At 71.1% G+C, this 57,133-nt stretch carries 51 protein-coding genes and 5 tRNA genes (1 of these 56 running past the window's edge); 22 read left to right on the top strand and 34 right to left on the bottom strand.

Annotated elements, in window-relative coordinates:
- Positions 1–284: 284 nt before the first annotated feature.
- Positions 285–947 carry a bifunctional DNA primase/polymerase gene (locus tag WJM95_RS23810; RefSeq protein WP_339131832.1) on the top strand — a complete coding sequence of 221 codons (663 nt, stop codon included), beginning with the start codon at positions 285–287 and terminating at the stop codon, positions 945–947.
- A gap of 188 nt (positions 948–1,135) precedes the next feature.
- On the opposite strand, the gene ftsY is transcribed toward WJM95_RS23810, so the two are convergent.
- Complete coding sequence (gene ftsY / locus WJM95_RS23805; RefSeq protein WP_339131831.1) at positions 1,136–2,338, bottom strand: signal recognition particle-docking protein FtsY; 1,203 nt, start codon at positions 2,336–2,338, stop codon at positions 1,136–1,138.
- Positions 2,339–2,512: 174 nt separating this feature from the next.
- Between ftsY and WJM95_RS23800 the strand changes: the two genes are divergently transcribed.
- On the top strand, positions 2,513–3,481 hold the full coding sequence (locus WJM95_RS23800; protein ID WP_339131830.1) for an LLM class flavin-dependent oxidoreductase: 969 nt from the start codon (positions 2,513–2,515) through the stop codon (positions 3,479–3,481).
- A gap of 131 nt (positions 3,482–3,612) precedes the next feature.
- Here the strand turns inward: WJM95_RS23800 and WJM95_RS23795 are convergent, their stop codons facing one another.
- The gene (locus WJM95_RS23795) at positions 3,613–5,031 is read right to left on the bottom strand and encodes a sugar porter family MFS transporter (RefSeq protein ID WP_339131829.1); all 1,419 of its coding nucleotides are present in this window, start codon (positions 5,029–5,031) and stop codon (positions 3,613–3,615) included.
- A 509-nt stretch (positions 5,032–5,540) separates the two neighbouring features.
- Between WJM95_RS23795 and WJM95_RS23790 the strand changes: the two genes are divergently transcribed.
- On the top strand, positions 5,541–5,882 hold the full coding sequence (locus tag WJM95_RS23790) for a DUF4326 domain-containing protein (protein ID WP_339131828.1): 342 nt from the start codon (positions 5,541–5,543) through the stop codon (positions 5,880–5,882).
- A gap of 7 nt (positions 5,883–5,889) precedes the next feature.
- Here the strand turns inward: WJM95_RS23790 and smc are convergent, their stop codons facing one another.
- The 3 genes from smc to WJM95_RS23775 form a co-directional block, all read right to left on the bottom strand.
- Positions 5,890–9,516, bottom strand: a complete 3,627-nt coding sequence (smc, locus tag WJM95_RS23785; RefSeq protein WP_339131827.1) for a chromosome segregation protein SMC — start codon at positions 9,514–9,516, stop codon at positions 5,890–5,892.
- 208 nt (positions 9,517–9,724) lie between these two features.
- Positions 9,725–9,928: a hypothetical protein gene (locus WJM95_RS23780; protein ID WP_028802434.1), complete on the bottom strand. Its 204-nt coding sequence runs from the start codon at positions 9,926–9,928 to the stop codon at positions 9,725–9,727.
- A 381-nt stretch (positions 9,929–10,309) separates the two neighbouring features.
- Positions 10,310–10,591: an acylphosphatase gene (locus WJM95_RS23775; protein WP_328447682.1), complete on the bottom strand. Its 282-nt coding sequence runs from the start codon at positions 10,589–10,591 to the stop codon at positions 10,310–10,312.
- Between the two features lie 153 nt (positions 10,592–10,744).
- Here WJM95_RS23775 and WJM95_RS23770 point away from each other — a divergent pair, with 153 nt between their 5' ends.
- Together WJM95_RS23770 and WJM95_RS23765 are read left to right on the top strand one after the other, a co-directional pair.
- The gene (locus WJM95_RS23770) at positions 10,745–11,749 is read left to right on the top strand and encodes a CAP domain-containing protein (protein WP_339131826.1); all 1,005 of its coding nucleotides are present in this window, start codon (positions 10,745–10,747) and stop codon (positions 11,747–11,749) included.
- A gap of 137 nt (positions 11,750–11,886) precedes the next feature.
- Positions 11,887–12,318, top strand: a complete 432-nt coding sequence (locus tag WJM95_RS23765) for a helix-turn-helix domain-containing protein (RefSeq protein ID WP_339131825.1) — start codon at positions 11,887–11,889, stop codon at positions 12,316–12,318.
- Positions 12,319–12,350: 32 nt separating this feature from the next.
- On the opposite strand, the gene mutM is transcribed toward WJM95_RS23765, so the two are convergent.
- The 8 genes from mutM to recG all read right to left on the bottom strand — a co-directional run bounded on the left by mutM (position 12,351) and on the right by recG (position 19,819).
- Positions 12,351–13,211, bottom strand: a complete 861-nt coding sequence (gene mutM / locus WJM95_RS23760) for a bifunctional DNA-formamidopyrimidine glycosylase/DNA-(apurinic or apyrimidinic site) lyase (protein ID WP_339131824.1) — start codon at positions 13,209–13,211, stop codon at positions 12,351–12,353.
- Between the two features lie 187 nt (positions 13,212–13,398).
- Positions 13,399–14,256 carry a ribonuclease III gene (gene rnc / locus WJM95_RS23755; protein WP_339131823.1) on the bottom strand — a complete coding sequence of 286 codons (858 nt, stop codon included), beginning with the start codon at positions 14,254–14,256 and terminating at the stop codon, positions 13,399–13,401.
- Positions 14,257–14,275: 19 nt separating this feature from the next.
- Positions 14,276–14,449, bottom strand: coding sequence for a 50S ribosomal protein L32 (gene rpmF / locus WJM95_RS23750; RefSeq protein ID WP_006139588.1), 174 nt, complete (start codon positions 14,447–14,449; stop codon positions 14,276–14,278).
- A 2-nt stretch (positions 14,450–14,451) separates the two neighbouring features.
- Positions 14,452–15,096 (bottom strand): YceD family protein, encoded by a 645-nt coding sequence (locus WJM95_RS23745; RefSeq protein WP_339131822.1) that lies wholly within the window; start codon positions 15,094–15,096, stop codon positions 14,452–14,454.
- 174 nt (positions 15,097–15,270) lie between these two features.
- Positions 15,271–16,344 carry a cell division initiation protein gene (locus tag WJM95_RS23740; protein ID WP_339131821.1) on the bottom strand — a complete coding sequence of 358 codons (1,074 nt, stop codon included), beginning with the start codon at positions 16,342–16,344 and terminating at the stop codon, positions 15,271–15,273.
- Between the two features lie 99 nt (positions 16,345–16,443).
- A complete protein-coding gene (gene coaD / locus WJM95_RS23735; RefSeq protein WP_339135795.1) occupies positions 16,444–16,923 on the bottom strand; it encodes a pantetheine-phosphate adenylyltransferase in 480 nt (159 codons plus the stop codon).
- A 26-nt stretch (positions 16,924–16,949) separates the two neighbouring features.
- Positions 16,950–17,537 carry a 16S rRNA (guanine(966)-N(2))-methyltransferase RsmD gene (rsmD, locus tag WJM95_RS23730; protein ID WP_339131820.1) on the bottom strand — a complete coding sequence of 196 codons (588 nt, stop codon included), beginning with the start codon at positions 17,535–17,537 and terminating at the stop codon, positions 16,950–16,952.
- 68 nt (positions 17,538–17,605) lie between these two features.
- On the bottom strand, positions 17,606–19,819 hold the full coding sequence (gene recG / locus WJM95_RS23725) for an ATP-dependent DNA helicase RecG (protein ID WP_339131819.1): 2,214 nt from the start codon (positions 19,817–19,819) through the stop codon (positions 17,606–17,608).
- 167 nt (positions 19,820–19,986) lie between these two features.
- Here recG and WJM95_RS23720 point away from each other — a divergent pair, with 167 nt between their 5' ends.
- Positions 19,987–21,825: an HSP90 family protein gene (locus WJM95_RS23720; protein ID WP_339131818.1), complete on the top strand. Its 1,839-nt coding sequence runs from the start codon at positions 19,987–19,989 to the stop codon at positions 21,823–21,825.
- On the top strand, positions 21,822–24,872 hold the full coding sequence (locus WJM95_RS23715; protein ID WP_339131817.1) for a tetratricopeptide repeat protein: 3,051 nt from the start codon (positions 21,822–21,824) through the stop codon (positions 24,870–24,872). Before WJM95_RS23720 ends, WJM95_RS23715 begins: the two co-directional genes overlap by 4 nt.
- On the opposite strand, the gene WJM95_RS23710 is transcribed toward WJM95_RS23715, so the two are convergent.
- Positions 24,869–25,792, bottom strand: a complete 924-nt coding sequence (locus WJM95_RS23710) for a LysR family transcriptional regulator (protein WP_339131816.1) — start codon at positions 25,790–25,792, stop codon at positions 24,869–24,871. The genes WJM95_RS23715 and WJM95_RS23710 overlap by 4 nt on opposite strands.
- Positions 25,793–25,873: 81 nt before the next feature.
- On the opposite strand from WJM95_RS23710, the gene WJM95_RS23705 reads away from it, so the two are divergent.
- The gene (locus tag WJM95_RS23705; RefSeq protein ID WP_339131815.1) at positions 25,874–26,800 is read left to right on the top strand and encodes a DMT family transporter; all 927 of its coding nucleotides are present in this window, start codon (positions 25,874–25,876) and stop codon (positions 26,798–26,800) included.
- Positions 26,801–26,818: 18 nt separating this feature from the next.
- Here the strand turns inward: WJM95_RS23705 and WJM95_RS23700 are convergent, their stop codons facing one another.
- Positions 26,819–28,711: a DAK2 domain-containing protein gene (locus WJM95_RS23700; protein WP_339131814.1), complete on the bottom strand. Its 1,893-nt coding sequence runs from the start codon at positions 28,709–28,711 to the stop codon at positions 26,819–26,821.
- Positions 28,712–28,975: 264 nt separating this feature from the next.
- On the opposite strand from WJM95_RS23700, the gene rpmB reads away from it, so the two are divergent.
- On the top strand, positions 28,976–29,161 hold the full coding sequence (rpmB, locus tag WJM95_RS23695; RefSeq protein WP_037625034.1) for a 50S ribosomal protein L28: 186 nt from the start codon (positions 28,976–28,978) through the stop codon (positions 29,159–29,161).
- A 159-nt stretch (positions 29,162–29,320) separates the two neighbouring features.
- Here rpmB and WJM95_RS23690 read toward each other — a convergent pair whose 3' ends face one another.
- The gene (locus WJM95_RS23690) at positions 29,321–30,286 is read right to left on the bottom strand and encodes a thiamine-phosphate kinase (RefSeq protein ID WP_339131813.1); all 966 of its coding nucleotides are present in this window, start codon (positions 30,284–30,286) and stop codon (positions 29,321–29,323) included.
- 206 nt (positions 30,287–30,492) lie between these two features.
- On the opposite strand from WJM95_RS23690, the gene WJM95_RS23685 reads away from it, so the two are divergent.
- Together WJM95_RS23685 and WJM95_RS23680 are read left to right on the top strand one after the other, a co-directional pair.
- Positions 30,493–30,726, top strand: coding sequence for an Lrp/AsnC ligand binding domain-containing protein (locus WJM95_RS23685; RefSeq protein ID WP_037625030.1), 234 nt, complete (start codon positions 30,493–30,495; stop codon positions 30,724–30,726).
- Between the two features lie 20 nt (positions 30,727–30,746).
- Positions 30,747–31,256 carry a DUF3515 domain-containing protein gene (locus WJM95_RS23680; RefSeq protein WP_339131812.1) on the top strand — a complete coding sequence of 170 codons (510 nt, stop codon included), beginning with the start codon at positions 30,747–30,749 and terminating at the stop codon, positions 31,254–31,256.
- A 20-nt stretch (positions 31,257–31,276) separates the two neighbouring features.
- Here WJM95_RS23680 and WJM95_RS23675 read toward each other — a convergent pair whose 3' ends face one another.
- From WJM95_RS23675 to WJM95_RS23665, 3 genes are all read right to left on the bottom strand, one after another.
- A complete protein-coding gene (locus tag WJM95_RS23675) occupies positions 31,277–32,434 on the bottom strand; it encodes a D-alanine--D-alanine ligase family protein (protein ID WP_339131811.1) in 1,158 nt (385 codons plus the stop codon).
- Positions 32,435–32,550: 116 nt separating this feature from the next.
- Positions 32,551–33,561: an NAD(P)H-dependent glycerol-3-phosphate dehydrogenase gene (locus WJM95_RS23670; protein ID WP_339131810.1), complete on the bottom strand. Its 1,011-nt coding sequence runs from the start codon at positions 33,559–33,561 to the stop codon at positions 32,551–32,553.
- On the bottom strand, positions 33,558–34,328 hold the full coding sequence (locus tag WJM95_RS23665) for a lysophospholipid acyltransferase family protein (RefSeq protein WP_339131809.1): 771 nt from the start codon (positions 34,326–34,328) through the stop codon (positions 33,558–33,560). Before WJM95_RS23665 ends, WJM95_RS23670 begins: the two co-directional genes overlap by 4 nt.
- A gap of 144 nt (positions 34,329–34,472) precedes the next feature.
- Between WJM95_RS23665 and cofC the strand changes: the two genes are divergently transcribed.
- The gene (gene cofC / locus WJM95_RS23660) at positions 34,473–35,111 is read left to right on the top strand and encodes a 2-phospho-L-lactate guanylyltransferase (protein WP_339131808.1); all 639 of its coding nucleotides are present in this window, start codon (positions 34,473–34,475) and stop codon (positions 35,109–35,111) included.
- A 71-nt stretch (positions 35,112–35,182) separates the two neighbouring features.
- Positions 35,183–35,386 (top strand): hypothetical protein, encoded by a 204-nt coding sequence (locus WJM95_RS23655; RefSeq protein ID WP_339131807.1) that lies wholly within the window; start codon positions 35,183–35,185, stop codon positions 35,384–35,386.
- Between the two features lie 172 nt (positions 35,387–35,558).
- Here the strand turns inward: WJM95_RS23655 and WJM95_RS23650 are convergent, their stop codons facing one another.
- The 4 genes from WJM95_RS23650 to leuC all read right to left on the bottom strand — a co-directional run bounded on the left by WJM95_RS23650 (position 35,559) and on the right by leuC (position 38,863).
- Positions 35,559–36,194 carry an HU family DNA-binding protein gene (locus WJM95_RS23650; protein ID WP_339131806.1) on the bottom strand — a complete coding sequence of 212 codons (636 nt, stop codon included), beginning with the start codon at positions 36,192–36,194 and terminating at the stop codon, positions 35,559–35,561.
- A gap of 138 nt (positions 36,195–36,332) precedes the next feature.
- On the bottom strand, positions 36,333–36,563 hold the full coding sequence (locus WJM95_RS23645) for a hypothetical protein (RefSeq protein WP_339131805.1): 231 nt from the start codon (positions 36,561–36,563) through the stop codon (positions 36,333–36,335).
- A gap of 276 nt (positions 36,564–36,839) precedes the next feature.
- Positions 36,840–37,433, bottom strand: coding sequence for a 3-isopropylmalate dehydratase small subunit (gene leuD, locus WJM95_RS23640; protein ID WP_339131804.1), 594 nt, complete (start codon positions 37,431–37,433; stop codon positions 36,840–36,842).
- 5 nt (positions 37,434–37,438) lie between these two features.
- Positions 37,439–38,863, bottom strand: a complete 1,425-nt coding sequence (gene leuC, locus WJM95_RS23635; RefSeq protein WP_339131803.1) for a 3-isopropylmalate dehydratase large subunit — start codon at positions 38,861–38,863, stop codon at positions 37,439–37,441.
- A 190-nt stretch (positions 38,864–39,053) separates the two neighbouring features.
- On the opposite strand from leuC, the gene ndgR reads away from it, so the two are divergent.
- A complete protein-coding gene (ndgR, locus tag WJM95_RS23630) occupies positions 39,054–39,770 on the top strand; it encodes an IclR family transcriptional regulator NdgR (protein WP_028806673.1) in 717 nt (238 codons plus the stop codon).
- Between the two features lie 247 nt (positions 39,771–40,017).
- Here ndgR and WJM95_RS23625 read toward each other — a convergent pair.
- From WJM95_RS23625 to WJM95_RS23585, 9 genes are all read right to left on the bottom strand, one after another.
- Positions 40,018–40,090, bottom strand: a tRNA-Glu gene (locus WJM95_RS23625).
- 30 nt (positions 40,091–40,120) lie between these two features.
- Positions 40,121–40,192 (bottom strand) — tRNA-Gln (locus WJM95_RS23620).
- Positions 40,193–40,217: 25 nt separating this feature from the next.
- Positions 40,218–40,290: transfer RNA gene (locus tag WJM95_RS23615), tRNA-Glu, on the bottom strand.
- A 62-nt stretch (positions 40,291–40,352) separates the two neighbouring features.
- Positions 40,353–40,425, bottom strand: a tRNA-Glu gene (locus WJM95_RS23610).
- Positions 40,426–40,467: 42 nt separating this feature from the next.
- Positions 40,468–40,539 (bottom strand) — tRNA-Gln (locus WJM95_RS23605).
- A gap of 90 nt (positions 40,540–40,629) precedes the next feature.
- Positions 40,630–41,364, bottom strand: a complete 735-nt coding sequence (locus WJM95_RS23600) for an HAD family hydrolase (protein WP_339131802.1) — start codon at positions 41,362–41,364, stop codon at positions 40,630–40,632.
- A 169-nt stretch (positions 41,365–41,533) separates the two neighbouring features.
- Positions 41,534–43,003 (bottom strand): glutamate--tRNA ligase, encoded by a 1,470-nt coding sequence (gltX, locus tag WJM95_RS23595; RefSeq protein WP_339131801.1) that lies wholly within the window; start codon positions 43,001–43,003, stop codon positions 41,534–41,536.
- Positions 42,996–43,772, bottom strand: coding sequence for a fumarylacetoacetate hydrolase family protein (locus WJM95_RS23590; protein WP_339131800.1), 777 nt, complete (start codon positions 43,770–43,772; stop codon positions 42,996–42,998). The genes gltX and WJM95_RS23590 overlap by 8 nt, the downstream gene beginning before the upstream one ends.
- Positions 43,773–43,991: 219 nt before the next feature.
- Complete coding sequence (locus tag WJM95_RS23585; RefSeq protein ID WP_339131799.1) at positions 43,992–44,180, bottom strand: hypothetical protein; 189 nt, start codon at positions 44,178–44,180, stop codon at positions 43,992–43,994.
- Positions 44,181–44,780: 600 nt separating this feature from the next.
- Here WJM95_RS23585 and WJM95_RS23580 point away from each other — a divergent pair.
- The 8 genes from WJM95_RS23580 to WJM95_RS23545 all read left to right on the top strand — a co-directional run bounded on the left by WJM95_RS23580 (position 44,781) and on the right by WJM95_RS23545 (position 55,236).
- Positions 44,781–48,497: a nitrate- and nitrite sensing domain-containing protein gene (locus WJM95_RS23580; protein WP_339131798.1), complete on the top strand. Its 3,717-nt coding sequence runs from the start codon at positions 44,781–44,783 to the stop codon at positions 48,495–48,497.
- A 9-nt stretch (positions 48,498–48,506) separates the two neighbouring features.
- Positions 48,507–48,920 (top strand): roadblock/LC7 domain-containing protein, encoded by a 414-nt coding sequence (locus WJM95_RS23575; RefSeq protein ID WP_037624995.1) that lies wholly within the window; start codon positions 48,507–48,509, stop codon positions 48,918–48,920.
- Between the two features lie 111 nt (positions 48,921–49,031).
- Entirely contained in the window at positions 49,032–49,430 is a 399-nt protein-coding gene (locus tag WJM95_RS23570) for a DUF742 domain-containing protein (RefSeq protein ID WP_037624993.1), read from the top strand.
- On the top strand, positions 49,411–49,986 hold the full coding sequence (locus tag WJM95_RS23565) for an ATP/GTP-binding protein (protein WP_028802395.1): 576 nt from the start codon (positions 49,411–49,413) through the stop codon (positions 49,984–49,986). The genes WJM95_RS23570 and WJM95_RS23565 overlap by 20 nt, the downstream gene beginning before the upstream one ends.
- Positions 49,987–50,337: 351 nt before the next feature.
- Positions 50,338–53,562: a nitrate- and nitrite sensing domain-containing protein gene (locus WJM95_RS23560; protein WP_339131797.1), complete on the top strand. Its 3,225-nt coding sequence runs from the start codon at positions 50,338–50,340 to the stop codon at positions 53,560–53,562.
- 10 nt (positions 53,563–53,572) lie between these two features.
- Positions 53,573–53,986 carry a roadblock/LC7 domain-containing protein gene (locus tag WJM95_RS23555; protein WP_261709979.1) on the top strand — a complete coding sequence of 138 codons (414 nt, stop codon included), beginning with the start codon at positions 53,573–53,575 and terminating at the stop codon, positions 53,984–53,986.
- Between the two features lie 94 nt (positions 53,987–54,080).
- Positions 54,081–54,674, top strand: a complete 594-nt coding sequence (locus WJM95_RS23550; protein WP_339131796.1) for a DUF742 domain-containing protein — start codon at positions 54,081–54,083, stop codon at positions 54,672–54,674.
- On the top strand, positions 54,655–55,236 hold the full coding sequence (locus WJM95_RS23545; RefSeq protein ID WP_103554950.1) for an ATP/GTP-binding protein: 582 nt from the start codon (positions 54,655–54,657) through the stop codon (positions 55,234–55,236). Before WJM95_RS23550 ends, WJM95_RS23545 begins: the two co-directional genes overlap by 20 nt.
- 294 nt (positions 55,237–55,530) lie before the next feature.
- Here the strand turns inward: WJM95_RS23545 and WJM95_RS23540 are convergent, their stop codons facing one another.
- On the bottom strand, positions 55,531–55,725 hold the full coding sequence (locus WJM95_RS23540; protein WP_339131795.1) for an acyl-CoA carboxylase subunit epsilon: 195 nt from the start codon (positions 55,723–55,725) through the stop codon (positions 55,531–55,533).
- 57 nt (positions 55,726–55,782) lie between these two features.
- Positions 55,783–57,133, bottom strand: partial view of an acyl-CoA carboxylase subunit beta gene (locus tag WJM95_RS23535; RefSeq protein ID WP_339131794.1) — the 3' portion only. Its footprint extends 257 nt past the window's final position; the window shows 1,351 of its 1,608 coding nt (coding positions 258–1,608); its start codon lies off the right edge, out of view — the gene reads right to left on this strand; the stop codon is at positions 55,783–55,785.

Below are 57,133 nucleotides of genomic sequence, written 5' to 3'. Positions count from 1 at the left end.
CACAAAGTAATCCTACGATCACGCGTCCAGCCATGGCGATCCATGAAACGCCACCATTCGCCACCCCTTCGAATGAACTCCGTTCGCCCCGCTCGCGATTCACTTGACACAGAACGACCAAGGGTGGGCGGAGAGGCGCACTCCAGGGCGCACCGAGCCGGGCGCACCACCCCGTGCGCAACCAGGCGCCGCCTGAACCGCGCGATACAGGGCAGCCAGGAACAGAGGGTGACAATCCGGTTCCGTGACGTAACCACGGGCGCATCGAACCCGTTGGAGGGGGCATGGGCTTCACGATCGGCAGTAGTCGGGCGATGCGCGACATCCGGACCGGTGCTCGTCGCCGCGGCCGTTCGTCGGAGGGCACCGCCGTCGCCGCGTTCACCGGACTGTGGGGATGGGACGTGGTCCCGGGTGCCCGAGCCGCCGCGGGGGCGTGCTCGTGCGGCCGGGCCGACTGCCCCGCTCCCGGGGCGCACCCCCTCGCCTTCGCCCCGGTCATCCCGGCGGGCACGACGCTGCACGAGGCGACCGGCGCCTGGGCCGGCTTCCCCGGCGCCGCGGTGATGCTGCCGGTCGGCCGGGCCTTCGACGTGATCGAGGTGGCCGAGGGGGCGGGGCGCCGCGCGCTCGTCCGGCTGGAGCGCATGGGGCTGCCGCTCGGTCCCGTCACGGCCACCCCGGACGGCCGCGCCCAGTTCTTCGTCTCCCCCGGTTCCGCCGCCGAACTCCCCGAGCTGCTCTACCGCCTGGGCTGGGACGACGCCTCCCTCGACCTGCACGGCCTGGGTCCGGGCGCGTTCATCACCGCCCCGCCCTCCGACCGCTCGGGACTCGGCCCGGTCCGCTGGCTGCGCTCCCCCGTCCTCGACTCCGTCACGAAGCCGCCGCCGGCCAGGCTGCTGCTGGGCACGCTCGCCTACGTGGCCTACCGCTCACGGTCCTGAGCGCCGCCGAAAGGCACCGGCGCCGGCACGGGCTCGACAGACGCGGCTCCGACTGCGACACGGGCTCCGGCTCCGCCATCGACGGCTCCCGCGTACGGGAACCCGGACCGCACAGGACGAAGCGCCCGTCCCCCGGCAGTGCCGCGGGGCGGGCGCTTCTTCGTGCACCTACGCGTTCGCGTGGGTGGTCACTCTCCGATAAGGGCGTCAACGAACGCCTCCGGCTCGAACGGCGCCAGGTCGTCCGCGCCCTCGCCGAGCCCGACGAGCTTGACCGGGACGCCGAGCTCGCGCTGCACCGCGATGACGATGCCGCCCTTCGCGGTGCCGTCGAGCTTGGTCAGCACGATGCCGGTGATCTCCACGACCTCGGCGAACACCCGCGCCTGCACCAGACCGTTCTGGCCGGTGGTCGCGTCGAGGACGAGCAGCACCTCGTCGAGCGGGGCGTGCTTCTCCACGACGCGCTTGACCTTGCCCAGCTCGTCCATGAGGCCGGTCTTGGTGTGGAGCCGGCCCGCGGTGTCGATGAGGACGACGTCCGCGCCCTCCTCGATGCCCTCCTTGACCGCGTCGAACGCGATCGAGGCCGGGTCGCCGCCCTCGGGGCCGCGGACCGTACGGGCGCCCACGCGCTCGCCCCAGGTCTGGAGCTGGTCGGCGGCGGCGGCGCGGAAGGTGTCGGCCGCGCCGAGCACGACGTTCTTGCCGTCGGCCACGAGCACGCGCGCGAGCTTGCCGGTGGTGGTGGTCTTGCCGGTGCCGTTGACGCCGACGACCATGACGATGCCCGGGGTGTCGAGGTTCGAGTCGGTCTTGACCGCACGGTCGAACTCCGGGACGAGCAGCTGGATCAGCTCCTCGCGCAGCAGGCCGCGCAGCTCGTCCGGTGTCCGCGTGCCGAGCACCTTCACGCGCTCGCGCAGCCGCTCGACCAGTTCCTGGGTGGGCTGCACGCCGACGTCGGCGACGAGCAGCGTGTCCTCGATCTCCTCCCAGGTCTCGTCGTCCAGGTGCTCGCGCGAGAGCAGCGTGAGCAGCCCCTTGCCGAGCGCGTTCTGCGAGCGCGAGAGCCGGGAGCGCAGCCGCACCAGGCGGCCGGCGGTCGGCTCCGGAATCTCGATCTGGGGGGCGGCCGGCGGTTCCTCGACGACGACCGACGGTGCGGCCGAGCCGTCGGGGAGATCCACCTCCTCCAGGGTGCGGCGCGGTTCGTCGCGCGGCGTCTCGGCCTCGTCGCCGACGTGCGGTTCGGCCGGAGGGGCGGTGATGTCGGGGGCGGCGGGGGGCGGCGGGGGCAGCTGCTTCCGCTTGCGACTGCCGACGACGAGCCCACCGAGCGCGCCGATCACCACCACGGCGATGACTACAGCAAGGATGATGGTTTCCATAACGTGCTCAGTATCCGCCATCCCCTGTGCGGGGAGCTTTTTCCCCGCGCAGGAGAAGGCTTGTAGTTTCGTACGAACAGCGGCGCCCCGGACCGGTCGGCGGGTGTCCGCGCCTCTGGTCACCTGACGCTCCGTCAGCTACGGTCCCCCTCCACACACGAAGGGGGGCTCCCCATGCCCGTGACGGTCGTGCGCTTCAACCTCGTCGAACCCGACGCCACCCCCGCCTCGCTCGGCGCCCGCTACCGGACCGCCGTCGAGATGGCCACGTACGCCGACGACCGCGGGATCACCACGGTGCAGACCGAGGAACACCACGGCGCCGCCAACAACTGGCTGCCCTCGCCCTTCGCCTTCGCGGGGGCGGTCTTCGGGGCGACCCGGCGTGTCGCGGTCACCGTCTCGGCGGTCATCGGTCCGCTGCACGACCCGCTGCGGCTCGCCGAGGACATCGCCGTGCTCGACCTGCTCAGCGGCGGCCGGCTGGTGACCGTGGCCGGCATCGGCTACCGCCCCGAGGAGTACGCGCAGTTCGACGTGGACTGGAAGCGGCGCGGCGAACTCCAGGACGAGCTCCTGGAGACGGTGCTCAAGGCGTGGACCGGCGAGGAGTTCACCTACCGGGGCCGTACGGTACGGGTCACCCCGCGTCCGTTCTCGGACCCGCATCCCCTGCTGCTGGTGGGGGGCTCCTCCAGGGCCGCGGCCCGGCGTGCCGCCCGGCTCGGTCTGCCGTTCTTCCCGAGCGCCCACCTGCCCGAGCTGGAGGCCTACTACAAGGAGCGGCTCATCGAGTACGGCACCGAGGGCTGGACCATGATGCCGGGCGCCGAGACGCCGTTGCTGCACATCGCCGAGGACCCGGACCGGGCCTGGGCCGCGTACGGCCGCCACTTCCTGCACGAGGCACGGACGTACGCCTCCTGGCAGTCGAGCGGTATCCGCTCGGCGGTGAAGTCGGGGGCCACCACGGTCGACGAGCTGCGCGCCGAGGGCGTCTACCGCGTCCTGACCCCCGACCAGTGCGTCGAACAGGGCCTGGACAACCTCGTGCTGCATCCGCTGTCGGGCGGGATGCCCCTGGACGAGGGCTGGCGGAGCCTTCACCTGTTCTGCGAAAGCGTGCTGCCCCGGCTCGCGTGACCTGACGGTCCGAGCCGGGGCGGCACGCCCTCTTCACGAGTACGAGGAGAGGGGCAGCGGGGACTTGGCCCTTCTCCTCGAGTCGGGGGGAGCCACCGGCGGCCGTGGGGAGCCGCCGGTGACACGGGCGGTCAGCCCATCTCCTCCAGCGTCTTGCCCTTCGTCTCCTTGACGAACTTGAGCACGAAGGGGATGGAGAGCACCGCGAAGCAGGTGTAGATCACGTAGGTGCCGGAGAGGTTCCAGTCGGCCAGCGACGGGAAGCTCGCGGTGATGGCCCAGTTGGCGATCCACTGCGCGGAGGCGGCGACACCGAGCGCGGCGGCGCGGATCCGGTTCGGGAACATCTCGCCGAGGAAGACCCAGACCACGACACCCCAGGAGAGGGCGAAGAAGAGGACGAAGACATGGGCGGCGATCAGGGCGACCCAGCCCTGGGTGGCCGGGAGCTTGCCGTCGACCAGGTCGTAGGAGAAGGCCCAGGCCTCCAGGCCGAGACCGATGGCCATACCCACCGAACCGATGAGGGCGAGCGGCCTGCGGCCGATCCGGTCCACGAAGATCATGGCGATCACGGTGCCGATGATGTTGATGATCGACGTGGTGAACGAGTAGAAGAACGAGTCCGTCGGGTCGACGCCGACCGACTGCCACAGCGTCGCGGAGTAGTAGAACGCGATGTTGATGCCGACGAACTGCTGGAAGACCGAGAGCCCGATGCCGACCCAGACGATCGGCAGGAAGAGGAAGCCGCCGCCGAGCAGGTCCTTGAAGGTCGACTTGTGCTCGCGCTTCATGGCCGTCTCGATCTCGTCCATGCGGGCGTCAAGGTCGATCTTGTCGCCCTCGACCTCCTTGAGCACCTCACGGGCGCGGTCCCTGCGGCCCACTTCGAGCAGGAAGCGCGGCGACTCGGGGATGGCGAAGGAGAGCAGACCGTAGAGGACGGCCGGGATGACCATGACGCCGAGCATGACCTGCCACGCCTCCACGCCCAGCAGCTGCCCGCGCTGGTCGCCGCCGGCGGCGTTCAGGATGGCGTAGTTGACGAGCTGCGAGATGGCGATGCCGACGACGATCGCGGCCTGCTGGAACGAGCCGAGCCGTCCGCGGTACGCGGCCGGGGAGACTTCGGCGATGTAGGCGGGGCCGATGACCGAGGCCATGCCGATGGCGAATCCGCCGACGATGCGCCAGAAGGCGAGGTCCCACAGGGCGAAGGGCAGCGCCGAACCGACGGCGCTGATGGTGAAGAGCGTCGCGGAGATCTGCATGCAGCGGATACGCCCGATGCGGTCGGCCATGCGGCCGGCCACGGCGGCACCGATGGCGCAGCCGATCAGGGCGATGGCGATGACCTGGGCCAGGGCGGCGGAGCCGATGTCGTAGCGGCTCCGGATGGCCTCGACCGCGCCATTGATCACAGCGCTGTCGTAGCCGAACAGGAAGCCGCCCATCGCGGCCGCCGCCGCGATGAAGATGACATGCCCGAGATGCTCGGGGTGAGCCGTCCGGGCTCCTGGTGCAGGTGCCTGCGATGCGCTGGTCACGTAAGACTCCTCGGGCCACCGGCCTCGCTGCCGGGGGTGGGGGGCGAAAGCCTTCGTTGGTGGTAACCAGTGGCGCACAGGTTCACGCGGGCCACCACCTGAAGGTAAAAGCAACGTCGCAGAGAATATGCCTTCAACTTTCGAAGTCAAACTTGGGGTGCTTGTGAATTTCTGCGGACCGTCAGGAGATGGTTGTGTTCAAGACTTGAACATCAAGTCGGCTGAATGGCCCAAGGAAAGCCACGGGCGCACCCGTCCGCGCCCTGGCTCCACCGGGTGAAAACCCCGGAACGCGCAGCGCGGCGGCTTGCCCGGGCCCCGCCGTCCGGGCGAGCGGACCACAGGGGTGTCGGTCCGGACGCCGGCCACGAGGCCCGGTCCCGCGGGTACCCGCCGGGCGGGCGTACAAGGCTGTGACGCGCGGCACACGGGACACACCACCCCCGGATCGGCACCGTCCAGGCCGTGTTCCCGTTGCCCGCGACGGCCCGAGCGGCGAGGATCCGGTCATGCCGCAGACCACGGTCGTCAACCTCAAGGGTCATCGCGACGATCCCGCGTACGCCGATGTCATGTACGTCGGCCGCGCCATGCACCGGGGTGGCTGGCATCTGGCCGGCTCCCCGCTGGCGAGCCCGTTCCGGCCGGGCCACGACGGCACCCGGGAGGAGGTCGTCGAGATGTACCGCGCCTATCTGCTGGCCCGTCCGGAACTGCTGGCCCGGATCCCGGCCCTGCGCGGCCACCGTCTGGGCTGCTGGTGCGTTCCCGAGCGCTGTCACGCCGAGGTGCTGGCCGAACTCGCCGACGAGGGCGTGGGCGAGGGCCTTCCGGCGCCGGACGAGGAGTAGCCGGGCTTCAGCGCAGTCGCTGGCTGATGACCTTCGAGACGCCGTCGCCCTGCATGGAGACGCCGTACAACGCGTCCGCGACCTCCATCGTGCGCTTCTGATGCGTGATCACGATGAGCTGCGATGCCTCCTGGAGCTCCTGCATGATCCTGATCAGCCGCTGGAGGTTGGTGTCGTCCAGGGCCGCCTCGACCTCGTCCATCACGTAGAACGGGCTGGGGCGCGCCTTGAAGATCGACACCAGGAGCGCCACGGCGGTCAGCGACCGCTCGCCGCCGGAGAGCAGGCTGAGCCGCTTGACCTTCTTGCCCGGCGGCCTGGCCTCCACGTCGACACCCGTGGTGAGCATGTTGTCGGGGTCGGTCAGGATGAGCCGCCCGTCCCCGCCCGGGAACAGCCGGCTGAAGACGCCCTCGAACTCCCGGGCCGTGTCCCGGTACGCCTCGGTGAAGACCTGCTCGACGCGCTCGTCGACCTCCTTCACCACCTGGAGAAGGTCGGCCCGCGTCTTCTTCAGGTCCTCCAGCTGCTCGCTGAGGAACTTGTGGCGCTCCTCAAGGGCGGCGAACTCCTCCAGGGCCAGCGGATTGACCTTGCCGAGCTGCTGGTAGGCCCGCTCGGCCGACTTGAGGCGCTTCTCCTGCTCGGCCCGGTGGAACCGCCGGGGCTGGTTGCGCGGATGCTCGGGGTCCTCGGGCAGCTCCTCGCCCTCGGCGGGCAGCGACGGCGGTACGAGCTGGTCGGGGCCGTAGTCCGCGACGAGTCCCGCCGGTTCGACGCCGAGTTCGTCCAGCGCCTTCGCCTCCAGCTGCTCCATCCGCATCCGCTTCTCGGCGCCGAGCACCTCGCCCCGGTGCACCGAGTCGGTGAGCTTGTCGAGTTCGTCCTTGAGATCGCGGCCCCGACCGCGCGCGGCCACGAGCTCCTGCTCACGACGGGCCTTCGCGCTGTCGGCGGCGGTGCGCTCCTCCTCGGCGCGGGCGAGCGAGATCTCGACGTGCGCGAGCAACTGGCGCGCGCCGGAGGCGACGGCCGAGGCGACGGCCGCCTCGTGGCGAAGCCGGGCGCGCCGCTGTTCGGCACGCGCGCGTGCCTCGCGTTCGGCGCGGGCGGCGCGGTCCAGCGAGTCGGCCCGTCCGGCGAGTCCCTTCACCCGCTCCTCGTGCGTACGGACCTGGAGGCGGGCCTCCATCTCGGTCTGCCGCGCGTTGGCGCCGTCGGCGGCGAGCCGGTCACGCACGGAGGTGTCGGGTTCCTCCTCGACCGGCATCTCCTCGGCCACGGCGAGCCGTTCGGCCAGTTCCTCCGCCTCGGTCAGGGCCCGGTCCAGTGCCTCCTGCGCGCGGGCGGCGGCCGCGGTGCTCCGCTCCGCCTCCCCCGCGGCGCCGCGTGCCTGTCCCGCCAGCCGTCCGAGCTGCTGCGCGACGGACGACTTCTCCCGCTCGGCGGCCCGCCGCCGCTCCCCCAACTCCTCCACGAGCGCGGCCCGTTCCTTGCGCCGCTCGGTCGCGAGCCGCTGCGCCTCGGCCAACTCCTCGCAAGCCACGGCCAGTTCCTCCAGTTCGGCCGTGGCCTCGTCCACGGACGCCTGCACTTCGAGGAGGCTGGGCGCCCCGGCGGACCCGCCGTGCGCGAAGTGCGCCCCGAGCAGGTCGCCTTCGGCGGTCACCGCGGTGAGTCCGGGGCGCGCGTGGACCAGGTCCTCTGCCTCCTCCAGGGTGCCGACGACGACGACTCCGCGCAGCAGCCGCCGTACGGCGGGCATCAGCTCGGCGGGACCCCGGACCAGGTCGGCGGCGTACGAGGGCCCGTCGCCGGCCTCCCCGTCCGGGCCGTGTCCTCGAAGGAGTACGCCGGCGGGGGCGCCGTTCGCCGGTGCGGTGCCGGTGTCCGCGCCGGTGCCGGGTTCCTCGGGTGCTCCCGCGAGCAGCAGGGCCGCGCGGCCCGCGTCCTGCTTGCGCAGCAGCCGGATGGCCTCGGCCGCCGAGGCGGGGGTGGTGACCGCGACGGCGTCGGCGGCGGCGCCGAACGCGGCGGCGAGCGCGACCTCGAAACCGGGGGTGACCGACAGCAGTGCGGCGGCGGGACCGAGTACTCCGGTGAGCCGGTCCGTGGCGCCGAGCAGCACGCCCGTGCCGTCCTTGCGCCGCAGACCGAGGGCGAGCGCGTCGCGGCGGGCCCGGGTGGCGGCCCGTTCGCGTTCCGAGGCGGTGGCGGCCTCGCGGGCGGTGCTCAGGGAGGCCTCGGCGTCGGACAGGGCCGCCCTGGCCGCCTCGTGCCGTGCGGTGAGGTCGGCGTCGTCCGCGTCGAGCCCGTCCACCTCGGCCTTCAGCTGCTCGTACTCCTCCTGGGCGGTGACCGCGCGTTCCTGCGCCTCGTCCCGGGCGGCGGCGAGCCGGTCGATCTCGGCCTGCGCCGAGGCGGCGCGCGAACGGGCCGCGTTGACCTGGCCGCCCAGGCGGGCCAGGCCCTCGCGGCGGTCGGCGATGGCGCGGGCCACGTCCTTGAGCCGGCGTTCCTCGACGGTCAGTTCGCGCTCCAGCTCGGCGCGGTGCGCGACGGTGTCCTCCAGGGCCCGTTCGGCCGCCTCCAGGGCCGCTTCGAGTTCGGCCTCCTGCTCGCGGACGCGCGCGGCCTCGCGCTCCATGTCCTCCGGGTCGCGTCCGCGCCGCTCCTCGGCGGGCACCGAGGTGGCGCTCTTGACCCGCGCATCGGCCAGCGAGACCGTGCCGCGCACCCGCTCGGCGAGCTGGGAGAGGTCGTACCAGGTCTGCTGCGCGCGCTGGAGACGCGGCGTCAGCTGCCGTACCTCGTCCTCCAGCAGGGCCTCCCGCTGGAGCGCCTTCCTGAGTTCGGCCTCGGCGGAGTCCTTGCGCTGCTTGAGCGCGGCCTCGTCGGCGATCTCGGACTGGAGCGCCCCCCGCAGGCGTACGAGGTCGTCGGCGAGCAGGCGCAGCCGGGCGTCGCGCAGGTCCGCCTGGATGACGGCGGCGCGGCGGGCGACGGCGGCCTGCCGGCCGAGCGGCTTGAGCTGGCGCCGCAGTTCGTCGGTGAGGTCCTGGACGCGGGCGAGGTTCGCCTGCATGGCGTCCAGCTTCCGCAGCGCCTTCTCCTTGCGCTTGCGGTGCTTGAGGACGCCGGCCGCCTCCTCGATGAAGGCGCGGCGACCCATCGGGTCGGCGTGCAGGACGGAGTCGAGCTGGCCCTGTCCGACGATGACGTGCATCTCACGGCCGATGCCGGAGTCGGACAACAGCTCCTGGATGTCGAGCAGTCGGCAGGTGTCGCCGTTGATCTGGTACTCGCTGCCGCCGTTGCGGAACATGATCCGCGTGATGGTGACCTCGGCGTACTCGATGGGCAGCGCCCCGTCGGAGTTGTCGATGGTCAGGGAGACCTCGGCGCGGCCGAGCGGCGGACGCCCGGTGGTCCCGGCGAAGATGACGTCCTCCATCTTGCCGCCGCGCAGCGACTTGGCGCCCTGCTCGCCCATGACCCAGCTGAGCGCGTCCACGACGTTGGACTTGCCCGAGCCGTTGGGGCCCACGACACAGGTGATGCCCGGTTCGAACCGCAGGGTGGTCGCGGAGGCGAACGACTTGAAGCCGCGCAGGGTCAGGGCCTTGAGGTGCACGCCGCCGGACTCTACCTTTCGGGCCGGTCTCACTCCATGAACGCGCGGTTTCGCCCATGAAGGCGCAGGGCAGACCAGACGTTGAAGAGGGGGGAACGTTGCCCGGGGGAAAGAAAGAAGGGACGCCGGACGGCGTCCCTTGCAAATCCGACAACTTAGCGGTTGATTCGGGCTGCCCAACCACTGCTGTCATGGTGCGGTGCAGTGGTCAGGTGAGCGCAGGCTCCGCCTGGGGAACGTCGATGCTCTCGAGAAGCGAGTCGTGAGAAGCGGCAGCCGCGAGCGCGTCGTTCTCGGCCTGGATCCGTACGAGCTCGGATTCGAGGTCCTGGACGCGCTGCTGGAGCCGTCGCATCTCGGCAATGAGTCGCGGGTCGGAGCCGCCGACGTAACCGAGAAGCGCCTTTGCCATGATGGATGGTCCTCCACACTGAGTGACCGACCGAAGCGGTGTGGGTCGTGAGGGAATCGCACCCGCGATGCTTGACACTGCTGTTGTCGTGCTGCCGTTCCACATGCCAAACAGCTAAGGTGCGCGGGGCTTTCAGCGTCTCACCAAAAAGTTTGACGGTCAACACGATCACGCCCTGCATCGGCGGGCAACCCACTGTCGCGCGGCTTCTGGAACGGCGGCGCGGCGACTCCGGTGGGACCCTCAGGGCGTCGGGATCATCGTTATCTCGGGAGCCTGCCACTTCGCATCCTTCTTGGCAACCACCAGGCTCTTTCCACTACTGACGGGTGCCGGGGGCATACGCCACGCCACCTTCAGGGGGCCTCGCGGGGACCCTCGTCAGCGGATGGCGAAGCCGTCGTAGATCCCGCGGGGCGTGTCCCAGATCTCAGTGACTCCGTCCACCCGGCCGGGCGTGTCGTCTCCCTGGAGCCAGTCGAGCAGACTCTGGCAGCCGGCCCGGGGGCCCTCCGCGACCACCTGGACCCGTCCGTCGTCGAGATTGAGAGCAAAACCACTCAGCTCGCCGATCTCCAGCGCCCTGGCCCGCGTAAACCAGCGGAAACCCACACCTTGGACCCGTCCGCGGACCCAGACGACCAGCCGTGAAACCTCGTTCATGGCTGCACGCTAACCGGACAATGTCTCGTGGAGCACATCCTCCCCACGCGCCATGGGGTACCGTCCCGGACCAATGAGTCTCACTGGAAACTCACTCTTCCGGGTGAGTTTGAAGTGAGGATCGCTGACTCAAGATCGAGGAAGGCCCAAGAGATGGGACGCCACCGACGCTCCGACGCCGGCCGCGCCGCCACAGGGCGCGCCACCGGAGTCACAGAGACGAGCGAGACCCACACGGAAAGCTACGGCCCGGAGAACCTGTACGGCTACGCGGCCGTCGCCGATCTCCCCTCCGCCGCCTCCGCCCGCTCGCACCGCAAGCGCAAGGGACCGAGCCCCGTCAAGACGGGTCTGCTCGGCGTCTCGGCCGCCGTGGCCCTCGGCACCGTGGCCGTCGCGGCCGGTGTCGTGCCCGGCAGCGACAACTACGCGCTCGGTGGTGGCAGCAACAACTCCGACAACATCCAGGCCGCGAGCTCGCCCTCCAGCATCGACCGGCAGCAGGGCGGCACGTCCGGCAGCGCGGACGCCCGCGGGGGCACCTCGACGAGCCGCGGCTCCGGGCGCGCGACCACCACCCCCTCGACCACCGCACCCTCGGCCTCCACCTCGCCGTCGGCCGCTCCGACCACCACGGCCCCGCCGAAGAAGCAGGCGGTCCCGGGCAAGGAAGCCGGCTCGTCGAAGCAGAAGGAGACGACGACCGCGCCCGAGGCTCCGAAGCCCTCGCAGACCCAGACCAGCGCGCCGGTCGCCGTGGCCCCGGTGAACGTGTCCGCGCAGGCGGCCGCCGAGGCCGAGGTGCTCAAGCTCGTCAACGACGAGCGCTCCAAGGTCGGTTGCAGCCCCGTCGCCGCGAACAGCGCCCTGACGGATCTCGCCCAGGCCTTCAGCGAGGACATGGCGGCACGGGACTTCTTCGACCACACCGACCCCAGCGGTCTCACCCCCTGGGACCGCGCGGCGAAGGCCGGGATAGCCAGCCTCGGCGGCGAGAACATAGCCCGCGGCCAGGCCGACGCGGCGGCCGTCATGGACGCCTGGATGAACAGCCCCGGCCACAAGGCCAACATCCTGAACTGCGACTTCAAGACCCTCGGCGTCGGAGTCCACTTCGGCGAGGGCGGCCCTTGGTGGACGCAGGACTTCGGCTACTGAGCCAACCGCTGACGACATGACCGGCCCGCTCGGGGGGTCGGTCATGTCGTGTTTCCGGGCCGGAACGGCGGAACGACGGGCTAACCAGGAGTCAGCGCAACCCCTCGGGTGGCGCTGTGGCTGAGTATGCTGGCCGCATGGAAACGTCCCCGCGGATCACCGAACGCGACGAAAGCGGCGCCGGGTGCGAGGACGGCAAGGGTCTCGCGTACGACGTGTTCGCCCGTGGCTGTCCGTCCCGGGGCACGCTGGAGCATGTCACCGGCCGCTGGGGCTCCCTCACGCTGGGCGCGCTGTACGACGGCACGTTCCGGTTCAACGAACTGCGCCGCCGGGTCGACGGCGTCAGCGAGAAGATGCTCTCGCAGACCCTGCACGCGCTGGAGCGCGACGGTCTGGTGAACCGGGACGCGCGGCCCACGAACCCGCCGCGCGTCGACTACACCCTCACACCGCTGGGCCGCGAGGTCGCCGCGCGTCTGCTGGCCCTCATCGGTTTCGTCGAGGGCCGCATGGACGACGTCCTGGCGGCCCGCGGACGCTACGACGAGAACCGCGGGGCCCGGTAGGGCGTGAAGGCGTCGGGGCCGCGCTCCGGGCGTCAGAGCGCCGGGCGCGGAGCGCGCTGGCAGCGCGGGCAGAAGTAGCTGGAGCGGTTCATCCAGGGCCGCCGGCGGATCGGAGTCCCGCAGCGGTGACACGGCTCGCCCTCGCGCCCGTACGCGTCGAGCGAGCGATCGAAGTAGCCCGACTCACCGTTGACGTTGACGTACAGGCTGTCGAAGCTGGTGCCGCCGACGGCGAGGGCGTCGTTCATGACCTCGCGGACGTGGCCGAGGAGTTCGGCGGTGCGCGGCCGGGTCATGGTCCCCGCGGGACGTTCGTAGTGCAGCTTGGACCGCCACAGGGCCTCGTCCGCGTAGATGTTCCCGACGCCGCTGATCAGTGACTGGTCGAGCAGGGCGCGCTTGAGCGTCGTACGGCGGGCCCGCAGCGCGGTGTGGAACGCGGCGTCGTCGAAGAGCGGGTCGAGCGGGTCGCGGGCGATGTGCGCGATGACGTCGGGCAGGCCGTCCGCGGTGTTCTCGTGCAGCGACAGCCCGCCGAAGGTGCGCTGGTCGACGAACCGCAGCTCGGTGCCCTGATCGTCCTCGAAGCGGACGCGGATGCGCAGATGCTTCTCCTCCGCGGCGCCCTCGGGCTGCACCAGAAGCTGACCGCTCATGCCGAGGTGCGCGAGCACGGAGAAGGGCGAGTCGTCGAGCGGCAGCCACAGGTACTTGCCGCGGCGCATCGCCCGGCCCACCCGGTGCCCGGAGAGCGCCTTCGCGAACGCGTCGGGCCCCGCCAGGTGCCGCCGTACGGCCCGCGGATGGCGGACCTCCACCGATCCGACCACCCGCCCGGTGACCCAGCGCTCCAACCCCCGCCGCACGACCTCGACTTCGGGCAGCTCGGGCACGGGACTCCTCCTGGGGGACGGGCTGGGGGGCGATGCCGGAAGGGTACAACGAGCCCGGCGACGGCCGACGGGGAACGGTCCGGCGCAACGCACGGACCCCGCCGCGGCGCGTGCGCCGTGGCGGGGTCCTGTGGTGCGTTTGTTGCGGGTGCTGCGCGTACCGCGGTACGTCAGCGGGTCGAAGGAGTCAGGCCGTGGCCGAGTCGGTGGTGGGCGCCGAGGAGACGTCGGCGCTCTCCTCCTCGTCCCGGGCCGCCTGCTGGGCGGTGTGTGCCGCCTGCTCCGCGGCCTGGGCAGACTTCGCCCGCTCGTCCGCGGCGGAGTGGATGGCACGCCACGCGGACTCCGCGGCCTGCTGCTCCGCCTCCTTCTTGCTGCGGCCGGTGCCGGTGCCGTACGAGACGCCTCCGACGCGGGCGGCAGCAGTGAAGACCTTCTCGTGGTCCGGGCCGGTCTCCGTGACCAGGTACTCGGGAACCCCGAGCCCCTCGGTCGCGGTGAGCTCCTGGAGACTGGTCTTCCAGTCCAGGCCGGCACCGAGATTCGAGGACTTCTCGATCAGCGGGTCGAAAAGACGGTGGACGAGTTCGCCCGCCGCTTCGAGACCCTGGTCGAGATAGACAGCGCCGATCACCGCTTCGAGGGTGTCGGCGAGGATGGACGCCTTGTCCCGGCCTCCCGTGCCTTCCTCGCCCCGGCCGAGCCGGATGAAGGAGCCGAGTTCGAGGCCGCGGCCCACCTCCGCCAGCGCACGAGAATTGACCACCGCGGCCCGCAGTTTGGCCAGCTGGCCCTCGGGCAGGTCGGGGTGGGTGCGGTACAGCGTGTCCGTGACCACGAGGCCCAGTACGGAGTCCCCGAGGAACTCCAGACGCTCGTTGGTCGGCAGACCGCCGTTCTCGTACGCGTAGGAACGGTGGGTCAGCGCACGCACCAGAAGGGCGGACTCGAGCTTGTAGCCGAGCCGCCCTTCCAGAAGCGTGTGGGACGAGGCTGTGTTGTCCGCCTTTTTCTTGGCGGTTGAATCCGCCTTGGCGTCAGACATCAGACCTCTCACCGGCCGCTCAGACCTCGAGGACCTGGCGCTTGTTGTAGGTGCCACAAGCCGGGCACGCGATGTGCTGCAGCTTGGGCTCGTGGCAGCGCTCGCACGCAACCAGGGTGGGGACCGCAGCCTTCCACTGCGACCGGCGGTGGCGCGTGTTGCTGCGCGACATCTTCCGCTTCGGAACAGCCACGGCTACTTCTCCTGCTTCTCGTCGACGCCAGGCTCGGCGCCGCTCAACTCGTCCTTCTCGCCATCTTCGAGTGAACCGGCGAGTCCTTGCAGTGCCGCCCAACGGATGTCGACGGCGTCGTGACGGTGGTCCGGGTCGTCCGCGAGCCTGGCTCCGCATTCGGAGCACAGACCCGGGCAGTCGTCCTGGCACACCGGCTGCATCGGCAGTGCGAGCACCACCGCATCCCGCAGCACGGGTTCGAGGTCGAACAAGCCGTCCTCGAGGAAGAGCGTGTCCTCGTCGTCCTCGGCGTCGTCGACCGGCTCCGCCTTGGGGCGGCCCCGGTCATCGGCGTCAGGGTACGAGAACATCTCCTGGAAGTCCGCTTCGAGCACCTGCTCAAGCGGCTCCAGACACCTTACGCACTCCCCCTTCACCGAGCCACGGGCGGTGCCTGTGACAAGCACCCCTTCCATGACCGACTCCAGACGGAGTTCGAGCTCCACCGGGGCGCCTTCCGGCACTCCGATGACTCCCTGGATCCCGAGATCCGCGGGAGCGTCGATCGTGCGGGTCAGGCGCTGTAGCGCGCCAGGACGCCGCCCCAGCTCGTGTGTGTCGAACACGAGAGGATTGCGGTGGTCGAGGCGGGCGTTCAGAGCCATTCCTGCTTTCGATCTTCGAACTGGGGTGAACGCCGCCCCAGGTCTCCCTCGGGCAGCGCTGATCGCGGACGTACACGCGACCGAAGAGCCAGGATACTGGACCTTTCGCTCACGGCCCAATCCGGTGCGCGCGCCCACCCCGGCCGGCGGCGCGCACCCTTCCCGGCCGCGGGATCAGTGGCCCCCGCGCCCCTGCTCGTACGCCCTCAGCTGGTCGGCGCTGATCATGCTGGTGTCGAAGAGGCTGGCCTCGTCGAGGGCGTGGTTCTGCTGGTCCATGGCATGGGCCTGCTGCTGGGCGTACGCCTGCTGGCTCTGGTCGTACCCCTGCTGGTCGTAGCCCTGCTGCTGGTACGCGGCGTACGGGTCGGCCTGCTGGTAGCCGTAGGCGTCCTGCTGCTGGGCGTACTGCTGCTGGTAGCTGTACGGGTCGGCCTGCTGCTGGTAGGCGTACGCCTCCTGCTGGCCGTAGGAGGGCTGGGCGGCCGGTTCCGGGGCCCGGGCGCTCTGCTCGGGCTCCTCGGCGAGCTCCGCGAGGCCGGCCAGGTAGTCGGCGTCGCTGGTGTGCGCCCCGGGCGTCCCGTCCTCCCCGAAGGTGCCGAGCGTGCCGAGGTCGTCCGAGGCGATCCGGCCCTGGAGCTTCTCCCGGCCGCGGCCGACGGCCTCCAGGGTCTTGGCCAGGACGGCCTCGAAGGCGCCGAGCTTGGCGTCGACGTAGTCGTCGGCGTTGCGGCGCAGGGTCTCCGGGTCGTAGCTGCGCTCGGGGGCGTCCTCGTCCTCGTACCCCTGCTCGTCGAGGCCGGGGCCGGTGCCGAGGAGCTTCTCGCGGCCGCGGCCGACGGAGCCGAGGGTCTTGGTGAGGACGACCTCGAAGTTGGCGAGCTGGGAGTCGACGTAGTCGTCGGCCTCCGCGCGGATCTCCTCGGCCTCCCTGCGGGACTCGTTGAGAATGCGGTCCGCCTCGTTCTGCGAGCGGCGGGCGACCTCGGTGTCGGAGATCAGCGAACCGCGCTCGGCGTGCGCGGTCTCGATGATCCGCTCGGCCTCCTGACGGGCCCGTTCGACCATCTCCTCGCGGCCGCCGATCAGCTCCTGGGCCTGGGCGAGGGAGCCGGGCAGCGCCTGGCGCACCTCCTCCAGCATCGAGAGCAGGTCGGCGCGGTTGACCACGCACGACGCCGACATCGGCATGGAACGGGCGCTGCCGACCGCCGAGACGATCTCATCGAGCTTCTTCTGTACGTCCACCGTGTGCTCGCCACTCTCTACAGCTGTGATGGAGACGGACGGGACGACTGTACGACCACTCCCGCGCCGCCCGACACCGGGTGACGGACAGTCAGTCGCTCAGTTCTCGCCCAGACGCTCCGTGAGCGCCTCCAGGACCACCGGCGGCACCAGGTGCGAGATGTCGCCGCCCCAGTTCGCGACTTCCTTCACCAGGGAGGAGGAGAGGAAGCTGTAGGTGGGGCTGGTCGGGATGAACAGGGTCTCGACGCCCGAGAGGCCGTTGTTCATCTGGGCCATCTGGAGTTCGTAGTCGAAGTCGCTGACCGCGCGCAGGCCCTTGACGATGGCCGGGATGTCCCGCTGCTTGCAGTAGTCGACCAGGAGGCCGTGATAGGCCTCGACCTGGACGTTGCCGAACTCGGCCGTGACCTCGCGGATCAGCTCGATCCGCTCGTCGACCGTGAACAGGCCTTTCTTGGACTGATTGATCATCACGACGACGTGCACGACGTCGTACAGCGCGGAGGCGCGGGCGATGATGTCGAGATGTCCGTTGGTGATGGGGTCGAATGACCCCGGACAGACGGCGCGGCGCAACAGTGGTCCCTCGCTCTCCGGTCCGGTCATCGTGCGTCTTCGCACGTAGAGGCGGCGCGACCGTACCAAAACGTGCCCTCGCCGTAACGACGGGCCCTCAGGGCCTCGAAACCCTCGGGCCAGCCGAACACACCGCCTCTGGTGCTGCGCTCCACGGTGACGAGCGCATCCTCCGCGAGCCAGCCCCCGGTGCGGAGTGTGAGCAGAATCTCCCGAAGATCGTCGTCCGGGACGACGTACGGGGGGTCGAGGAAGACCAGGTCGTAAGGCTCCGACGGCGCCGCCGTCCGTACGATCTGCTCCGCTTTGCCCGCTCTGACCTCGGCGCCGGGCAGGCCCAGCGTCCTGACGTTGTCGCGGACGGTCCTGGCCGCGCGGGCGTCCGCCTCCACGAGCAGGGTGTGCCCGGCACCGCGGCTGAGCGCCTCCAGGCCGACGGCGCCCGATCCGGCGTACAGGTCGAGGACGCGCTCGCCCTCCAGCGGGCCGCCGAGCAGGGACTCCCAGGTGGAGAAGAGGCCCTCGCGTGCCCGGTCGGAGGTGGGGCGGGTGCCGGTGCCCGGCGGCACGGCCAGACGGCGTCCGCCGGCCCGGCCGGCGATCACGCGGGTCATGGGGGTCCTTTGCGCTGGGGGTGGTCGATTCCCTCCCAGTCTCTCAGCCGCGGGGCGGTCGCCGCCGCTCAGCCCTTGTCCAGGTACTGCTCCCGTTCCTCGTCGAGCAGGGCGTCCAGGGCGACGCGCAGGCCCGGCAGGCCGGTGAGGTCCGGGTCCGCCGCGACGACCGAGGCGGCCTCCTCGCGGGCCTCGGCGATGATCTCCTCGTCCTCGATGACGGCGAGCATGCGCAGCGAGGAGCGGACGCCGGACTGGGCCTGGCCGAGGACGTCGCCCTCGCGGCGCTGTTCGAGGTCGATGCGGGAGAGCTCGAAGCCGTCCAGGGTCGAGGCCACCGCGTTCAGGCGCTGACGGGCCGGGCTCGCCTCCGGCATCTCGGAGACCAGCAGGCACAGTCCCGCCGCCGAGCCGCGGCCGACGCGGCCGCGGAGCTGGTGGAGCTGGGAGACGCCGAAGCGGTCGGCGTCCATGATCACCATGGCGGTGGCGTTCGGTACGTTCACCCCGACCTCGATCACGGTGGTGGCGACCAGGACGTGCGTCTCGCCCGCGGCGAAGCGGCGCATGACGGCGTCCTTGTCGTCCGGGTGCATCCTGCCGTGCAGGACCTCGACCCGCAGGCCCTGGAGGGGACCCTTGGCGAGCTGGTCGGCGACGTCGAGGACGGCCATCGGCGGGCGCTTCTCCGCCTCGTCCTCCGGGGACTTCTTCCGGGCGCCTTTCTTGTCGTCCTCCTCGTCGCCGATGCGGGGGCAGACGACGTACGCCTGATGGCCGTTCTCCACTTCCTCGCGCACGCGCTCCCACGCGCGCGCGAGGAAGTGCGGCTTGTCCGCGGCGGGGACGACATGGCTGGCGATCGGGGAGCGTCCGGCGGGGAGCTGGTCGAGCACGGAGGTCTCCAGGTCGCCGAAGACCGTCATCGCGACCGTGCGCGGGATGGGGGTGGCGGTCATGACCAGGAGGTGCGGGGGCTGCTTGCCCTTGCCGCGCAGGGCGTCGCGCTGCTCGACGCCGAAGCGGTGCTGCTCGTCGACGACGACCAGGCCCAGATCGTGGAACTGCACCTTGTCCTCGATCAGCGCGTGGGTGCCGATCACGATGCCGGCCTCGCCGGTGACCAGGTCGAGCAGCGCCTGGCGCCGCCCGGCCGCGCCCATGGAGCCGGTGAGCAGCACGACCTTCGTGGAGTGCTCGGCCCCGCCGAGCATGCCGCCCTCGGCCAGCTCGCCCATCATCTCGGTGATCGACCGGTGGTGCTGCTGTGCGAGCACCTCGGTGGGCGCGAGCATCGCGGCCTGCCCGCCGGCGTCGACCACGGCGAGCATGGCGCGCAGGGCCACCATCGTCTTGCCCGATCCGACCTCCCCCTGGAGCAGGCGGTGCATCGGGTGTTCGGTGGCGAGGCCGTCGAAGATCTCCTTGGAGACCTTCTGCTGGCCCTCGGTGAGGGTGAAGGGCAGCCGGGCGTCGAAGGCGGTCAGCAGGCCGTCCGGCAGGGGGACGCGGGCGACGGCCGGGAGCTGGGCGTCGGCGTGGCGGCGGCGGGCCAGGGCGACCTGGAGGACGAAGGCCTCGTCCCACTTGAGGCGGGCCCGGGCGTCGTGGACGTCCGCCTTGGTGTGCGGGCGGTGGATCTTGAGGAGGGCCTCGGGGAGGGTGACCAGGCCGCGGCCGCTTCGCAGCGGGTCGGGGAGGGGGTCGACCGCCTCCTGGGCGCTGGGCAGCACCGTCTGCACGGACTTGGCGATCTTCCACGACTCCAGCTTGGCGGTGGCCGGGTAGATCGGGATGAGGGCGCCCGCCCAGCTGCCGACGCTCTCCGCGGCCTCGTCGTCCTCGCCGCGCAGCAGTTCGTAGGCCGGGTGGGCCAGCTGGAGGCGGCGGTTGAAGACGGAGACCTTGCCGGAGAACATCGCGCGGGTGCCGGGCAGCAGGTCCTTGTGGGGCTTGTGCACGCCGTTTCCGAAGAAGACGAGCTGGATACGGCCGCTGCCGTCCGTGATGGTGACCTCGAGGCGCTGGCCCTTGCCGCGGGGCGCCTTGGCGGAGGCGAAGGTGTGCAGGCGGGCGTCGGCGACCTGGGCGACCACCGTCACGTGCTCGTCCATCGGCAGGTCGGCGAGGTGGGTGAGCTGCCCGCGCTCCTCGTATCTGCGGGGGTAGTGGTGCAGCAGGTCGCCGACGGTGTGCAGGCCGAGATGCTCGGCCATCACCTTCGCGGTGGCGGGACCGAGCGCCTTCTTCAGTGGTTCTTCGAGCACGGGCACGAGATCCATTGCACACCACCGCACTGACATTGCCGTATAGGTCCTGGAAATCCGCTGGTCAGACGGCTGGTTCCGGGCCTAGGATGACGCGCCCGGCCCTCTTCGCGGTCACCGCCTCCCGGGACCGCCCTACCCCGCGCCGTCGCCCGTTCCCCCCGCCGGCCGGCGCAGCGACGATGGACTCCCAGACCTCACAGCCGTCCCCGGCCTCCCCGTCACCTCATACGTTCCAGGTCGACCTGCGCGGTCTGGTCGACCTCCTCTCCCATCACCTCTACTCCAGCCCCAAGGTCTATCTGCGCGAGCTGTTGCAGAACGCCGTCGACGCGATCACGGCGCGGCGCGCCGAGCAGCCGGACGCCCCGGCCACGGTGCGGCTGCACGCCGAGGGCGGGACCCTGCGGGTGGAGGACTCCGGTGTCGGGCTCACCGAGTCCGACGTGCACAGTCTGCTGGCGACCATCGGCCGCAGCTCCAAGCGGAACGACGGTCTGGAGTCGGCGCGTTCGGAGTTCCTCGGCCAGTTCGGCATCGGGCTGCTGGCGTGCTTCGTCGTCGCCGAGCGGATCCGGGTGGTCAGCCTCAGCGCCCGGACGCCCGACGCGGCCCCGGTCGAGTGGACGGCGGCCGACGACGGCTCGTACACCGTGCGCACCCTGCCGCGGGAGGCCCGCACCGAGCCGGGCACCACCGTGCACCTGGTGGCGCGGGCCGGGGCGGGCGAGTGGCTGAGCCCGGAGCGGGTCCGGTCGCTGGCGCGCGACTTCGGGGCGCTGCTGCCGTACGACGTACGCGTCGGCGACGAGGCGGTCGCGGACCTGCCCGCGCCCTGGGACCGGCCCCATCCGAGCCCCTCCGCCCGGCGGGTCGCCCTGGCCCGGCACTGCCGGGAGCTGTTCGGTTTCACGCCGTTGGACTCGATCGACCTGAACGTGCCGCTGGCGGGCGTCCGGGGCGTGGCCTACGTCCTGCCGACGGCGGTCTCCCCCGCCCAGCGCGCGAGCCACCGGGTGCACCTGAAGGGCATGCTGCTCACCGAGCGGGCCGAACAGCTGCTGCCCGACTGGGCGTTCTTCGTGCGCTGCGTCCTCGACACGGACAGCCTGCGGCCCACCGCGTCCCGCGAGTCGCTGTACGAGGACGAGACGCTCGCCGCCGTACGGGAGGCGCTGGGCGAGCGCATCCGGTCCTGGCTGACCGGCCTCGCGGCGGGTGATCCGGAGCGTCTCGCGGCCTTCCTGTCCGTGCACCACCTGGGGGTGAAGTCGCTGGCGCGGCACGACGCGGAGATGCTGCGCACGATGCTGCCGTGGCTGCCCTTCGAGACGACCGACGGACGGCTGTCCCTCGAGGAGTTCGCGCAGCGGCACCCGCTGGTGCACTTCACCCGGACCGTCGAGGAGTACCGGCAGGTCGCGCCGATCGCCTCCGCGCAGGGCGTCGGGGTCGTCAACGGCGGCTACACGTACGACAGCGAGCTGATCGAGGCGCTGCCCGCCGTGCGCCCGGGTACGGCCGTCTCCGAGCTGGACGCGGACACCGTGACCGCGCACCTCGACACCGTCGATCCGGCCGAGGAGCTGGCGCTGTCGGGCTTCCTCGCGGCCGCGCGGGCCCGGCTCGATCCGCTGAACTGCGATGTGGTGCTGCGCGCCTTCCATCCCCTGTCGGTGCCCGCCCTGCATCTGGACGACCGCGCGGCCCGCCACGAACAGGCCCGTGCGGAGGCCGAGGAGCAGGCCGACGACCTGTGGGCGGGCATTCTCGGCTCGCTGCGCGGCAGCGCGCCACGCGCCCGGCTGGTCCTCAACCATCTCAACCCGCTGATCCGCAGGATCGGTTCGCTCGGCGATCCGGACCTGATCGGCACCGCCACCGAGTCCCTGTACGGGCAGGCCCTGCTGATGGCCCAGCGCCCGCTGCGGCCCGCCGACTCGGCGCTCCTGAACCGCGCCTTCATCGGCCTCCTGGAGTGGGCCACCCACACCGACCCCGGAACGGACGGCCGCCGATGAGCTCCGCCATGGACTTCGACTCACTGCGCCGGGCCATGGCGGACAACTACGAGCAGCCCGAGGGGCCCGGCCGCAACGCGCGCGCGGAGCAGCTGCTCGTGGAGGCCGAGAAGCTGGACGTCCCGCTCGCCGTCATAGAGGCGCTCGGCCACCAGCTGAAGGTGTACAACTACAGCTCCGAGAAAGGGAAGATGTTCGTTCCCTTCGCGCGTCTGCTGCGCATGTGGGACGAACACCCGGAGGACTTCGACGAGTTCGAGATCCACTCGCTGCACTGGGTCTTCAAGTGGATGTCGGCGGGCATGCTCGACCAGCCGCACGTCCCGCTCGCCTCCATAGAGAAGTGGCTCGGCGAGATGGAGCGGCGCTACCGTCTGGCCGGTCACTCCGAACGGGCCGTGCGCGGCGCCGAGTTCAGTGTCGCCGCCCATCTGGGCGATCTGGAGCGCGCCGAGCGGGCGTACGGCGCCTGGCTGGCGGCGGACCGTGACGCGATGGCCGACTGCCACGCGTGCGAGCTGCACGGGCAGGGGTGGTGGCGGGCGGTGCGCGGCGCGGACGGGGAGGCGCTTGAGCTGTGGGCGCCGGTGCTCGCCGGCGAGTACGCCTGCGCCCACGAGCCGCACAGCGTCCTCGCGTCCTCCCTGCTGCCGCTGCTGCGCCTCGGGCGGGTCGAGGAGGCCCGCGCCCATCATCTGCGCGGGTTCCGGCTGGTGCGGGCCATGGAGAGCATGCGGGGCGCCTACGCGGACCACGTGGAGTTCTGCGCCCTGACCGGGAACGAGGCGCGCGCCCTGGAACTGCTCGCCGAGCGCCCGGCCTATTTCACGGACTCGGGTGATCCGCGCAGCAGGCTGGACTTCCTGTCGGTCGTGGCGCTCACGATGGACCGGCTGACCGCGCTCGGGCACGCCGGACAGCCGGTTCCCGGGCCCGCCGGACGGACGTGGACGGCGGCGGAACTCGCCGCGTACGCGCGCGGGGAGGCGCTGGCGCTGGCCGCGCGGTTCGACGACCGCAACGGCACGCCGTACATCGGCGAGCGGGTCCGCGCGCGCATGGACCGGCCGCCGCTCGTCGGCCGGCTGCCCCTCGGGGTCCGCTCCGCGGGTCCCGCGGGCGCCGGGCACCATCGGACGGCACCGGTGTCCGCCGGTACGTCGCCGCCTGAGGCCGAGGCCGCCGAACCGGGTCTTGAGGCGCTGCTCGCCGAGGCGCGGCGGCTCTCCGCGCTGCGGGACCCGGACGCGGTCCCGGCGTGGGCGGCGGTGGGGCGCGCCGCCGAGGGCCTCGAACTGGAGCCGCGCGACCGCGCGGAGATCGCCGATCACGCGGCGATGGGCCGCGGGCCGCAGGGAGCCGCGCTCTTCCAGGAGGCCGCCGAGCTGTACGCGCGGGCGGGCGATCCCGGTGAGGCCCTCGCGGCCCGTTCCCGGGCCGCCCATGTCCGGGCGCTGTCGGGCGGATCCTCGGAGAAGGCCCTGGCGGCCGTGGCGGAGTTGCGTGAGCAGGTGCTCGCCCTGTTCGCGGACGGCAGGACACAGGCCGCGCAGACGGCGTCCGTGCTGGTGAGCCGGGCGCGGACGCTGTTGCACCGGGTGGACGAGCTGGAGAGCGCGGCCGTGGACGGACGGCCGCTCACCGGCGTCGGCCCGGACTCCGAGGCCGAGGTCATGGCCGCCGCCGAGGAGGCGGCGGTCGAGCTGCTGGAGTTCGCGGAGCCGTACGTCGGGGAGGACGTGGCGCTCGCGTCGCGGGCCGCCGAGGCGTACGCGATGCTCGGGGAGCTCGCCGCCCGCACCGACGACGCCGAGGGGGCCGCCGGACACCTGCGGCGCGCCGTCGACGGGTTCGTGGCGGCGGGGCTGCCGTGGTTCGCCGTCGAGTACGACTCCCGGCTCGCCGCCATCGCCACGCACCTCGGCGATCCGGAGGCCGCGGAACGGGCGACGCGGGCCGCGCTGGAGCACGGCGGGTCCCATCTGGAGCCGGCGGGCCATGCCCAGCTTCATCTGCGGCTCGCCGAGACGCTCGCGGCCACCGGGCGGTTCGGCCCCGCCGCTGAGCACGCCCTGGAGGCCGCGCACTGGGCCGACGCGGCGGACCAGGCCGCCACGTTCGGGGCGTGGGCGCGCCACCACCTCGGTGGCTTTCTGCTGCGCCTGGGGAGGTGGGCCGAGGCCGCCGAGATCCTGGAGTCGGCGCTGCCTGATCTGACCGCCGAGCTGCACGGCGAGGGCTCGATCGTGCAGACCCGCTGGTGGCTCGGCGACTGTCTCACCGAGCTCGGCGAACACCGCGAGGCCGCCGGACACTGGCTGCGCGCCGCCGGGATCGCCCGGCACTGGCCCGAGCAGCGCGACCACGCGATGCTCGCGAACCTCGCTGCCGAGGCCCTCGCGAACGCCGGGCTGGCCGCCGAGGCGGATCAGGCCTACGTCCGCGCCTGCGGTCTGTGGCGCGAGCTGGGCGACGCCGGTGCGCTGGTGCGCGCGCTGCGGGCCCGCGCGTGGAGCGCGGCCGGGCGGGAGGGAGGACTCGGCGAGGCGCGGGAGCTGATGGCGGAGGCCGTCCGTGAGTGCGAGGCGGCGGCCGTGCTCCCGCCCGGGGCGGCCCGGCCGGGAGGGGGTGACGGCGGCGAAGCCGCGGTCCAGGCAGGCGACGAGGACCGGGGCGCGGACGACGGGCGTCGCATGGTCACCGAACTCGGGCACACCCACAGCCAGTTCGGCGATCTGGTGGCCCGCTCGGTCCCTGACGCCGCCGAGGAGGGTGACCGTGCCGTACGGGAGGCGTTCGAGGAGGCCCTCGGGCACATGAACCGGGCGGCCGCCGTGTTCGCCTCGCTCGGAGAGACCCTGCTCGGTTCGAGGACCGGCGCCGAGCTGGCCGCCGGCCGGCTGGAGACCGAGCTGGGGCTGCGTGAGGCCGCCACGGCACGCGCGCACACCGTTCTCGCCCTGTGCGAGCGGCTGGAAGGGGAGGCCGCCGTGGCCCGGCGGGCCGAGGCCGAGAAGCTGATCGCGCTCGCCCGGGAGGCCGGCTAGGGCGTGGTGGCGGGGCCCGTCGTGTCGCCGGCGCGGATCGTGTCGGCCGCGCGGCGCAGTTCGCCGAGGACCGTCCGTACGGCCTTGCGTGCCGCGCGTTCGGGACGGTGGAGCACGTCGATGCGGCGGACGGCGTGCACCCCGGTCAGGGGTCTGAGGACCAGGGCGGGATGCGGCCGGGTGGTCCAGCGGGGCATCAGGGCGAGCCCCCCTCCCGCGGCGACGATCTCCGCGACCACCGTGAACTCGTTGACGCGGTGGACGATGTCGAGCCGCCGGTTCGCGGCGGTCGCGATGGCGTCGACGGTGGCCATCAGCGGGAAACCGTCGTGCACGGTGATCCAGGGCTGGTCCGCGACATCACGCGCGGTCAGGCTCGTCTCCCGGGCCAGCGGGTGGCTGGCGGGCAGGGCGACGTCCAGGGGTTCGCTCAGCAGCGTGCTCGCGGTGACGGTAGGCGGCCAGGGCGGCGTGTGCGCGAGATGGTGGGCGACGACGAGGTCGTAGTCCCGGGTGAGCCGGGGGAAATGGTCCTGCGCCACGTCCTCGTCGGCCAGCGCGAGCCGCGGGGCCGCGGCGGCCCGGTCGCGCAGCAGGACGGGGAAGAACGTGGCGGCCGCGCTGTGGAAGGCGGCCACCGACACCTCCCCGGCCGGTTCGCCGACGAACTCGTCCACGCAGTGCCGTGCCCGCGCGAGGGCGCTCTCCACCTCGACGGCCGCGCCGGCCAGCACCCGCCCTGCGTCCGTCAGCACCAGCCGCCGTCCGTCGCGTTCGGTGAGCGGGACCGGGATCGAGCGTTGCAGGAGCCGCAGGTGCTGGGAGATCGCCGAGGGGGTCATCAGCAGCGCCTCCGCCACGGCGGTGACACTTCCCAGCTCGCCCAGTTCACGCAGGATCCGCAGCTGCCGCTCGTTCACCCGTTCATTGTAGTGATGCTTAAGAGATGGTGAAGAACCTCGCTCTGGGCTTCAGGGTCGCGGTGAGGGAACGTGTGGGGCGTGTCCCGAGTCCGCAGCACCGACGCGGTGCTTCTCCTTGTCGCCGTCGTCTGGGGTTCCAGTTACCTGGCCGCCAAGTCCGCCACGTCGGCACTCCCCGTCCTGCTGGTCCTCTTCGCGCGGTACGGCATCTCGGCCGCGGCCTGTGCCGCGCTCCTCGGCGTCCGGCGCCGGGCGCGGCGCTGCACGCGCGACGAGCTGCGGGTCGGGGCGGTGCTGGGGGTCACCCAGGCGGCGGTCCTGGTCCTGGAGACGTACGGGGTCGCCCACACCAGTGCCGCCAACGCGGGCCTGCTGATCAGCCTCACCATCGTGCTCACCCCGCTGCTGGACCGTACGTCCTGCGCGGCCTGGCTGCCGCCCCGCTACTTCGCCGCGACCGGCCTGTGTCTGCTCGCCGTCGTCCTTCTGGTGTCCGGCAGCGGCTTCCACTCGCCCGGCGGCGGCGACCTGCTGATCCTCGCCGCCGCACTGGTCCGCGCGGCCCATGTGGCCCTGGTGGGACGGCTCACCGCCCGTCACCCGGTGCGCCCGCTGCACGTCACGGCCGTCCAGACGCTCGTCGGTGCCGTCCTGTTCGCGGTGCCCGTCGCGGGCAGCCTGACGACACTCGGCGGGGTCGACGCCGGCGGCTGGGCGCGGCTCTTCTATCTCGCCCTGTTCTGCGGCCTGTTCGCCTTCCTCGCCCAGACCTGGGCGGTGCAGCGCAGCTCCGCCAGCCGGGTCAGTCTGCTGCTGGGCACCGAGCCGGTCTGGGCCGTCGCGGTCGGCGTCGTCCTGGGCGGCGAGCATCTGACGGCTCTCACCGCACTCGGCGCCCTGCTCATGGTCGCCGGGACCTACTGGGGCCAGGCCGTCGAACGCGCCCACCGGACGGCCGGGGTCCCGGAGGTCCCCCGGCGGGCCGAGGTGCCCGCGAGCGCCTGACCGCCGGCACCGGGTCCGCTACTCGACCCCGATCAGCAGCAGCGCGCCCTGGCGGCCGCCTCGGTACACGACGGTGTCCACCGCGAGGTACGCCTCCCGCACCCGTGCCTCCAGGTGCGCGGTGATGCTCTCGGGGGCCTCGTCCCCGAGGACGAGCGTGACCATCTCGCCGCCGGCCGCGAGCATGCGGTCGAGGACCGCCTCCGCCGTGGCGGTCACGTCGGTGCCGATGACGGCGACGTCACCGTCGATGAGCCCGAGGACGTCCCCGGCCTGGCAGATGCCGGCCATGGTCCAGGACTGCCGCTCGGCGACGGCGACCTCGGCGTAGCGGGTCGCGCCCGCCGCCGAGGTCATGGCGACGACGTCCTCGTCGAAGCGGCGCCCCGGTTCGTGCACGGCCAGCGCGGCGATGCCCTGCACCGCGGACCGGGTCGGGATCAGCGCGACCCGGACGCCCTCGGCGCGTGCCTGTTCGGCGGCCGCCGCCGCGGTGTGCCGCAGGTCGGCGTCGTTCGGGAGCAGCACCACCTCGCGCGCGTGGGCCCGTCGTACGGCCTCCACGAGCTCCCCGCTGGCGGGCGGTTCGTCCGGCCGCGCGAGGACGGTGGTGGCCCCGGCCTCCGAGTAGAGGCCGGCCAGGCCCTCGCCCGGCACGACCGCCACGACGGCCCGCTGGGCCCGCTCGCGGGGCGGACGCCCCGCCCCGGACCCGGTGTGCGCGTCGCCGAGACCGAAGTGGGTGATCCGGATGCGGTACGGACGTCCCGCCTCGACGCCGGCCTCGACGGCCGCGCCCGCGTCGTCCACGTGCACATGGACGTTCCACAGTCCGTCTCCGCCGACCACGACGAGGGAGTCGCCGAGGGAGTCGAGCCGGTCGCGCAGCCGGTCCACCGCGGTGTCCTCCGCCTCCAGCAGGTAGATCACCTCGAAGGCGGGATGCCCGCTCTCCGCGGACCCGTCCCCGCAGGCGGTCCCGGCGTCGGCGCCGTGGCCGTGCGGCCCGTCCGGCCCCACCGGTCCGGCGGTCCGCTGTCCGTGTTCCGTCCCGGATCCCCGGGCCCCGGTGCCGCCCGCGCCCGGAGTGCTGTCCGAACCCGTCGCACCAGAGGCGGTGCCGGAATGCGTGGCGCCCGGGGCGCCGGACGCCCCGGGAGCGGTCTCCTCCCCCGGTCCGGGCGCCCTGGGCGCCTCCCCCGTGAAGGTCTCCGCCAGCGCCCCGAGCACCGCCAGCAGTCCCCGGCCGCCCGCGTCGACGACACCGGCCCGCTCCAGGACGTCGAGCTGTCCGGTGGTCGCGGTGAGCGCGGCGCCCGCGCCCGCGTAGGCGGCGAGCGCGACCGTGCCGCAGTCCCCCTCGACGCCCAGGGCCGCGTCGGCGGCGGCCGAGGCGACGGTGAGGACCGTGCCCTCGACGGGGTGCGCGACCGCCCCGCGGGCGGAGTCGGCGGCGTTGCGCAGGGCCAGGCACAGGCCCCGGCCGTCGGTGTGAGCCGTCTCACCTTCGGCCGCCAGCACCTGGGCCATGCCCCGCAGCAGCTGCGCGAGGATGGTCCCGGAGTTGCCCCGGGCCCCGATCAGGGCCCCGTGCGCCATCGCCCTGATGGCGTCGGCGAGCGGGACCCCGGCTCCCCCGGCCGTCGCGGGATCCCCGGCGGCCCCGGAGCCGTCGGCCCCCGCCGCCGCCGGCGCAGCGACGGCCACCGCCTCGTATCCGGCGAACAGCGCCTCGACGGCGGCGGCGGCGGATTCCACGGTCAGATACAGGTTCGTCCCGGTGTCCCCGTCGGCGACCGGGTAGACATTGATCGCGTCGATCTCCTCGCGCGCGCGGCCCAGGGCCCGGAGCGCGAGCCCGCACCAGGTGCGCACCGCGAGAGCATCGAATGTCTGCGGCACCTGCGGCACCTGCGCCTCCTTGAGCTGCTGGACGTGGGACGCAGCGTAGACCCAGAACCGGTTGCCGCCGGTGGAGGGCCCCCGGGGCCGGGGGAGGGCGATGGCGACCGGCAGATGATGGTAGTTTCGTTCTCCGGACGCAGTCGTTGTATGCTGCTCCAGTTGCCCGATCCGATCGGGCCATCCCCCTGGCAGCGCCCCTCAGATCCTAGATCTTGATCCTCGGCATGCCGGGATCAACCGTAAGTGCATCTGAAGTCTTTGGAGTGACCCGTGGCTGCCAACTGCGACGTCTGCGGCAAGGGGCCGGGCTTCGGCAACAACATCTCGCACTCGCACCGCCGTACACCGCGTCGCTGGAACCCCAACATCCAGCGCGTCCGTACCGTGGTGGGCGGGACGCCGAAGCGCGTGAACGCTTGCACCTCGTGCATCAAGGCCGGCAAGGTCACGCGCTGACAACCGCTAGCGCGCGGCCACTGCTGGTTCGCTTGCACTGAACCCGTCCACCTCACGGTGGGCGGGTTTTTTGCTGCCCCGGCACCGGCGGACCGCCCGGGCGCAGGTGCCACCGGACGGCCCCGGCGTCCGGGGTGTGCACCCCGGACGCCGGAAGCCTCAGGACTCGATGTCCCCGAAGTGGTCCCAGCCGCCCTTGCTCGTCCAGGGAGCGCCGTCCACGGTCACCCGGGGCAGGGCCGAGGGGTTGAGGACCTCGCCGATCACCTTCCAGCGCGCGGGCAGCTTCACGTCCGGCGGGAAGGTGGCGACGATCGCGTGATCCTCGCCACCGGTGAGCACCCACTGGATCGGGTCCACCCCGACGGCCTGGCCGATGTCGTTCATCTGCGAGGGGATGTCGATGTCCCCGGAGCGGATGTCGATGCGCACCTTGCTCGCCTCGGCGATGTGCCCGAGGTCCGCGATCAGACCGTCGCTGACGTCCGTCATCGAGGTCGCGCCGAGCCCGGCGGCCGCCGGACCCGCGTGGTACGGCGGCTCGGGCCTGCGGTGTGCCTCGACGAAGGCGCGCGGCGAGCGGAACCCCCGGGAGAGCACCGCGAACCCGGCCGCGGACCAGCCCAGCCAGCCCGTCACGGCCACGACGTCACCGGGCTGGGCCCCGCCCCGGGTGACCGGCTCGTGGTTGCGCAGATCGCCGAGCGCGGTGATCGCGACGGTGATGGTCTCGCCCCGTACGACGTCCCCGCCGACCACGGCCGCGCCCGCGACCTGGCACTCGTCGCGCAGCCCGTCCATCAGCTCGGAGGGCCAGGTGGCCGGGAGCTCGGCGGGCACGACCAGGCCGAGCAGCAGCGCGGTCGGTACCGCGCCCATCGCGGCGATGTCCGCGAGGTTCTGCGCGGCGGCCTTGCGGCCGACGTCGTACGCCGTGGACCAGTCGCGGCGGAAGTGACGTCCTTCCAGGAGGATGTCGGTGCTCGCCACGACCCTGCGGTCCGGCGCTGCCACCACCGCGGCGTCGTCGCCCGGTCCGACGCGGACCGCCGGGGTGGTGGTGAGGCGCGAGGTGAGCTCTCGGATGAGCCCGAACTCCCCCAGCTCGCCCACGGTGCCCTTCATGATCGTCGTGCTCCCTCTGTCGCCGCTCGTGCCCGGTCGCGAGCCGTCTGAGTACTCGGTACGGTCGAGTTGACCGTCAACTTGCGCAGTCCCTCCACCCCGGCGCGCGAGCCCCAGTCACCGCAGGTCTCCCCGCGGCGAGCGGCAACGCGATACCGTGGCGTTCCTTTTCCCCACATGATCCTCGTGGCCGCCCTGGAGGTTCCGTGGTACAGGCGTACATCCTGATCCAGACGGAGGTCGGCAAGGCGTCGACCGTCGCCGAGACGATCGGCAAGATCCCGGGGGTGATCCAGGCCGAGGACGTGACCGGACCGTACGACGTGATCGTGCGCGCCCAGGCCGACACCGTGGACGAACTCGGCCGCATGGTCGTGGCCAAGGTCCAGCAGGTGGACGGCATCACCCGCACCCTGACCTGTCCGGTCGTGCACCTGTAGCCCCCGTCTACCCTTGGCCGGTGAACTTCTTCCGTCACCGGCACACCGCCTCCCTCGGGCTGCCCTCCCTCGCGGCGCTGATCGCGATTGCGGGCTGCTCCTCAGCAGACGACAGCGCGTCCGTCGCGGTTCCGAACCCGGGTACGAAGGTCACCGAGCTGTGCCAGAACCTGGACAAGGTGCTGCCGCGGACCGTGGACGGCCGGCGCCGTGAGGACCCGGAGCCCCGGTCCGCGCTGACCGCGGGCTGGGGAAGCCCGGCGATCATACTGCGCTGCGGTGTCGAGCGGCCGCCGAAGATGATCGATCCGAGGGTGGCGACGGGCGACGACCCGAAGGCGGTGGCCGGCGGGGTGAACGGCGTCGACTGGCTGATGGAGAAGCAGGACGACGGGACGACCCGCCTCACCACCGCGTCGCGTCTGGCGTACGTCCAGGTCACCGTGCCCGCGGGCGCCGATGCCTCCGGCGTGCTCGTCGACCTGGCCGCCTCCGTCAAGAAGGCGATCCCGAAGGGGATCGCCGACTGACGTGCTGGTCCGGTGCGTGCTCAGCGCAGCCCGGTGGACCGGCGCAGCGCCGCCTGGATCAGACGGTCGACGAGCTCGGCGTAGCCGACGCCCGTCTCCCGCCACATCCGCGGGTACATGGAGATGGGCGTGAAGCCCGGCATCGTGTTGATCTCGTTGATCACGAACTCGCCGTCCTCGGTGAGGAAGAAGTCCGCGCGGACCAGGCCCTCGCAGGAGGCCGCGTCGAAGGCCTCGACGGCCAGGCGGCGGACCTCGGCGGTCTGCTCCTCGGTGAGCGGCGCCGGCACGATCCCGTCGGCCGCGTCGATGTACTTGGCCTCGAAGTCGTAGAACGCGTGCGACTGCACGGGCGGGATCTCCGCGGGAACCGACGCGCGCGGCCCGTCCTCGAACTCCAGGACACCGCACTCGATCTCGCGGCCGCGCAGCAGCGCCTCCACGATGATCTTCGGGTCGTGCCGCTGGGCCTCCTCGATCGCCTCGTCGAGGCCCGAGAGGTCGTCGACCTTCGTGATGCCGAACGACGAGCCCGCGCGCGCGGGCTTCACGAAGAGCGGCCAGCCGTGCTCACCGGCGAAGTCGACGATCCTCTTGCGGGCGGCGGACTGGTCCTGCTGCCACTCGCGCGGCCGGATCACCATGTACGGGCCCACCTTCAGGCCGAACGAGGTGAACACCCGCTTCATGTAGTCCTTGTCCTGGCCGACGGCCGAGGCGAGGACGCCCGAGCCGACATAGGGGACACCGGACAGCTCCAGGAGGCCCTGGAGGGTGCCGTCCTCGCCGTACGGGCCGTGCAGCATCGGGAAGACGACGTCGACCTCGCCGAGCGCCTTGGGGACCGACCCGGGCTCGGTGTAGACGACTTCACGGTTCGCGGGGTCGACGGGGAGCACCACGCCGCCCTCGGCGGACTCGGCGAGCTGCTCGACGCTGGGCTGCTTGCGGTCGACGATCGCCATGCGTTCCGGCTCGTCCGCGGTGAGCGCCCAACGGCCGTCCTGGGTGATGCCGATCGGCAGTACGTCGTATTTCGTACGGTCGATGGCGCTCAGGACGGCGCCGGCCGTGACCACGGAGATCCCGTGTTCGGAGCTGCGGCCGCCGAAGACGACGGCCACGCGCGGCTTGCGCGTCGGCCGCTCAGGGCTCTGGGGGAGGTTCTCGGTGCTCATATCGGGTTGAGAGTACCCGGTGGTACGCGGTGAGTCAGCGCCCCACGGCGGCCGTTGCTCAGCGTCGCTCCCGCCGTTGCGGAGCGTCGCCCACCTGGCGGTTCACCGGGGACGGTTCACCGGCGTTCGGACTTCGCGCTGCGCCCCATCAGCTCCTTGAGGGCGACCACCGGGGGCTTGCCCTCGTGGACGATGCTGACGACCGTCTCCGTGATCGGCATGTCGACGCCGTGCCTGCGGGCCAGATCGAGCACCGACTCACAGGACTTGACGCCCTCGGCGGTCTGCCGGGTGACCGCGATGGTCTCCTGGAGGGTCATGCCCCGGCCGAGGTTGATGCCGAAGGTGTGGTTGCGCGACAGCGGCGAGGAGCAGGTCGCGGCGAGGTCGCCGAGGCCCGCGAGGCCGGAGAACGTCATCGGGTCCGCGCCCATGACGAGTCCGAGCCGGGTGGTCTCGGCCAGGCCGCGGGTGATCAGCGAGCCCTTGGCGTTGTCGCCCAGGCCCATGCCGTCGGCGATGCCGACGGCGAGACCGATCACGTTCTTGACCGCGCCGCCGAGTTCGCAGCCCACCACGTCGGTGTTCGTGTACGGGCGGAAGTACGGCGTGTGGCAGGCGGTCTGGATGCGCCGGGCCACCTCCTCGTCGCGGCAGGCGACGACGCCGGCCGCGGGCATCCGCTGGGCGACCTCCTTGGCGAGGTTGGGTCCGGTGACCACGGCGACGCGGTCGGCGGAGACCTTGGCGACCTCCTCGATCACCTCGCTCATCCGCTTCACGGTGCCGAGTTCGACGCCCTTCATGAGCGAGACGAGCACGGTGTCGGGGGCGAGCAGCGGCACCCACTCCGCGAGGTTGGCGCGCAGGGTCTGGGACGGGACCGCGAGGACGGTGAAGTCGGCGTCGCGGGCGGCCTTCGCCGGGTCGGCGGTGGCCCGCAGGTTCTCCGGGAGTTCGATCCCGGGGAGGTAGTCCGGGTTCATCCGTGTGGAGTTGACCGCGTCGGCGAGTTCGGGGCGGCGCGCCCACAGGGTGACGTCGCATCCGGCGTCGGCGAGGACCATGCCGAAGGCCGTACCCCACGATCCGGTCCCGAAGACGGCGGCCCTGACCGGCTTGCTCACGTGCCCTGCCCCTCTTCCTGCTGTGCCTTCGACTTGGCCGCGGCCTTGCGGCGCTGCGCGATGCGCACCTCGCGCGGGTCGTACACGTTCTCGGGCGCCTTCTCGCCGCGGATCAGCTCCAGCTGCGCGGTGATGGCCGCCATGATGACCTCGGTGACCTCTTTCAGGAGGTCCGGGTTCATCTCCCGGTCGTAGTAGCGCGAGAGGTCCACCGGCGGGCCCGCGAGCACGTGGTGGGTCTTGCGCGGGAGGATCTCGGGCTTCTTGGCGTACGGGGGCAGGAGTTCGTTGGCGCCCCACTGGGCGACCGGGATCACCGGGCACCTGGTCTGGAGCGCGACCCGCGCCGCACCGGTCTTGCCGGTCATCGGCCAGCCGTCGGGGTCACGGGTGAGCGTGCCCTCGGGGTAGAACGCGACGCACTCGCCGCGTTCCACGGCGTCGATCGCGGCCCGGAAGGCGCTCAGGGCGTCGGTGCTCTCGCGATAGACGGGAATCTGTCCGGTGCCGCGCATCGCGGCGCCGACGAATCCCTTCTTGAAAAGGCCGGCCTTCGCCAGGAACCGCGGAACACGCCCGGTGTTGTACTGGTAGTGCGCGTACGCGAACGGGTCCACGTGGGAATTGTGGTTCACCGCGGTGATAAATCCGCCCTCGGCCGGAATGTTCTCCATCCCACGCCAGTCCCGCTTGATCAGAACCACGAGCGGCGGTTTGACGAGAACCGCTGCAAAGCGGTACCAGAAGCCGATTCTGCGGCGGGGCACGCGGACACCTTCCTCTAGAGCCTGGGGGGCCGCACAAGTGTCGCTCCAGGCCGCCTGTCTGTCGAGAACACCGTACGCCCCGACACCCGGACCGCCAGGGTGGCCAGGTCACAATAAGGCGTGACCGGAGAGGGTGGAGTGCTCGTGCGGTGGACCTTGGTCGTACCCCTCAAGGCGCTGGCGCGGGCCAAGAGCAGGCTGGCGGACACCGCCTCCGACGTGGTGCGGCCCGGTCTCGCCCTCGCGTTCGCGCAGGACACGGTGGCGGCGGCGCTGGCCTGCGCCGCCGTCCGGGATGTGGTGGTCGTCACGGGCGACGCCCTGGCCGGGCGGGAGCTGGCCGCGCTGGGCGCGCGCATCGTCGCGGACGAGCCGGGCGGGGGTCTCAACGCGGCGCTGGCGCACGGGGCGGGGACCGTACGGGCCCTCGATCCGGAAAGCGCCGTCGCGGCCCTGAACGCGGATCTGCCCGCTCTGCGGCCCTCGGAATTGGCCCGGGTTCTGGCCGCCGCGGGTGAATTCCCCCGCGCTTTTCTGGCCGATGCCGCCGGAATCGGGACCACTCTCCTGGCCGCCTCCACGGGCCGGGAATTGCTCCCCGCTTTCGGTGGTGATTCCCGGGCCCGCCATCGCGCCTCGGGGGCCGCGGAACTCCGGCTCGACGCGGTGGACTCCGTACGACGGGACGTGGACACCCGGGAGGATCTGCGGGCGGCGCTGACGCTCGGCGTGGGGCCGCGCACGGCGGCCGCCGCGGCGCGGCTGCTGATTCCCGGGCAGTGAACCGGACGCGGGAACGCGGGTGGCCGGTCCGTGCGCGGTGCCGTGTGCGGCGGGATCAGTAGGCTGCCCTCATGCAGGCGACCTCGTACACGTACGACCCCGAGACCCGCAGCGGACAGGTGCTGCTCGACGACGGCACCCCGGTGCCCTTCGACGGTCCGGCGTTCGACGCCGGCGGGCTGCGGCTGCTGCGGCCGGGCCAGCGCGTGCGGATCGAGACCGAGGGCGAGGGCGCGCGGCTGCGGATCACCCTGATCACGCTCCAGACGTTCTGATCGCGCTCCGGACGTCCTGGACTCGCTCCGGACGCTCCGAACTCGCTCCCGGCGTTCCGGACATGCCGCGGGCCGGGCTCCCGGTGGGAGCCCGGCCCGGCGCGTGAGGTGCCCCTGCGCCCGGTTTCCTGCGGGCGGCGGCCTTCTTGGGGGTGGCGTTCTTCGGGGTGGTCTAGCGGGCGGTGGCCTTCTTCGCGGTGGTCTTGCGGGCCGCCGACTTCTTGGCGGGGGCCTTCTTGGCCGTGGCCTTCTTCGCCGGGGCCTTCTTGGCGGCGGTCTTCTTGGCCGCGGTCGTCTTCGCCGTGGTCTTCTTGGCGGCGGCCGTCTTCGCCGTCGTCTTCTTCGCCGCGGTCTTCTTCACGGCGGCGGTGGTCTTCTTCGCGACGGTCTTCTTCGCCGCGGTCTTCCTGACCGCCGCCTTCTTGGCGGTGGTGGCCTTCTTGGCCGCGGCCTTCTTCACCGTCGCGGAAGCGCCGCCGGACAGGCTGCCCTTCGGGGCCTTCTTGACCGCGACGTCGTTCTTCGGGAGCTTCTTCGAGCCGCTCACGAGGTCCTTGAACCCCTGGCCGGCACGGAAGCGCGGCACGGAGGTCTTCTTGACCCGAACACGCTCACCCGTCTGAGGGTTGCGGGCGTAGCGGGCCGGGCGGTCGACCTTCTCGAAGGAACCGAAGCCGGTGACCGAGACCCGGTCTCCGCCGACAACCGCACGGACGATGGCGTCCAGTACCGCGTCGACCGCGTCGGCGGCCTGCTGACGCCCGCCGACCTTGTCGGCAATCGCTTCTACGAGCTGCGCCTTGTTCACGTCTTCCCCTTCGGAGACATTGCCCGAACGAATGCGTTCAAGCCTTTTCGCACGTTAGGCAGATATATACCGCAAATCAAACACGAAACGGGCTAATCACCCTTGTGCCGCAACGAACTCGGGCCGCGGCGCAGTTCGTCAGTGATCCCCTTCGAGGAATCGGCCCTCGTCGAGGTCGCTGGTGAACCGGTCCAGCCGCCTTGCCGCGTCGGCGAGATCGTGTTTGGCCGCGGCCGTAATGACCAGCAGCTTCCGGGTCAGCGCCATCCGTACGCCCTCCGGGACTTGCAGTGCGCGCACTGTTGTGTGCGCTTCCTTGAGTTGGGCCGCGACTGCCGTGTAGAGCTCGAGTTGGCCGTCACGTTCCATGCACAGATTGTGCCATCTGGGGCGAGTTGTCGCCTGCGCAGGGGGTAACTGCCGCCCCCCGGAGGCCTCCTGACCCCCTTGGCCGGAAGTCGCCCATGGGGTCGACTACCCAGGCAATCCCCTTTGTAACTACGGGAGTTGACCCCCCTTGTAGGGGTGTGCGGGAGTCGTTCGGAAGCGGAAACAGCTGTACCCCCAACCGTCCACGATTGGGGGTACAGAGGGGTGTTGCGTGGCTGAAATCAGTCGCGACCCGGCCGCCGTGCGGCCCCCGGGTCAGACCGGGAGCGTCCTCGGCTTGTGCGAGGGCCGCTTGGCCTCGTACGCCGCGATGTCGCCCTCGTTCTGGAGGGTGATGGAGATGTCGTCCAGCCCGTTCAGCAGCCGCCAGCGGGCGTTCTCGTCGAGCTCGAAGGCGGCGGTGACGCCCTCGGCCCGTACCTCACGCGTCTGGAGGTCGACCGTGATCTCGGCCTGCGGGTCCTTCTCCGACAGCTCCTGGAGCGCCTCCACGATCTTCTGGTCAAGAACCACCGTGAGCAGGCCGTTCTTGAGCGAGTTGCCGCGGAAGATGTCGGCGAACCGGGACGAGATCACGGTCTTGAAGCCGTAGTTCTGGAGCGCCCAGACGGCGTGCTCGCGGGAGGAGCCCGTACCGAAGTCGGGACCCGCGACCAGAACCGAGGCGCCCTCGCGCTCCGGCTGGTTGAGGACGAAGGAGGAGTCCTTGCGCCAGGCCTCGAAGAGACCGTCCTCGAAGCCGTCCCTGGTCACCTTCTTGAGCCAGTGGGCGGGGATGATCTGGTCGGTGTCGACGTTGCTGCGGCGCAGCGGGACGGCCCGGCCGGTGTGCGTGGTGAATGCTTCCATGACTCTCAGACTCCAGCGGGCACGGGGGCGTCGGACAGATCGGCCGGGGAGGCCAGGTGGCCGAGGACCGCCGAGGCGGCGGCGACCTGCGGCGAGACCAGGTGCGTACGGCCGCCCTTGCCCTGCCTGCCCTCGAAGTTGCGGTTGGAGGTGGACGCGGAGCGCTCACCGGGAGCCAGCTGGTCGGGGTTCATGCCCAGACACATCGAGCAGCCCGCGTGCCGCCATTCGGCGCCGGCCTCCTTGAAGACGACGTCCAGGCCCTCGGAGACGGCCTGGAGACCGACCCGCGCGGAGCCGGGGACGACCAGCATCCGTACGCCGTCGGCGACTTTGCGGCCCTCGACGATCGCGGCGGCAGCGCGCAGGTCCTCGATACGGCCGTTGGTGCACGAACCTACGAAGACGGTGTCGACCTTGATCTCGCGCAGCGGCTGTCCGGCGGTCAACCCCATGTATTCCAGGGCCTTTTCGGCTGCCAGTCGCTCCGAAGCGTCTTCGTACGAAGCCGGGTCGGGGACGTTCGCCGAAAGCGGCGCTCCCTGGCCGGGGTTGGTGCCCCAGGTGACGAACGGCGACAGGGAGGCGGCGTCGATGACGACCTCGGCGTCGAATTCGGCGTCGTCGTCGGACTTCAGCGTCTTCCAGTACGAGACGGCGGCGTCCCACTCCTCGCCCTCGGGGGCGTGGGCGCGGCCCTTGAGGTACGCGAAGGTGGTCTCGTCGGGGGCGATCATGCCCGCGCGGGCGCCGGCCTCGATCGACATGTTGCAGATCGTCATCCGGGCCTCCATCGAGAGCTTCTCGATGGCCGAGCCGCGGTATTCCAGGATGTAGCCCTGGCCGCCGCCCGTACCGATCTTGGCGATGATCGCCAGGATCAGGTCCTTGGCGCTGACCCCCTCGGGCAGCTCCCCGTCGATGGTGATGGCCATGGTCTTGGGACGGGCCAGCGGCAGCGTCTGGGTGGCCAGCACGTGCTCCACCTGCGAGGTGCCGATGCCGAACGCCAGGGCCCCGAAGGCGCCGTGCGTGGAGGTGTGCGAGTCACCGCAGACCACGGTGGTGCCGGGCTGGGTCAGACCCAGCTGCGGTCCCACCACGTGCACCACGCCCTGCTCGACGTCGCCCAGCGAGTGCAGCCGCACGCCGAACTCGGCGGCGTTCTTGCGCAGCGTCTCCAGCTGGACCCGGGAGACCGGGTCGGCGATGGGCTTGTCGATGTCGAGGGTCGGGGTGTTGTGATCCTCGGTGGCGATGGTGAGGTCGAGGCGGCGCACCTGGCGCCCGGCCTGACGCAGACCGTCGAAGGCCTGCGGGCTGGTCACCTCGTGCAGCAGGTGCAGATCGATGAAGAGGAGGTCGGGCTCGCCCTCGGCGCGCCGGACGACGTGGTCGTCCCAGACCTTCTCCGCGAGTGTCCTACCCATCGCTTTCCCTCCGGCCGGCTTGTGTGGCGCCGGCCCAACTAGAGATATCGGGGCGGTGGACGTCCGCACCCCTCGTGCCGGACGTCGTCCGCCGGACCCGTTGGTCCGCGGGCCGCTGTGTCTACAAGGGTGGCGCGTTCCACCGGAAATTGAACTTGCGTTTCACAGAGTGAGACGCGAGTATCGTTTCATGGACAACAGTAGCGGCGTCGGCGTTCTGGACAAGGCAGCCCTTGTCCTGAGCGCTCTGGAGTCCGGTCCGGCCACCCTCGCGGGCTTGGTCGCGGCGACCGGACTGGCACGACCCACGGCACATCGCCTCGCCGTGGCACTTGAACACCACCGCATGGTGGCGCGCGACATGCAGGGCCGCTTCATCCTCGGCCCCCGGCTCGCCGAGCTGGCCGCGGCCGCCGGCGAGGACCGCCTCCTCGCGACGGCGGGCCCGGTGCTCACGCACCTGCGGGACATCACGGGCGAGAGCGCGCAGCTCTACCGCCGCCAGGGCGACATGCGCATCTGCGTCGCCGCGGCCGAGCGGCTGTCCGGTCTGCGGGACACGGTCCCGGTGGGCTCCACCCTCACGATGAAGGCCGGTTCCTCCGCCCAGATCCTGATGGCCTGGGAGGAGCCGGAGCGGCTGCACCGCGGTCTCCAGGGCGCCCGTTTCACCGCCACCGCGCTGTCGGGTGTACGGCGCCGGGGCTGGGCCCAGTCGATCGGCGAGCGCGAGCCGGGCGTGGCGTCCGTCTCCGCGCCGGTCCGCGGGCCCTCGAACCGTGTCGTGGCCGCCGTCTCGGTCTCCGGGCCGATCGAGCGCCTGACCCGGCACCCGGGCCGTATGCACGCCCAGGCCGTCATCGACGCCGCCGGCCGGCTGTCCGAGGCCCTGCGCCGCACGGGCTGAACTCCGCACCGCTCCCGAGCGACGGGAGGGCCGGCCTCAACGCCGCGGCAGGCCCTTCCCGAAGCACCACGTCCCGTACGCGGGGTGCGCCGATTCCCGGTGCACCCCGCTCCCCGTTTCCGGGTGATCCAACTCACGGACCCGCTCGGCGAGTTGCTCCGGGTCCGGGACCCAGGGAACCGGAGACGCACGGAGATCCGGAACGCCGAAAGGGCCCCCACCGAAGTGGAGACCCTTGCGGACCGTGTACCCCCGACCGGATTCGAACCGGCGCTACTGCCGTGAGAGGGCAGCGTGCTAGGCCGCTACACAACGGGGGCCTGAATCCTGCGTTTCCGCAGAGTTCGGGGCTGGGCTACCAGGACTCGAACCTAGAATGACGGTACCAGAAACCGTAGTGTTGCCAATTACACCATAGCCCATGGTGGTTTAGACCAATGTGGTCAGTACCCCCGACCGGATTCGAACCGGCGCTACTGCCGTGAGAGGGCAGCGTGCTAGGCCGCTACACAACGGGGGCCCTAGCGATCCTGCATGGAGGGCAGCGGGTGCGACCCGGACTGCCTTCCTGAGAAGGATCTGTACCCCCGACCGGATTCGAACCGGCGCTACTGCCGTGAGAGGGCAGCGTGCTAGGCCGCTACACAACGGGGGCTTTGCGGATCTGGATCTCCGCGGTGCAGATGAGCTCTGCGAGCTGGCCTACCAGGACTCGAACCTAGAATGACGGTACCAGAAACCGTAGTGTTGCCAATTACACCATAGGCCACAGAAACGCAATCCCGTACGAAGATCTTGTTTCGGCTGACGTCTCCGGGCTCCGGCCTTTCGGCCCGCTCCCGGCGGCGCAGAAAGAACATTACCCGAAGGTGGACCCCGCTCCAAAACGGGTATCCGCGCCGACGATCGCGGGCAACTCGGCGAGTGATCCGATGCGATGCGGACCGGCCCGTCCTGGAGCGCCGGGGGCCCGGTCGCCGCCGCGGTCGATCCAGACCGAGAGCAGACCGGCGTCGGCGGCGCCCCGTCCGTCGATCTCCGGATGGTCCCCGACGTAGGCGACACGGTGCGGCGGCAGCCCGAGGGCCTCGCAGGCCGCGTGGAAGGCGGCCGCGGCGGGTTTGGAGACGCCCAGCTCGGCCGCGCACAGGATGGCCTCGAAGCGGTCGTGCACGCCGAGGGCGCGCAGCTTGCGGTCCTGCACGTGGATGCTGGAGTTGGAGAGCACCGCGTGCCGGTGGCTGGCGACGAGCGCGTCCAGGGCCGGCAGGACGTCCGGGAACAGGGTCCAGGCGCCCTCGTAGTGCGTGACGTACCGGCCGAACCACGCGTCGGCCTCGGCGTCGCTCAGCGGCTCCCCCAGGAACACCCTGACGCGGTCGCGCCGCTGGCCCTGCCAGTCGGTCTCACCGGCCGCGTAGCGGGCCCACTGGGCGTCGGTGACCTCCCGCCAGCGCGTGAGGGCCGACTCCACGGTCGTGCCGTCGTCGAGCAGGCCCTCGGCCGCGAGATGGCCCCGCATCCCGGCCCGGTCCGCGCTCGTGTAGTCGAAGAGCGTGTCGTCGATGTCCCACACCACGGCGTCGATGCCCATGCCCCGACGGTATCGCCGCACCCGGGCGGCTGTCCCTCGGGGGGCGCGACCGCCGTGCCGGGAAAAGGAGTTGACGGACGCGGCGGGCTCGCTCCCGCAGGCGGGCCCGGGTACGCGCCGGGGGCGGTGCCCGAACCGGACACCGCCCCCGCTCACGTACGTACGACGGCTACGCGGCGAGCCGCTCCAGCGCGGCGTCGACGCGGGCCAGCGTCCTCTCCTTGCCCAGGATCTCCAGGGACTCGAAGAGCGGCAGGCCGACCGTGCGGCCGGTGACGGCGACACGGACCGGGGCCTGGGCCTTGCCGAGCTTGAGGCCGTGCTCCTCGCCGGCGGCCAGGACGGCCTCCTTGAGGGACTCCGGAGAGGTCCAGTCGGCCGCCTCCAGCTTCGCGCGGGCCGTGCGGAGCAGGGCGTCGCTGCCCTCCTTCATGGCCTTCGCCCAGGACGCCTCGTCGACGGCCGGCTCCGGCAGGAACAGGAAGTCGACGTTGTCCGTGATCTCGGAGAGGACCTTCATCCGCGACTGGGCGTGCGGGGCGATCGCCTGCCACTTCGCCTCGTCGAAGTCCTCCGGCGCCCAGGGCGCGAAGGGGGCGCGCAGCCAGGGGGCGCAGCGCTCCGTGAAGTCCTTCACATCGAGCATGCGGATGTGGTCGGCGTTGATCGCCTCGCACTTCTTCAGGTCGAAGCGGGCCGGGTTCGGGTTCACATCCGTGACGTCGAACGCGGCGACCATCTCGTCGATCGAGAAGATGTCGCGGTCGGCGGCGAGGGACCAGCCGAGCAGGGAGAGGTAGTTCAGCAGGCCCTCGGGGAGGAAGCCGCGCTCGCGGTAGAGGTTGAGCGAGGACTCCGGGTCGCGCTTGGAGAGCTTCTTGTTGCCCTCGCCCATCACGTACGGGAGGTGGCCGAAGGCCGGGGTCTCCTTGGCGATGCCCAGCTCGGTCAGCGCCTTGTAGAGGGCGATCTGCCGGGGGGTGGAGGAGAGCAGGTCCTCGCCGCGCAGGACGTGGGTGATCTCCATCAGGGCGTCGTCGACGGGGTTGACGAGCGTGTACAGCGGCGCGCCGTTGGCGCGGACGATGCCGTAGTCCGGGACGTTCTCCGGGAGGTAGGTGATCTCGCCGCGGACCAGGTCGTCGAAGGTGATCGGCTCGTCGGGCATCCGGAAGCGGACGATGGGCTTGCGGCCCTCGGCCTCGTAGGCGGCCTTCTGCTCGGCACTCAGGTCGCGGCAGTGGCCGTCGTAGCCGGAGGGCTTGCCGGCGGCGCGGGCCGCGTCGCGGCGGGTGTCCAGCTCCTCGGTCGAGCAGTAGCAGGGGTACGCGTGGCCCGCGTCCAGGAGCTTGGCGGCCACGTCCGCGTACAGGTCCATGCGCTGCGACTGGCGGTACGGCGCGTGCGGGCCGCCGATCTCGGGGCCCTCGTCCCAGTCGAAGCCCAGCCAGCGCATCGAGTCGAGCAGCTGGTCGTACGACTCCTCGGAGTCGCGGGCCGCGTCGGTGTCCTCGATGCGGAAGACCAGGGTGCCTTCGTTGTGCCGGGCGAACGCCCAGTTGAACAGGGCGGTGCGGACCAGCCCGACATGGGGGTTGCCGGTCGGGGAGGGACAGAAACGTACACGGACGTTAGCCACGCTTGATCACCTTGTTGGTGAGAGTGCCGATGCCTTCGATGGTGACGGCGACCTCGTCGCCGACGTTCAGGGGGCCGACCCCGGCCGGGGTGCCGGTGAGGATCACATCGCCGGGGAGCAGTGTCATGGCCTCGGTGATGTTGACGATCAGGTCCTCGACGGAGTGGATCATCTCGCTGGTGCGGCCGAGCTGGCGCTGCTGCCCGTTGACCGTGCACTGGATGGTCAGGTCGGCGGGGTCGAGGTCGGTCTCGATCCAGGGGCCGAGCGGGCAGGAGCTGTCGAAGCCCTTGGCGCGGGCCCACTGCTTCTCGCGCCGCTGCACATCGCGGGCGGTGACGTCGTTGGCGCAGGTGTAGCCGAGGATGACGTCCTTCACGCGCTCGCGCGGGACCTCGCGGCACATACGGCCGATGACGACGGCGAGCTCCGCCTCGTGGTGGAGCTCGCTGGAGAAGGAGGGGTACTGGATCGGGTCGCCGGGCCCGGTCACCGAGGTCGAGGGCTTGAAGAAGGCGAACGGGGCCTCGGGCACCTCGTTGCCGAGCTCCTTGGCGTGCTCGGCGTAGTTGCGGCCGAAGGCCACGACCTTGTTCGGGAGCACCGGCGGCAGCAGCCGGACCTTGTTCAGCGGGACCTTCGTACCGGAGAGCTCGAAGTCCGCGAACGGAATGCCCTTGATGATGTCGAGGACGAGCTCGTCCGGCTTGTCGCCCTCGACCGCGCCGAAAGCGACGTTGCCGTCGATGGAGAATCTGGCGATGCGCACGGGATCCTTGCGCCCCTCACTGAGCTGGCTGGAGTCTGACGCTCCAGGCTAACGCGGCAAGGGCTGCGGGCTGCGCGAATATGAGCCGGTGCGGTGAGCGGCGGGGCGCTCGCCGCTGCGGTGGGCGGCGGGGCACGCCGGGCGACGGCGGGCCCGTACGCGGATGTCAGTGGCCGGCGGGGCCGCGCGCCCGGCGCGGCCCTCGGCCGGCCGCCGTGGTCACTCCGCGGCGGAGGCCGCGACCGGGGCGTCCATCAGGACGGTGCGGCGGGGGTTGGCCGTCTGGAGGGGAAGCTCGACCGAGTGCTCCGGCCGTTCCGTCGTGCGCAGGGCGTCGGCGTCCTCGAGGTGCGCCAGCGTCGTGCGCCGCGGGTTGGCAATGTTGCGGAACATCATCGTCGTCTTCACCGTTTTGCTCGACCTTGTCGTCCTGGGCGCCTGCGAGGGCAAAGAGCCCCACATAGGCGCGGGTTGTCGGATTCGCCATCCCTGTAAAGCGTCAGGCTAAACATTCAATTCCCTGGCGATGCCGTGAAGACGCCATGATCGCCGTGTGAGTTTGCTCACTCGCCAAGGGGCAAACCGGTCAATCGAGGCCCTCAACTCGGGCCGCCCAAACGGACATTACTCCACTGAACCAGTCATTCCGCTCCTGATCATCGCGACTGGGACAGGGTGGGGGCACCCCCGGCTCGTAGGCCTATGCCCGGTATGTACGAGAACCCCTTGCACACCTGGTGACAGGCCACTCACATGGTGTCACGGAGGTCACAGCCTGGTACACGGCCCTTGTTGGAGATCCTGCACTGTGCTGGAATTCCTCGGACCGCCGCGGATTCACGATCCGGCGCGCAGGGGCGCTACTGAGCGCCGAGTGGCGGCGGGAAGGGGGAACCTGCGCCGGTCACTCAGACCACATACACAGAGCGCATCTGCGCCTGTGTACAAACGCCGACACCGTCCCGCCGTTCCAGCGGAGGGGCGCCTGGTCCAGAGGTTGCGACGCTAGTGCAGGGACGTTTCAAGAGGGATGGCAGCGCTTCGGCGGAGCCGGAGCCGCGCGGCGGGACCGACCGCGGTTCCTCGCCCCAGCACGCCCAGAACCCGGGACCGGCAGAGGTCGGAGGCAGCGGTGAACACTCCGCTCGCGCCGGCGCGAAGCCCAAGGCTCCCGCCACCACGACCGACGCCACGCAGGCGAGCACCACACCGAGTTACGGCTCGCGTGTAGCCCTGCGCAACTGGCGCATCTCGACGCGACTCGTCTCGCTGCTCGCACTCCCCGTGGTCGCCGCGACCTCGCTGGGTGCGCTCCGCATCAACGACTCGATGGACAACATCCAGCAGCTCGACAACATGCGACTGCTGACCGAGATGACCAAGCAGGCCACCGAGCTCGCCGCCGCGCTCCAGAAGGAGCGCGACGAGTCGGCCGGTCCGCTGGCTCACGGGGCCCTCGCCACCGACTTCAAGGTCAAGGCGGTGCGTGACAACACCGACGTGGCCAAGAAGCACTTCCTCCAGGGCACGCAGCAGGTCGACGACGCCACGTCGAAGGGCCAGCTGTCCGGCGTCCACGACAGCCTCGTCGGTGTCGTCAGCGAGCTCTACAAGCTCAACCAGATCCGCAGCGACGCCTACAACGACCCGCAGAACGCGACCCAGACGGTGGACGCGTACCACCGACTGGTCACCGAGCTCCTCGCGCTCTCGCAGGACATGGCCGAGGCGACCAGCAACCCGGAGATGATCCAGCGCACCCGTGCGCTGGCGGCCTTCTCCTCCGCCAAGGAGTACGCCTCCGTCCAGCGGGCCATCATCGCCGCCGCGCTGCCCACGCGCCCGACGGTCTTCGGAACCCTCTCCAAGAACGACCAGCAGTACGCGCTGTCCGCGCAGGAGAGCCAGGACTCCGAGAACAGCAGCTTCAAGAACATCTACGGTGCCGGCAGCACGGAACTGCTCCTGCCCATCGAGGGTGACAACCCGACGATCAAGTCGGCCGACCAGTACGCCAAGCGCGTGCTGAGCAACCCCGAGGGTCTGAAGACGCAGAACAAGCGGTCGTACCTCGACTGGCTCGACGACGACTCGGCCAAGATCGACCAGATGTCGAAGATCGAGACCACGCTGCTCAGCGAGATGGAGCAGAAGGCCCGTGAGCTGCGCAACCAGTCCCAGAGTGAAGCGATCATCTCCGGTGTACTGATCCTGCTCGTCCTCGGTGTCTCGCTCGTCGGCGCCTTCGTCGTGGCCCGGTCCATGATCCGCTCGCTGCGCCGCCTCCAGGACACCGCCACCCGGGTCGCCACGGACCGTCTGCCCGAGCTCGTCAAGCAGCTCTCGGAGTCGGACCCGCAGGACGTCGACACCTCGGTGGAATCCGTCGGTGTGCACTCCCGGGACGAGATCGGCCAGGTGGCCGCGGCCTTCGACGACGTGCACCGCGAGGCCGTCCGCCTCGCCGCCGAGCAGGCCCTTCTGCGAGGCAACGTCAACGCGATGTTCACCAACCTCTCGCGCCGTTCGCAGGGTCTCATCCAGCGCCAGCTCTCGCTCATATCCGAGCTGGAGTCCCGCGAGGCCGACCCCGACCAGCTCTCCTCGCTGTTCAAGCTCGACCACCTCGCGACCCGCATGCGCCGTAACGGTGAAAACCTTCTCGTTCTCGCCGGTGAAGAGCCCGGTCGCCGCTGGACCCGTCCGGTCCCGCTGGTCGACGTCCTCCGCGCCGCCGCCTCCGAGGTGGAGCAGTACGAGCGCATCGAACTCGCCTCGGTGCCCGGCACCGAGGTCGCCGGCCGGGTCGTCAACGACCTCGTCCACCTGCTCGCAGAGCTGCTGGAGAACGCCACCTCGTTCTCCTCCCCGCAGACCAAGGTCAAGGTCACCGGTCACGCCCTGCCCGACGGCCGGGTGCTGATCGAGATCCACGACACCGGTATCGGTCTGTCCCCCGAGGACCTGGCCGCGATCAACGAGCGGCTCGCCGCTCCGCCCACGGTGGACGTCTCCGTCTCCCGACGCATGGGTCTGTTCGTGGTCGGTCGTCTGTCGCAGCGTCACGGCATCCGCATCCAGCTGCGTCCGTCCGACTCCGGTGGTACGACCGCGCTGGTCATGCTGCCCGTGGACGTCGCCCAGGGCGGCAAGAAGCCCATGCCGAACAAGCCCGGCCAGGGTGCCTCCGGCGGCGGCCCCGCCGCCGCGCAGGCCTCGGCCGGTGTGGCCGCGGCCCGTCGCTCGAGCGGCCCCTCGCTCGGCGCGGGATCCCCCTCCGCTCCCGGCGGTTCCCTCGGCGCCTCTCCGCAGCGCGGACAGGTCGGCGCGGGCCAGGGCCAGCGGGCGGCACTGCCCGGCAGCAACCAGGGCGCTCGCCCCGGTGCCTCCGGCGGTGGCCGCGGTCAGCAGGGCGGTCAGCGCGGCGGGCAGGCTCCCGCGGGCGCCAACGCCTTCGGACAGAGCCCGCAGCAGGGCTTCCCGGCCCAGAACGGCTCGCAGCCGGGCTTCGACGGCGGACAGGGTTCCCCGAACGCCTTCGGTGACACCTCCGGCGGCCGGAAGAACTCCTACGGCAACGGCTCGGGCCAGAACTCCTTCGGCGACAGCGGTGCGGCTCCGGCCGCCCCCGCTCCGACGCAGGCCCCGTCCGGCAAGAGCGGCCGTCGCCGGCCGCAGCTGCCCGGACGCGGCGGCTCCTCCGCCCGTGCCGAGCTGCCCGGCAGCAACGCCGGTTCGCGCACGCCGAGCTGGAGCGACGACAACGCGCAGCCGCCGGCTCCGCGCAACGCGCCCGACACCCCGCGCGGCCACGAGGACCCCGACTCCACCTCGCGCATGCCGCGCATCGACGACCGGCAGAACCCCGCGTCCACCTCGGAGTTCGCCCGTCCCGACTTCGACGCCCCGCGCCCCGGCGCGAGCGCGCCGCAGAACAACGGCCAGAACAACGGCCAGTACGGCTACGGCAACCAGTCCCCCGCGGGCCAGAACCCGGCCTCCACGGGACAGTTCGCCGCACAGGGCTACGGGGCCTCCCAGTCCCCGTCGTCCACCGGCCAGTTCGCCCAGCCGGGCTACGCGCCTTCCCAGGACCCCGCGTCCACCGGGCAGTTCGCGGCACCCGGCTACGGCAACGGGCAGGGCTCGTCCACCGGACAGTACGAACGGCCCGCCACCCCACAGGCGCCCGCTCGTCCGCAGACCCCCGAGGCGCTTCCGCCGGCCTCGAGCCCCGGTGACGGCCGTACCCCGCTGTACGACACGCTGGAGACCAACTGGTTCCACGGTCAGGCGAACGGCTCGGACGGTGCGCCCACCAACGGCACCGCCCAGAACAACGGTTCCCAGGGATACGCACAGGCCGCCCCCCAGCAGCCGCAGACTCCCCCGGTCCCGCAGCGGCCGGCCGCCGCACCGGCCGCCACCACCACGTGGCGCAGCTCTCCCAACGACGACCTCGTCAAGCAGGCAGAGCGTTCCCGCAAGCCGTCGGCAGGCGGGGTCACCACCTCAGGCCTGCCGCGCCGCGTCCCGCGAGCCAACCTCGTCGCGGGTACGGCACAGCAGCAACAGCACCAAAGCGGTCCGCAGGTCTCGCGTGCGCCCGATGACGTACGCGGCCGGCTGACCAATCTCCGTCGGGGCATTCAGCAAGGTCGACAGGCCGCTCCCAACGGCCAGACCGGCAGCTTCCCCAGCCCCACTCACCAGCAGGAGCGTTAGTTGAGCCCGATGAGCCAGGCGGCACAGAACCTCAACTGGTTGATCACCAACTTCGTGGACAACACCCCCGGGGTGTCCCACACCGTCGTCGTGTCCGCCGACGGACTCCTTCTGGCAATGTCCGAAGGCTTCCCCCGCGACCGCGCGGACCAACTGGCGGCCGTGGCCTCCGGACTCACTTCGCTGACCGCCGGGGCCTCCCGGATCTTCGAAGGCGGCTCGGTGGCCCAGACGGTCGTGGAGATGGAGCGCGGTTTCCTCTTCCTGATGTCGGTTTCGGACGGATCGTCCCTCGCGGTCCTCTCCCACCCGGAGTGCGACATCGGCCTTGTCGGCTACGAGATGGCACTGCTCGTCGACCGTGCGGGCGCCGTCCTCACGCCGGACCTGCGTGCCGAACTACAAGGCAGTCTGCTTCACTGACCGCCGCCGGATCCAGACACCGCACGAAATCACCGTCCGGCCGCCACAATCCCCCCACCGGCCTCAACAGACGGCACGACTGACCGACTTGCTGTCCCGCCCGGAGGATTCATGACCCCGCCCCCCGCCTCTCATGATCCGTACGCCGAGTCGTACGGGGATGAAGGCGACCAGCCGCTGGTACGTCCGTACGCGATGACCGGCGGCCGGACCAGGCCGCGGTACCAACTGGCCATAGAGGCTCTGATCAGCACCACGGCCGATCCGGCCCAGCTGATGGGTCTGCTCCCCGAACACCAGCGCATCTGCCATCTGTGCCGGGAAGTGAAGTCGGTGGCCGAGGTGTCGGCCCTCCTGTCCATGCCGCTCGGCGTGGCCAGGATCCTTGTCGCGGACCTCGCCGAGGCCGGACTTGTCGCCATTCACCAGCCTGGCGGCGATGAGAACAACGGCGGCGCGCCGGACGTGACACTGCTCGAAAGGGTGCTCAGTGGACTTCGCAAGCTCTGACGGAGGCCGGGCGACCACCTCCGCGAAGATCGTCGTAGCGGGTGGCTTCGGTGTCGGCAAGACCACGTTCGTGGGCGCCGTCTCCGAGATCAACCCCCTGCGGACCGAGGCCGTCATGACCTCCGCTTCGGCGGGCATCGACGACCTCACCCACACCGGGGACAAGACCACCACCACGGTGGCCATGGACTTCGGCCGTATCACCCTCGACCAGGACCTGATCCTGTACCTCTTCGGTACGCCGGGCCAGGACCGCTTCTGGTTCATGTGGGACGACCTGGTCCGCGGCGCCATCGGCGCCGTGGTCCTGGTGGACACCCGGCGTCTCGCCGACTGCTTCCCGGCGGTCGACTACTTCGAGAACAGCGGCCTGCCGTTCGTCATCGCCCTCAACGGCTTCGACGGTCACCAGCCGTACAACCCGGAGGAAGTGCGCGAGGCCCTTCAGATCGGCCCGGACGCCCCGATCATCACGACGGACGCCCGTCACCGTGCAGATGCGAAGAGCGCTCTCATCACGCTGGTCGAGCACGCCCTCATGGCACGGCTGCGGTAGCAGCCAAGTAGACGGCTCCCTATGGAAGTTGTCGTAGAAGCATTGGAGCCGGCTGTGTCATTTGACACGGCCGGCCTCGGTGTTCATAACGTTTCGACAGAGAATTTCGCTGGCCCCGACACGCATAGCGGTCGCCCGATGCCCCTGCGTTCATGAAAGCCCCGTCTTTTGGCGGGGCTCGCTCTTTATGACCGTTTTATCTGTGGCCGGCACCACTCGGAATCACCCGTTCCGAGTGTTTGGAATGGCGCTGCTTGGCGTGCTGGAATGCGCTGAACTGCCCAGTAGTCAAGGGCGCTGGTAGATACGGCGGCACACAGTAGGTGCCGACGCCGAGAGGTTGTTGGTCGAGTGAGGCGAAGCATGAACGGTCCCGAGCCGTCGGCACGGGGCAACTTCACCCCGCCGGCGCGCGGAGCGGCGCCCGCACAAGTCGCCGGCCCCGAGCCCACGCCGGCGCCCGCGTCGAGCGGGAGCCGATTCTCCCCGCGCAACTGGCGCGTGCCGACCAGGCTGAACGCGATCCTGCTCATACCCGTGGTGGTCGGCCTCGTCATGGGCGGCTTCCAGGTGAAGAGCTCGATCGACACCTGGCAGGAAGCCCAGGACGCCGAGAAGACGGCCCGCCTGGTGCAGGCGGCCCTGAACTACGGCGACAAACTGTTCGTCGAGCGCGACCTCAGCGCCGCACCGCTGCTGACCGGCAAGGGTGCGAAGGACGCGACCGTCGTCAAGGTCCGCCGGGACACCGACCTGGCCGCCGACGCCTTCGACCAGGCCGCCCAGAACATGCCGAAGACGCCGGGCCTGGAGCGCCGCCTCGCGGTCTTCCGCAACGTCGAGCCCGGTCTCACGAAGCTGCGGGCCCTCGCCTACGGCAGCAAGCTCACCGGTGTGCAGACCGAGGAGGGCTACCTCCAGATCCAGCACCCGCTGATGGAGTTCGCCAACGAGCTCGGCCTGGGCACCGGAAACATCACCAGCTACGGCCGTACGGTCTACGCGATCTCGCTGTCCAAGGCCGCGCTGTCGCTGGAGCGGTCCATCGGTCTGCACATGCTGATCAAGCCGGGTCCCGGTCTGAGCAGCCTCGACAGCCAGCGCGTCGCCCTGTCCTCGTACGCCTACCTCGAGGGCATCGCCGTCGAGGAGTACCGCGGTGGTGGTACCGAGGCCGACGCGACCAAGCTCGACGAGGCCACGGCCAGGATCAAGGCCGATCTGACGGCGAAGGCGCGGGAAGCCGCGGCCGCCGACCCGAACTACGTGCCGCCGCCCGCGAACCCGGTCACCATGGTCACCTCGCTGGCGAAGCTCCCCTCCCCGCAGCCCGCCGACCGCGCCACGCTGGCCGCGAACGGCATCACCGCGCAGAACTGGATGGCGGTCAACACCGCCAAGTACAACGCGTACCGCCAGATCGAGTCCGACCTCGCCGACAAGGCCGTGGCCGAGGCCGGTGACATCTCCAACACGGCGCAGACCGACGCCTTCATCACCGGTGCCATCGTCGTGGTCGCCCTGCTCGCCGCGTTCATCCTGGCCGGCATGGTGGCCCGCCAGATGAGCCGCGCGATGCGCCAGCTGCGCAGCGCCGCCTTCAATGTCGCCGAGCAGCGCCTGCCGATGCTGGTCGACCAGCTCTCGCGCACCGACCCCGGCCGGGTCGACACCCGCGTGCAGCCGATCCCGATCAACACGACGGACGAGATCGGCGAGGTCGCCCGCGCCTTCGACCAGGTCCACCGCGAGGCCGTGCGACTGGCCGCCGAGCAGGCCCTCCTGCGAGGCAACATCAACGCGATCTTCACGAACCTCTCGCGCCGCAACCAGTCGCTGATCGAGGGCCAGCTGACCCTGATCACCGACCTGGAGAACAACGAGGCCGACCCGGACCAGCTGGAGAACCTCTTCCGCCTGGACCACCTCGCGACCCGTATGCGCCGCAACGGCGAGAACCTCCTGGTCCTCGCCGGCGAGGAGCCCGGCCGCCGCTGGGACCAGCCGGTCCCGCTGGTCGACGTCCTGCGCGCCGCCTCCTCCGAGGTGGAGCAGTACGAGCGCATCGAGCTCTCCGGCGTCCCGGAGGCCGAGATCCACGGCCGCGCCGTGACCGACCTCGTGCACCTGCTGGCCGAGCTGCTGGAGAACGCGACCACGTTCTCCTCCCCGCAGACCAAGGTCCGCGTCACCGCGACCCGTCTTCCCGACGGCCGCATCATGGTCGAGATCCACGACAAGGGCATCGGCCTCACCGCCGAGGACTTCGCGGACATCAACCACAAGCTGGCCAACCCGCCGACCGTGGACGCCGCGATCTCGCAGCGCATGGGCCTGTTCGTGGTCGGCCGGCTGTCCGACCGCCACGGCATCCGGGTCCAGCTGCGCCCCTCGGGCGAGCAGGCCGGCACCACCTCCCTGGTCATGCTGCCCGACGCCATCACCCACGGTGGCGGTGGCGAGCAGCAGCCGATGCGCGACGAGTTCACCGTGTCCCAGATCATTCCCGAGCAGCAGCAGTCGTTCCAGGGTGAGAACTTCGGGGCCCAGCAGCAGCCCGTGCTGACCGCCGCGGACCTCGGTTTCGACGACAGCCGCTACGAGGTCCCGGACGACATCCGCGATCTGGACCCCGTGGGCCGCTCCCTCATGCGCGAGGGGCGCCGTGCGGCCCTGGAGGCCCAGACGCACGGCCCGGAGGCCACGGAGGCCCCCCAGGGCTACGCCGAGGGCTTCGAGGCCCAGCCCGGCTCCGGGTACGACGACGGGCAGGCGTCCTTCGACGGCGCCCCGGCGTACGACGGCGCCCAGGGCGTGCACGAGGAGCAGCAGACGACGTACGACCAGCAGACGTCGTACGAGGAGCCGCAGCAGGCCGCGTACGACGAGGCGTACTTCCCGTCCAACGGCGGCTACCCTGAGCCCTCCTACACGGAGCCGGTCCAGCAGGAGCACGCCGGAATGGGCGGCTCCGCCCCGGAGACCCTGTCGGGCTTCGGTGAGCCGTCCTACCAGGACGACTGGCCGCAGCCGCAGCAGCAGGACATGTACCAGGGCGGGTACCGGCCCGACTACGCTCCGCAAGCGGAATCTCCGCAGGTCGCTGACGCGAGTGAGCGGGACAGCGTAGGCTTTGGTCGTCCGGGTCCGGCCGTCTCGGCCCCCCACACGATGACCGACGCGGGACTCCCGCGTCGCGGAGCCGCCCCGGCCGGCAACGGTCGGCGCCCCGCGGAACCGGCGAGGGAGCAGTCGGCGCCCATGTCCTCCGGGAACACGGGCGATGACTGGCGGTCGTCCAACGACGACCGGTGGCAGCGCGCCGAGCAGCTGAAGAAGCCCAAGGCGGGCGGGGTCACCTCGTCCGGTCTGCCGCGGCGGGTGCCCAAGGCCAACCTGGTCGAGGGAACCGCGGAATCGACCCCCCAGGGAGGCCCCCAGGTCTCCCGTGCTCCCGAGGACGTCCGGGGCAGGCTGAGCAACCTGCGTCGCGGTGTCGAGCGGGGACGCAGTGCAGGTAGTGAGACGAACGGTCAGGGCCTCGGTTCTGACAGCACCTACAACCAGGAGCGTTAGTGTGAGCCCGATGAGCCAGGCGGCACAGAACCTGAACTGGTTGATCACCAACTTCGTGGACAACACCCCCGGTGTGTCGCACACAGTGGTGGTCTCCGCCGATGGACTCCTTCTGGCTATGTCCGAAGGCTTTCCCCGCGACCGCGCCGACCAGCTCGCCGCCGTCGCGTCCGGTCTGACCTCCTTGACCGCGGGCGCGTCCCGTATCTTCGAGGGCGGCCACGTGAACCAGACCGTTGTGGAGATGGAGCGAGGATTCCTCTTCCTCATGTCCGTTTCGGATGGTTCTTCCCTCGCAGTACTCGCACACCCTGAGGCGGACATCGGTCTCATTGGGTACGAGATGGCGCTTCTGGTGGACCGTGCGGGCACGGTTCTCACTCCGGACCTTCGTGCGGAGCTCCAGGGCAGCCTTCTCAACTAATAGACAGACGGTGCGAATTGTCGTCCCGGGGCCGTAAGGTTTCGGGACGCGGTCCCAGCGTTGGGTGCCCGGCACAGTCGGAGGAGGAGAGAGAGTGGTAACACCCCCAGGCGGTTCGTCTTCGGGCAATTGGTCGTACGGCCCCGGCCAGGGGCAGGGCGACGGTTCAGGCGACCCGAACCGGTACAACTTTCCTCCCTCCGCACCCCACCAGCGACGGCAGCCGTACGCGCCCCAGGGTCCCCAGGGCCCCGGGCCGTCCCCGTACGACCAGCCGCCGGCGCCGCGCATCCAGCCCGTGCAGCCGCAGCGACGTTCTCCCGAGGCGGCGCCCGCCGGGTCGTCCAACAACCCCCTGGTGCGTCCCTACGCCATGACGGGTGGCCGCACCAGGCCCCGCTACCAGCTCGCCATCGAGGCACTGGTGCACACCACCGCGCAGCCGCACCAGATGCAGGGCCAGTTGCCCGAGCATCAGCGCATCTGCAACCTCTGCCGTGAGATCAAGTCGGTGGCCGAGATCTCGGCCCTGCTGACCATCCCTCTCGGTGTGGCCAGGATCCTCGTCGCCGACTTGGCGGAGGCGGGCCTGGTCGCCATTCATCAGCCGGGCGGCGACGAGAGCGCCGGCGGCCAGCCAGCCGTGACATTGCTCGAAAGGGTGCTCAGTGGACTTCGCAAGCTCTAGCGGAGGGCCTTCCCGCTCCACCACGTCCGCGAAGATCGTGGTGGCGGGCGGCTTCGGCGTGGGCAAGACCACGTTCGTCGGCGCCGTCTCGGAGATCAACCCGCTGCGCACCGAGGCCGTCATGACGTCCGCTTCGGCGGGCATCGACGACCTCACGCACACCGGAGACAAGACGACGACGACCGTCGCCATGGACTTCGGCCGTATCACCCTCGACCAGGACCTGATTCTGTACCTCTTCGGTACGCCGGGTCAGGACCGCTTCTGGTTCATGTGGGACGACCTGGTCCGCGGCGCCATCGGCGCGATCGTCCTGGTGGACACCCGGCGTCTCGCCGACTGCTTCCCGGCGGTCGACTACTTCGAGAACAGCGGCCTGCCGTTCGTGATCGCCCTCAACGGCTTCGACGGCAACCAGCCGTACAACCCGGAGGAAGTCCGCGAGGCCCTTCAGATCGGCCCGGACGCCCCGATCATCACGACGGACGCCCGTCACCGCGCGGACGCCAAGTCGGCGCTCATCACGCTGGTCGAGCACGCCCTCATGGCGCGCCTGCGCTAGCGTCACCCGCTCGCACGACGACGGCCCCTGCTTCTCCGCCCGGAGAGACAGGGGCCGTCGTGCGTCCGTGGGCCCGAGGGTGCCTCGGGCCCGAACACACGCGTGCGGTACGCGCATACGGGAGCGCCGGGCTCAACTGGCGCCCCATACGGCCCCGTTGGACGCGAGGCAGACAGGGGCTGCCCGAATATCCATGGAAGAGCGCCCAGTTGGCCCTGGAGGGCGCCCACGGGCCTCCGGACACACCGCAGCCCCGCTCTCCGTCGGGAGGGCGGGGCTGTCGGCGTCGGAGTCTCAGTGCCAGCTGTGCGGCGCCCGGAAGCCGGGCTCGCGCTCCAGCCGGCGCCAGCCGGCCTTGCGGTGGGGGCGGTGGGAGGAGGCGGCATCTGTGGGAGCGGAGGCGGCACGGGCCAGGAGGATCGCCGTGATGGCGGCGACCTCCTCGGGCTCGGCATGGCCCTTCTCGACGCGGATGTCAGCGTTGCTCATAGGTTTCAGTCTCCAGGAGAGAGGTTTCCGCGGGGGTACCGCGGAGAATCCGCCGGGTTACTGCGGGGGGTTGCCGTGCTTGCGGGAGGGCAGGTCCGCGTGCTTGGTGTGCAGCATCGCGAGCGACTTGATCAGGACCTCGCGGGTCTCCGCGGGGTCGATGACGTCGTCGACCAGCCCGCGCTCGGCGGCGTAGTACGGGTGCATCAGCTCGGCCTTGTACTCCTTGACCATGCGGACGCGCATCGCCTCGGGATCGGCGGCATCGGCGATCTGACGGCGGAAGATGACGTTGGCGGCACCCTCGGCGCCCATCACGGCGATCTCGTTCGTCGGCCAGGCGTAGGTGAGGTCGGCCCCGATGGACTGGCTGTCCATGACGATGTAGGCACCTCCGTACGCCTTGCGCAGGATGAGCGAGATCCGCGGCACCGTCGCGTTGCAGTAGGCGTAGAGCAGCTTCGCGCCGTGCCGGATGATCCCGCCGTGCTCCTGGTCGACACCCGGGAGGAACCCGGGCACGTCCAGCAACGTGATGATCGGGATATTGAAAGCGTCACACATCTGGACAAAGCGTGCAGCTTTTTCGGACGCCTCGATGTCGAGGACACCCGCGAGGCTCTGCGGCTGGTTGGCGACGATGCCGACGACCTGGCCGTCGAGGCGGGCCAGCGCGCAGATGATGTTGCGGGCCCAGCGCTCGTGGACCTCCAGGTAGTCGCCGTCGTCGACGAGCTCCTCGATGACCTTGGTCATGTCGTACGGGCGGTTGCCGTCGGCCGGGACCAGGTCGAGGAGCACCTCGCTGCGGCGGTCGGCCGGGTCGGCGGACTCGGCGCGCGGCGGGTTCTCGCGGTTGTTCTGCGGGAGCATCGACAGGAGGTAGCGCACCTCGGCGATGCAGGTCTCCTCGTCGTCGTAGGCGAAGTGGCACACGCCCGAGGTCTCGGCGTGCACGTCCGCGCCACCCAGACCGTTCTGGGTGATCTCCTCGCCGGTGACCGCCTTGACCACGTCCGGTCCGGTGATGAACATCTGCGAGGTCTCACGGACCATGAACACGAAGTCCGTCAGGGCGGGGCTGTAGGCCGCGCCGCCCGCACACGGGCCCAGCATCACCGAGATCTGCGGGATCACACCCGAGGCGCGGGTGTTGCGCTGGAAGATCCCGCCGTAACCGGCCAGGGCGGAGACGCCCTCCTGGATCCGGGCGCCCGCGCCGTCGTTCAGCGACACCAGCGGCGCACCCGCCGCGATCGCCATGTCCATGATCTTGTGGATCTTCGTCGCGTGGGCCTCGCCCAGCGCCCCGCCGAAGATCCGGAAGTCGTGCGCGTACACGAACACCGTCCGGCCCTCGACCGTGCCCCACCCGGTGATCACACCGTCGGTGTACGGCTTCTTCGCC

Origin of the sequence: Streptomyces sp. f51, from assembly GCF_037940415.1 — a bacterium.
Taxonomy (GTDB): Bacteria; Actinomycetota; Actinomycetes; order Streptomycetales; family Streptomycetaceae; genus Streptomyces.
The sequence above is the reverse complement of the archived record's forward strand: the minus strand, read 5'-3'. Positions and strand labels throughout refer to the sequence as shown.

Bases quoted from the DNA above. Each gene is read 5' to 3' on its own strand.
- WJM95_RS23810 (WP_339131832.1), top strand. From the start codon at position 285: ATGGGCTTCACGATCGGCAGTAGTCGGGCGATGCGCGACATCCGGACC.
- ftsY (WP_339131831.1), bottom strand. From the start codon at position 2,338: ATGGAAACCATCATCCTTGCTGTAGTCATCGCCGTGGTGGTGATCGGC.
- WJM95_RS23800 (WP_339131830.1), top strand. From the start codon at position 2,513: ATGCCCGTGACGGTCGTGCGCTTCAACCTCGTCGAACCCGACGCCACC.
- WJM95_RS23790 (WP_339131828.1), top strand. From the start codon at position 5,541: ATGCCGCAGACCACGGTCGTCAACCTCAAGGGTCATCGCGACGATCCC.
- WJM95_RS23780 (WP_028802434.1), bottom strand. From the start codon at position 9,928: ATGGCAAAGGCGCTTCTCGGTTACGTCGGCGGCTCCGACCCGCGACTC.
- WJM95_RS23775 (WP_328447682.1), bottom strand. From the start codon at position 10,591: ATGAACGAGGTTTCACGGCTGGTCGTCTGGGTCCGCGGACGGGTCCAA.
- WJM95_RS23770 (WP_339131826.1), top strand. From the start codon at position 10,745: ATGGGACGCCACCGACGCTCCGACGCCGGCCGCGCCGCCACAGGGCGC.
- WJM95_RS23765 (WP_339131825.1), top strand. From the start codon at position 11,887: ATGGAAACGTCCCCGCGGATCACCGAACGCGACGAAAGCGGCGCCGGG.
- rnc (WP_339131823.1), bottom strand. From the start codon at position 14,256: ATGTCTGACGCCAAGGCGGATTCAACCGCCAAGAAAAAGGCGGACAAC.
- WJM95_RS23745 (WP_339131822.1), bottom strand. From the start codon at position 15,096: ATGGCTCTGAACGCCCGCCTCGACCACCGCAATCCTCTCGTGTTCGAC.
- rsmD (WP_339131820.1), bottom strand. From the start codon at position 17,537: ATGACCCGCGTGATCGCCGGCCGGGCCGGCGGACGCCGTCTGGCCGTG.
- recG (WP_339131819.1), bottom strand. From the start codon at position 19,819: ATGGATCTCGTGCCCGTGCTCGAAGAACCACTGAAGAAGGCGCTCGGT.
- WJM95_RS23720 (WP_339131818.1), top strand. From the start codon at position 19,987: ATGGACTCCCAGACCTCACAGCCGTCCCCGGCCTCCCCGTCACCTCAT.
- WJM95_RS23715 (WP_339131817.1), top strand. From the start codon at position 21,822: ATGAGCTCCGCCATGGACTTCGACTCACTGCGCCGGGCCATGGCGGAC.
- WJM95_RS23690 (WP_339131813.1), bottom strand. From the start codon at position 30,286: ATGAAGGGCACCGTGGGCGAGCTGGGGGAGTTCGGGCTCATCCGAGAG.
- WJM95_RS23675 (WP_339131811.1), bottom strand. From the start codon at position 32,434: ATGAGCACCGAGAACCTCCCCCAGAGCCCTGAGCGGCCGACGCGCAAG.
- WJM95_RS23655 (WP_339131807.1), top strand. From the start codon at position 35,183: ATGCAGGCGACCTCGTACACGTACGACCCCGAGACCCGCAGCGGACAG.
- WJM95_RS23645 (WP_339131805.1), bottom strand. From the start codon at position 36,563: ATGGAACGTGACGGCCAACTCGAGCTCTACACGGCAGTCGCGGCCCAA.
- leuD (WP_339131804.1), bottom strand. From the start codon at position 37,433: ATGGAAGCATTCACCACGCACACCGGCCGGGCCGTCCCGCTGCGCCGC.
- leuC (WP_339131803.1), bottom strand. From the start codon at position 38,863: ATGGGTAGGACACTCGCGGAGAAGGTCTGGGACGACCACGTCGTCCGG.
- ndgR (WP_028806673.1), top strand. From the start codon at position 39,054: ATGGACAACAGTAGCGGCGTCGGCGTTCTGGACAAGGCAGCCCTTGTC.
- WJM95_RS23600 (WP_339131802.1), bottom strand. From the start codon at position 41,364: ATGGGCATCGACGCCGTGGTGTGGGACATCGACGACACGCTCTTCGAC.
- WJM95_RS23575 (WP_037624995.1), top strand. From the start codon at position 48,507: ATGAGCCAGGCGGCACAGAACCTCAACTGGTTGATCACCAACTTCGTG.
- WJM95_RS23570 (WP_037624993.1), top strand. From the start codon at position 49,032: ATGACCCCGCCCCCCGCCTCTCATGATCCGTACGCCGAGTCGTACGGG.
- WJM95_RS23555 (WP_261709979.1), top strand. From the start codon at position 53,573: ATGAGCCAGGCGGCACAGAACCTGAACTGGTTGATCACCAACTTCGTG.
- WJM95_RS23540 (WP_339131795.1), bottom strand. From the start codon at position 55,725: ATGAGCAACGCTGACATCCGCGTCGAGAAGGGCCATGCCGAGCCCGAG.